At 42.7% G+C, this 57,671-nt stretch carries 49 protein-coding genes and 1 pseudogene (1 of these 50 running past the window's edge); 31 read left to right on the top strand and 19 right to left on the bottom strand.

Annotated elements, in window-relative coordinates; genetic code table 11:
- Nucleotides 1-311: pseudogene (tnpA, locus tag HX021_RS21195) on the bottom strand (IS66 family insertion sequence element accessory protein TnpA); the annotation flags it as partial.
- A gap of 51 nt (nt 312-362) precedes the next feature.
- Here tnpA and HX021_RS21810 point away from each other — a divergent pair.
- Both HX021_RS21810 and HX021_RS21200 read left to right on the top strand, forming a co-directional pair.
- On the top strand, nt 363-482 hold the full coding sequence (locus tag HX021_RS21810) for a DUF8506 family protein (protein WP_502959021.1): 120 nt from the start codon (nt 363-365) through the stop codon (nt 480-482).
- On the top strand, nt 448-729 hold the full coding sequence (locus HX021_RS21200; RefSeq protein ID WP_502959022.1) for a hypothetical protein: 282 nt from the start codon (nt 448-450) through the stop codon (nt 727-729). Before HX021_RS21810 ends, HX021_RS21200 begins: the two co-directional genes overlap by 35 nt.
- 68 nt (nt 730-797) lie before the next feature.
- Here HX021_RS21200 and HX021_RS21205 read toward each other — a convergent pair whose 3' ends face one another.
- Both HX021_RS21205 and HX021_RS21210 read right to left on the bottom strand, forming a co-directional pair.
- Nucleotides 798-2,480: a RagB/SusD family nutrient uptake outer membrane protein gene (locus HX021_RS21205; RefSeq protein ID WP_286592621.1), complete on the bottom strand. Its 1,683-nt coding sequence runs from the start codon at nt 2,478-2,480 to the stop codon at nt 798-800.
- Between the two features lie 96 nt (nt 2,481-2,576).
- A complete protein-coding gene (locus HX021_RS21210) occupies nt 2,577-5,555 on the bottom strand; it encodes a SusC/RagA family TonB-linked outer membrane protein (RefSeq protein ID WP_286592622.1) in 2,979 nt (992 codons plus the stop codon).
- Between the two features lie 339 nt (nt 5,556-5,894).
- On the opposite strand from HX021_RS21210, the gene HX021_RS21215 reads away from it, so the two are divergent.
- A complete protein-coding gene (locus tag HX021_RS21215; RefSeq protein WP_286592623.1) occupies nt 5,895-6,389 on the top strand; it encodes a hypothetical protein in 495 nt (164 codons plus the stop codon).
- Between the two features lie 58 nt (nt 6,390-6,447).
- On the opposite strand, the gene HX021_RS21220 is transcribed toward HX021_RS21215, so the two are convergent.
- The 4 genes from HX021_RS21220 to HX021_RS21235 are packed head-to-tail and all read right to left on the bottom strand — an operon-like array spanning nt 6,448 to nt 10,861.
- Nucleotides 6,448-6,855 (bottom strand): hypothetical protein, encoded by a 408-nt coding sequence (locus HX021_RS21220; RefSeq protein WP_286592625.1) that lies wholly within the window; start codon nt 6,853-6,855, stop codon nt 6,448-6,450.
- Nucleotides 6,856-6,881: 26 nt separating this feature from the next.
- Nucleotides 6,882-8,498 carry an efflux MFS transporter permease gene (locus tag HX021_RS21225; RefSeq protein ID WP_286592626.1) on the bottom strand — a complete coding sequence of 539 codons (1,617 nt, stop codon included), beginning with the start codon at nt 8,496-8,498 and terminating at the stop codon, nt 6,882-6,884.
- Nucleotides 8,464-9,528 carry an HlyD family secretion protein gene (locus tag HX021_RS21230; protein WP_286592627.1) on the bottom strand — a complete coding sequence of 355 codons (1,065 nt, stop codon included), beginning with the start codon at nt 9,526-9,528 and terminating at the stop codon, nt 8,464-8,466. The genes HX021_RS21225 and HX021_RS21230 overlap by 35 nt, the downstream gene beginning before the upstream one ends.
- Nucleotide 9,529: 1 nt before the next feature.
- Complete coding sequence (locus tag HX021_RS21235; protein WP_286592628.1) at nt 9,530-10,861, bottom strand: TolC family protein; 1,332 nt, start codon at nt 10,859-10,861, stop codon at nt 9,530-9,532.
- Between the two features lie 182 nt (nt 10,862-11,043).
- Here HX021_RS21235 and HX021_RS21240 point away from each other — a divergent pair, with 182 nt between their 5' ends.
- On the top strand, nt 11,044-11,829 hold the full coding sequence (locus tag HX021_RS21240; protein ID WP_286592629.1) for an AraC family transcriptional regulator: 786 nt from the start codon (nt 11,044-11,046) through the stop codon (nt 11,827-11,829).
- A 36-nt stretch (nt 11,830-11,865) separates the two neighbouring features.
- On the opposite strand, the gene HX021_RS21245 is transcribed toward HX021_RS21240, so the two are convergent.
- Nucleotides 11,866-13,035: a homing endonuclease associated repeat-containing protein gene (locus tag HX021_RS21245; RefSeq protein WP_286592630.1), complete on the bottom strand. Its 1,170-nt coding sequence runs from the start codon at nt 13,033-13,035 to the stop codon at nt 11,866-11,868.
- 221 nt (nt 13,036-13,256) lie between these two features.
- Here HX021_RS21245 and HX021_RS21250 point away from each other — a divergent pair, with 221 nt between their 5' ends.
- A complete protein-coding gene (locus HX021_RS21250) occupies nt 13,257-14,159 on the top strand; it encodes an RpnC/YadD family protein (RefSeq protein WP_286592631.1) in 903 nt (300 codons plus the stop codon).
- Between the two features lie 99 nt (nt 14,160-14,258).
- Here HX021_RS21250 and HX021_RS21255 read toward each other — a convergent pair whose 3' ends face one another.
- Nucleotides 14,259-14,543: a hypothetical protein gene (locus HX021_RS21255; RefSeq protein ID WP_286592632.1), complete on the bottom strand. Its 285-nt coding sequence runs from the start codon at nt 14,541-14,543 to the stop codon at nt 14,259-14,261.
- Nucleotides 14,544-15,129: 586 nt separating this feature from the next.
- Here HX021_RS21255 and HX021_RS21260 point away from each other — a divergent pair.
- From HX021_RS21260 to HX021_RS21270, 3 genes are read left to right on the top strand one after another with little or no spacing between them, the layout of a single operon-like run.
- The gene (locus HX021_RS21260; protein WP_286592633.1) at nt 15,130-15,759 is read left to right on the top strand and encodes a TlpA family protein disulfide reductase; all 630 of its coding nucleotides are present in this window, start codon (nt 15,130-15,132) and stop codon (nt 15,757-15,759) included.
- Nucleotides 15,743-18,940, top strand: coding sequence for a SusC/RagA family TonB-linked outer membrane protein (locus HX021_RS21265; protein WP_286592634.1), 3,198 nt, complete (start codon nt 15,743-15,745; stop codon nt 18,938-18,940). The genes HX021_RS21260 and HX021_RS21265 overlap by 17 nt, the downstream gene beginning before the upstream one ends.
- 4 nt (nt 18,941-18,944) lie before the next feature.
- The gene (locus HX021_RS21270) at nt 18,945-20,309 is read left to right on the top strand and encodes a RagB/SusD family nutrient uptake outer membrane protein (RefSeq protein ID WP_286592635.1); all 1,365 of its coding nucleotides are present in this window, start codon (nt 18,945-18,947) and stop codon (nt 20,307-20,309) included.
- Nucleotides 20,310-20,366: 57 nt separating this feature from the next.
- On the opposite strand, the gene HX021_RS21275 is transcribed toward HX021_RS21270, so the two are convergent.
- On the bottom strand, nt 20,367-20,768 hold the full coding sequence (locus HX021_RS21275; RefSeq protein ID WP_286592636.1) for a hypothetical protein: 402 nt from the start codon (nt 20,766-20,768) through the stop codon (nt 20,367-20,369).
- Between the two features lie 183 nt (nt 20,769-20,951).
- Nucleotides 20,952-21,941, bottom strand: coding sequence for a helix-turn-helix domain-containing protein (locus HX021_RS21280; protein ID WP_286592637.1), 990 nt, complete (start codon nt 21,939-21,941; stop codon nt 20,952-20,954).
- Nucleotides 21,942-22,490: 549 nt separating this feature from the next.
- On the opposite strand from HX021_RS21280, the gene HX021_RS21285 reads away from it, so the two are divergent.
- From HX021_RS21285 to HX021_RS21320, 8 genes are all read left to right on the top strand, one after another.
- The gene (locus HX021_RS21285; protein WP_286592638.1) at nt 22,491-23,411 is read left to right on the top strand and encodes a hypothetical protein; all 921 of its coding nucleotides are present in this window, start codon (nt 22,491-22,493) and stop codon (nt 23,409-23,411) included.
- Between the two features lie 172 nt (nt 23,412-23,583).
- Entirely contained in the window at nt 23,584-24,588 is a 1,005-nt protein-coding gene (locus HX021_RS21290) for a hypothetical protein (RefSeq protein WP_286592639.1), read from the top strand.
- A gap of 22 nt (nt 24,589-24,610) precedes the next feature.
- Nucleotides 24,611-25,381: a LytR/AlgR family response regulator transcription factor gene (locus HX021_RS21295; RefSeq protein WP_286592640.1), complete on the top strand. Its 771-nt coding sequence runs from the start codon at nt 24,611-24,613 to the stop codon at nt 25,379-25,381.
- A gap of 70 nt (nt 25,382-25,451) precedes the next feature.
- On the top strand, nt 25,452-25,730 hold the full coding sequence (locus tag HX021_RS21300) for a hypothetical protein (protein ID WP_286592641.1): 279 nt from the start codon (nt 25,452-25,454) through the stop codon (nt 25,728-25,730).
- A 341-nt stretch (nt 25,731-26,071) separates the two neighbouring features.
- On the top strand, nt 26,072-26,653 hold the full coding sequence (locus HX021_RS21305) for a hypothetical protein (RefSeq protein WP_286592642.1): 582 nt from the start codon (nt 26,072-26,074) through the stop codon (nt 26,651-26,653).
- A 3-nt stretch (nt 26,654-26,656) separates the two neighbouring features.
- Entirely contained in the window at nt 26,657-27,160 is a 504-nt protein-coding gene (locus HX021_RS21310) for a DUF5675 family protein (protein WP_286592643.1), read from the top strand.
- Nucleotides 27,157-27,438 (top strand): hypothetical protein, encoded by a 282-nt coding sequence (locus HX021_RS21315; protein ID WP_286592645.1) that lies wholly within the window; start codon nt 27,157-27,159, stop codon nt 27,436-27,438. Before HX021_RS21310 ends, HX021_RS21315 begins: the two co-directional genes overlap by 4 nt.
- Entirely contained in the window at nt 27,425-27,592 is a 168-nt protein-coding gene (locus tag HX021_RS21320; protein WP_286592646.1) for a hypothetical protein, read from the top strand. Before HX021_RS21315 ends, HX021_RS21320 begins: the two co-directional genes overlap by 14 nt.
- A 193-nt stretch (nt 27,593-27,785) precedes the next feature.
- Here the strand turns inward: HX021_RS21320 and HX021_RS21325 are convergent, their stop codons facing one another.
- Both HX021_RS21325 and HX021_RS21330 read right to left on the bottom strand, forming a co-directional pair.
- Nucleotides 27,786-29,738 (bottom strand): fimbrillin family protein, encoded by a 1,953-nt coding sequence (locus HX021_RS21325; RefSeq protein WP_286592647.1) that lies wholly within the window; start codon nt 29,736-29,738, stop codon nt 27,786-27,788.
- A gap of 39 nt (nt 29,739-29,777) precedes the next feature.
- Nucleotides 29,778-29,945, bottom strand: a complete 168-nt coding sequence (locus HX021_RS21330; protein ID WP_286592648.1) for a hypothetical protein — start codon at nt 29,943-29,945, stop codon at nt 29,778-29,780.
- Nucleotides 29,946-30,802: 857 nt separating this feature from the next.
- Here HX021_RS21330 and HX021_RS21335 point away from each other — a divergent pair.
- From HX021_RS21335 to HX021_RS21345, 3 genes are all read left to right on the top strand, one after another.
- Entirely contained in the window at nt 30,803-30,964 is a 162-nt protein-coding gene (locus HX021_RS21335) for a hypothetical protein (protein WP_286592649.1), read from the top strand.
- A gap of 44 nt (nt 30,965-31,008) precedes the next feature.
- Nucleotides 31,009-32,589 carry a FimB/Mfa2 family fimbrial subunit gene (locus tag HX021_RS21340; RefSeq protein WP_286592650.1) on the top strand — a complete coding sequence of 527 codons (1,581 nt, stop codon included), beginning with the start codon at nt 31,009-31,011 and terminating at the stop codon, nt 32,587-32,589.
- 176 nt (nt 32,590-32,765) lie between these two features.
- The gene (locus HX021_RS21345) at nt 32,766-34,631 is read left to right on the top strand and encodes an acyltransferase family protein (RefSeq protein WP_286592652.1); all 1,866 of its coding nucleotides are present in this window, start codon (nt 32,766-32,768) and stop codon (nt 34,629-34,631) included.
- Here the strand turns inward: HX021_RS21345 and HX021_RS21350 are convergent.
- Nucleotides 34,628-35,425 (bottom strand): tyrosine-protein phosphatase, encoded by a 798-nt coding sequence (locus HX021_RS21350; RefSeq protein ID WP_286592653.1) that lies wholly within the window; start codon nt 35,423-35,425, stop codon nt 34,628-34,630. The genes HX021_RS21345 and HX021_RS21350 overlap by 4 nt on opposite strands.
- A gap of 409 nt (nt 35,426-35,834) precedes the next feature.
- On the opposite strand from HX021_RS21350, the gene HX021_RS21355 reads away from it, so the two are divergent.
- The 8 genes from HX021_RS21355 to HX021_RS21390 all read left to right on the top strand — a co-directional run bounded on the left by HX021_RS21355 (nt 35,835) and on the right by HX021_RS21390 (nt 46,369).
- Complete coding sequence (locus HX021_RS21355) at nt 35,835-37,823, top strand: polysaccharide biosynthesis protein (protein ID WP_286592654.1); 1,989 nt, start codon at nt 35,835-35,837, stop codon at nt 37,821-37,823.
- 322 nt (nt 37,824-38,145) lie between these two features.
- Nucleotides 38,146-39,201 (top strand): dTDP-glucose 4,6-dehydratase, encoded by a 1,056-nt coding sequence (rfbB, locus tag HX021_RS21360; RefSeq protein ID WP_286592655.1) that lies wholly within the window; start codon nt 38,146-38,148, stop codon nt 39,199-39,201.
- 21 nt (nt 39,202-39,222) lie between these two features.
- Entirely contained in the window at nt 39,223-39,777 is a 555-nt protein-coding gene (gene rfbC / locus HX021_RS21365) for a dTDP-4-dehydrorhamnose 3,5-epimerase (protein WP_286592657.1), read from the top strand.
- 5 nt (nt 39,778-39,782) lie between these two features.
- Nucleotides 39,783-40,652 (top strand): dTDP-4-dehydrorhamnose reductase, encoded by an 870-nt coding sequence (gene rfbD / locus HX021_RS21370; protein WP_286592658.1) that lies wholly within the window; start codon nt 39,783-39,785, stop codon nt 40,650-40,652.
- Nucleotides 40,653-40,703: 51 nt separating this feature from the next.
- On the top strand, nt 40,704-41,564 hold the full coding sequence (gene rfbA, locus HX021_RS21375) for a glucose-1-phosphate thymidylyltransferase RfbA (protein ID WP_286592659.1): 861 nt from the start codon (nt 40,704-40,706) through the stop codon (nt 41,562-41,564).
- 83 nt (nt 41,565-41,647) lie between these two features.
- Entirely contained in the window at nt 41,648-42,460 is an 813-nt protein-coding gene (locus tag HX021_RS21380; RefSeq protein WP_286592660.1) for a glycosyltransferase, read from the top strand.
- 358 nt (nt 42,461-42,818) lie between these two features.
- Nucleotides 42,819-43,466 (top strand): LuxR C-terminal-related transcriptional regulator, encoded by a 648-nt coding sequence (locus tag HX021_RS21385; protein WP_286592661.1) that lies wholly within the window; start codon nt 42,819-42,821, stop codon nt 43,464-43,466.
- 149 nt (nt 43,467-43,615) lie between these two features.
- Nucleotides 43,616-46,369, top strand: coding sequence for a hypothetical protein (locus HX021_RS21390; RefSeq protein ID WP_286592662.1), 2,754 nt, complete (start codon nt 43,616-43,618; stop codon nt 46,367-46,369).
- Here HX021_RS21390 and HX021_RS21395 read toward each other — a convergent pair.
- Genes HX021_RS21395 through HX021_RS21405 form a run of 3 tightly spaced genes read right to left on the bottom strand, consistent with a single transcriptional unit; the run spans nt 46,366 to nt 49,104 of the window.
- Nucleotides 46,366-47,772 carry a hypothetical protein gene (locus tag HX021_RS21395; protein WP_286592663.1) on the bottom strand — a complete coding sequence of 469 codons (1,407 nt, stop codon included), beginning with the start codon at nt 47,770-47,772 and terminating at the stop codon, nt 46,366-46,368. The two genes, HX021_RS21390 and HX021_RS21395, sit on opposite strands and share 4 nt — an antisense overlap.
- Nucleotides 47,747-48,544: a fimbrial biogenesis chaperone gene (locus HX021_RS21400; protein ID WP_286592664.1), complete on the bottom strand. Its 798-nt coding sequence runs from the start codon at nt 48,542-48,544 to the stop codon at nt 47,747-47,749. Before HX021_RS21400 ends, HX021_RS21395 begins: the two co-directional genes overlap by 26 nt.
- A gap of 35 nt (nt 48,545-48,579) precedes the next feature.
- Complete coding sequence (locus tag HX021_RS21405; RefSeq protein WP_286592665.1) at nt 48,580-49,104, bottom strand: hypothetical protein; 525 nt, start codon at nt 49,102-49,104, stop codon at nt 48,580-48,582.
- A 149-nt stretch (nt 49,105-49,253) separates the two neighbouring features.
- Between HX021_RS21405 and HX021_RS21410 the strand changes: the two genes are divergently transcribed.
- Nucleotides 49,254-50,294: an acyltransferase family protein gene (locus HX021_RS21410; RefSeq protein ID WP_286592666.1), complete on the top strand. Its 1,041-nt coding sequence runs from the start codon at nt 49,254-49,256 to the stop codon at nt 50,292-50,294.
- Nucleotides 50,295-50,426: 132 nt separating this feature from the next.
- Here the strand turns inward: HX021_RS21410 and HX021_RS21415 are convergent, their stop codons facing one another.
- Nucleotides 50,427-51,776: an amidohydrolase gene (locus HX021_RS21415; RefSeq protein WP_286592667.1), complete on the bottom strand. Its 1,350-nt coding sequence runs from the start codon at nt 51,774-51,776 to the stop codon at nt 50,427-50,429.
- A 122-nt stretch (nt 51,777-51,898) separates the two neighbouring features.
- Nucleotides 51,899-52,759, bottom strand: coding sequence for a helix-turn-helix domain-containing protein (locus HX021_RS21420; RefSeq protein ID WP_286592668.1), 861 nt, complete (start codon nt 52,757-52,759; stop codon nt 51,899-51,901).
- Nucleotides 52,760-53,002: 243 nt separating this feature from the next.
- Here HX021_RS21420 and HX021_RS21425 point away from each other — a divergent pair, with 243 nt between their 5' ends.
- From HX021_RS21425 to HX021_RS21435, 3 genes are all read left to right on the top strand, one after another.
- On the top strand, nt 53,003-56,065 hold the full coding sequence (locus tag HX021_RS21425) for a beta-L-arabinofuranosidase domain-containing protein (RefSeq protein WP_286592669.1): 3,063 nt from the start codon (nt 53,003-53,005) through the stop codon (nt 56,063-56,065).
- A gap of 117 nt (nt 56,066-56,182) precedes the next feature.
- The gene (locus HX021_RS21430; protein ID WP_286592670.1) at nt 56,183-56,860 is read left to right on the top strand and encodes a response regulator transcription factor; all 678 of its coding nucleotides are present in this window, start codon (nt 56,183-56,185) and stop codon (nt 56,858-56,860) included.
- Nucleotides 56,857-57,671 carry the 5' portion of a sensor histidine kinase gene (locus tag HX021_RS21435; protein WP_286592671.1) on the top strand. Its footprint extends 463 nt past the window's final position, so only the first 815 of its 1,278 coding nucleotides appear in the window; its start codon is at nt 56,857-56,859; its stop codon lies off the right edge, out of view. The genes HX021_RS21430 and HX021_RS21435 overlap by 4 nt, the downstream gene beginning before the upstream one ends.

Consider the following 57,671-nt stretch of genomic DNA (forward strand, 5'->3'; position numbering starts at 1 on the left):
CTCCTCACGGGAGTAACCAACAAGCTCGCGCTTCTCGGCAGGCCCTAGAGCTTTTTTTCGATGACATCTTTTAAAACTGTAATCTGTAGAGCTTGTTCGGCAACTATCTTTTTATATTGAGCTAGCTCGCGCTCCATATCCTTCATCTGTTTGAGCTGAGATGCCTCCATACCGGAATATTTACTTTTCCAAGAATAGAATGTTCCCTGACTGATTCCATGCTCACGGCAGATGTCTGATACCGATTGCCCTGATTCCTGGAATGATAAGATCTTGATGATCTGTGACTCAATGAATTTGCTTTTTTTCATTGTCCCTAATTTATAAAACTACATTAATAATCGTAGCTATTTTTAGGGGAGATTACACCAGCTTCTAAAGGACGAAGTTTAGTCGTAAAAATTGATGGTGAAATAAAAGAAGTTCCTGCTAAGGAGTTACTGGCTGATTTATACCGGGCCGGAAATTGCCTACCGCTATAAATCTTCAAAAGTAGAGATGAACTGGCAGATCAATACCTCCTTTCATTATACATTACCGGAGACAGACCATTTTATTGGTGTCGAAGTGAATCAGGTCGTAGCAGATGGCAAGCTAGAAACAACCTTGCGGCCCCAGGTGAAGTTGGGCCTGAATGATAAGCTGGCTATCGGTATGGCGGCTGGGTTTCCCGTGGGTGGAAAAGACAGGGCCCTCAGTTCATTTTTCCGGTTGATCTATCAGTTGTAAATCCTAGCGGTCACCTTGTATAAAAGATGACCGCTAGGATCTTATTCCTGTACCAGAAGTGGCTTAGGCTAATAGCCTGGGTTTTGGGCTAAATTACTATTGCCCGCAATTGCTTGGTTTGGTACTGGAAAGCGGTTCAGGTGAGCTGAATTGCTGGGGTTATGATCCCACCATTTTTCAGTGGTGAAAGCTTTCCAGCGGATCAGGTCCGTACGGCGGCGCCCTTCGCCGATAAACTCGATGCTCCATTCATCCAGGATACGGTACTTGTCGATATTCGTGGCCGTTACCGGGTTGGGGTCCACATTGCTGGCAAAGTTCCGTTTGCGGACGCTGTTGAAGAGCTCCGCAGCTTTTTGTTTATCACCGAGTCTAAAGCTACTTTCGGCGAGCATATAATAGATCTCCGCCAATCGAATAACAGGCATATCGGCTCCCCAACGTAAGGTATTATTGGCCAGATTAGGGATCGGAACTTTCACCAGACGTATGCCTGTATTTTCCTCGCCCTCCGACATTTTGGAAGGAAGCTGGTCTACCGAGCTGTATTTTTTTCCGGGTCCAACTTCTGAGAAACGCCCCACCTGATCCACGAAGGTCAACGGTTTGTCTTTGTATTCCTCTCCTCCTAGGATCGCTTCTCCACTTGGCGTCTTATGTGGACCGATAATGAACATCCCTTCGTATTGGTCGGTGCCCTGGTAATGATAGGGTGCCTTGCGTAGATCACCTTGGTCAAAAGTCTCAAAGGGAGAGCCTAATTTAAAGTCTGCGGTATACAGCGATCCGTTAGGCTTGCGGGAAGGAGTGAGGTGGGCCCCATTGTTCCCGCCCATGTCCTGATCAAAAAATTGGCGCGTATTGTAGTGGTAGAAATCGGCATAAAACCAGTTATACTCCAGCATCTTGAACTCCGAAGGCATGGACCAGATAATTTCGGGCGATTCATTATTCTTGAATCCATGTACACCGTTCCACTTCGTGTCGAGCTGATAGTCCCCGTATACCTTATTGATGATATCCTGTGTCAGTTTTTGGCTTTCCGCATACATGGCTTTGCCAATATAGGATTCCGCATTGAAGTAAAGCTGGGCAAGCATGGCTGCAGCCGCCGCTTTACGGATGGCTCCTTCTTCCTTGTCGCCCGCTTTTTTCGCTGGAAGGTTTTCTATGGCCGCTTTCAGCAACTTCTCGATATGGTCAAAGAGTTCTTTGTCGGTATTGCGGGGCAAAGACTCCTGGTCTAAGGACTCAAAAACCGGCATGCCGCCAAAGTAATCCAGCCCCCTGAGATAAAAGTAAGCAATCAGCGCATCCAATTGGGCCAAATCGGCGGCTTTCCGCTCCTCAGTTAATGTAAATTTGGTGTAATCCAGCTTGCTAAGATCACTTTTGGCATCCAGTGCTAAGGCGACCCCCATGAGGGTGCCCCGCCAGCTGCCCCAGATCCAGTTGTCGTCAGCAGTCCATCTGTGGTAATGATAACGTTCATTCTCCCCGCCATTGTACCAATGGCGTCCTTTGGTCGTAATGGCAAAATTGTCCGCCGTATATTCCTGCAGTCGCCAGCGGTCCTCGCCCATATACCATTTGGCATGCGTAAATGGTCTGAACAGGGCGGCCTTGATATCCTTTTCACTTTTGAAAAAAGTATCCGGAGTGACCGACTCATAAAACTCCTGATCCAATTTGGTACATCCGGATAGCAAGGATGCCAGGGAAAGTGTAGCTATAGTGATATATTTTTTCATCTGTATATGATTTGTGTTCAAAGGTGATGAAGCTACCAGATTTATTCATCCCACGGTGTGGTTTGAAAAATCATGGTGGTTTCATAATATTAACAATTAAAAGTTTACTTGAAGTCCCATCATAAATGTGCGTGTCTTCGGATAGACATTCCGCTCCTCAAAACCCGGCTCCAATCCGTTGATGTTGACCTCAGGGTCCAGCCCGCTATAGTTGGTAAACACAAAAAGATCGCGTGCCGTGGCATAGACCCGTATGGCTTTGAGGGGCTTGATCCAGCTTTGGTTGAAGGTATAGCCCAGGTTGAGCGCGTCTACCTTGAGGAAGGTTCCTTTCTCCAGCCAATAGTCGCTGAGCTCTTTTTCGCCTTTGATATTTTTATGTTTGTCGTAGGCTTCTTCCAGCACATTCTGGCCTTTTACATTCGGAAGACTGTAATACATATTGATCATATTGAAAACATCGTGACCGATCCAGCTGCGCATATAGACACTGGCGTCCCAGTTTTTATAGCTGAACTGGTTATTCCACGAAAGCTGCAGCGTTGGAATGGCATTCCCGACAAAGGCCTTGTCGCCTACGGTCTTATTACGGTCCCTTACGTCAAAAGCATTTCCGTCCTGATCATATAGTTTCCAGTAACCATCGTCGGTAAAGCCGGCAAATTTCCATAGGAAGAACTGCCCGATATCTTGACCGGGATATAACCGCACAGCAGATCCTGGCGACCCCGGTGCTGGAAAGTCCTTCTTATCGGTAAAGGTCTGACTGCCCCACAAGGTATTGAGCTTACTATTATTGTGGGAGGCGATGATGCCCGTTGTATACGTAAAGTCGGCATGATCCACCGCCTTAAAATTAAGCTCAAATTCATAGCCGGTATTTTGCATGCTGCCCACATTCATGGTTGTTTTGTCATGGATGGCTGGTGGCTGGGAGACACTGATATCGTAGATGAGGTCATCGATCTTCCGTTTGTAGATATCAAAGCGTCCACTTAAACGGTTGTTCAGGACAGCGAAGTCCAAACCCAGGTTATATTCTTTTTTAACCTCCCATTTGATCGCTGGGTTCTGGTTGTGCTTGACGCCATAGGTCCTGAACCATTGACCATCCTGCAAAAACCAGGTGTCTGCGCTGTACATCCTGGTAGCAACATTGGCATCAAAACCTTCATTGCCCGTTTCACCATAACCGGCACGTAATTTCAGGTCGTTGATAAACTGTACATCCTTCAGGAACGATTCCTGCGAAACACGCCATCCGGCGGATAAACCCGGAAAAAATCCCCATCTATTTTTAGGCGCAAATTTGCTGGAACCTTCATAGCGGGCAGTGGCGGTCAGGATATAGCGGTCCAGGTAACTATAGTTGACACGGCCAAAGAAAGCAGCAAGCTTGACCCAAGGTTTTTTCCAGGAGTCTAAGTTTGCCCTGCCGTCAGGGAGGTAGGTACCGGTATCCATGTCGTTTTCCCGAATTCCATCAACCGGAAAATTAGAATTTTCGGCAGAAAAGCCCTGACTGTTAAAATCTTGATAGCTATAACCGCCCACAGCATTTAACGAATGTTTGTCCCAACGGTTGTTATAATTGACCGTCCACTCGAACACACGGTCATTGAACCTGCTGTAATATTGCTTGGCAAAACCATCCACATTGTTTTCCCGTGAGATACGGTGCTGCGCCGAACGGTAATAATTGCCATGTTCAGTATTATTTTTTAGGCCGACCGTGGCACTGGTGCTCAGGTGTTCGGTCAGATTCAGCTTTAAGGTAGCATTGGCCAACAGATACTTAAACTGTTTTTCATCGGATCGGAGCCGTGCTTCGGCAACCGGATTATAGGTATCATAGCCACCTTCCAGCACGTTGTAGCCACTGATGTCATTCGCATCGTAAGGCGTTTCGGTTGGATTCATGACCATGGCCATATTGAAGATGTCATTGTTGTTGAAGATATCGCCATTGGAACCAAAAGCTTTCACCTGATTGTAGCTCACATTGGTATTCAGTTCGGCAAATCCATCAAAAAATTTAAATGCACTGTTGATCCGGCCACCGATTTCATCCCTTTTGGAAGTAATGGCCATCCCTGTGGCATCCCGTTTGGTGAAGGTGGTATACACATTGGCATTTTCAGATCCACCACTGATGTTGATGACCTGTCGATGGCTGAAGGGCTTGTTGTTGGTCACTTCATCGTACCAATCTGTACGATGGCCCAGGTCCTCCCCGAGACCATATTCGACAAATTTCTCTGCAGATAGCACCTTGGGGCGTTTGCGGATCGTTTCCATAAAATACTCCGAAGTGAAATTGACTTGCGCTTTTCCGACTTGAGGTCGTTTGGTGGTGATCAAGATGACCCCACCCGACGCTCTTGTGCCATAGATGGCCGCAGCGGAGGCATCACGTAAGACGTTAATGGAGGAGATATCTTCTTTAGCCACCGAATTGATGTCTCCGCCGGGGACCCCATCAATAACGACCAAAGGACCCTGAGAGGCATTCACCGAGTTGACGCCACGAAGTTGGAGGGAAATACCTGCATTCGGATCAGTACCATTGGTGGAGATAACACTCAACCCAGGGACTTTCCCTTGAATGGCCAACAGGGGAGATACAGCACCAGCGACCATATCCTTGGGCTTGATGCTGGTAACAGCACTGGTCAGTTCTTTCTTGTCCAACGAACCATAACCGACGACGACGGCTTCTTCGAGGTTTTGGGGGTCATAAAGAAGTTGTACGGCCAAGCTTGTGCCGCCCTGGTACCTGACTTCTTTGGCCGCAAAGCCAATCATCCGAATGACCAGTAGGTCGTTTTGCTTCACATTGGACAATTTGAATACCCCATTGGAATCGGATGAGGTACTGTTTGTGCTGCCTTTGACAGAAACTGTTGCGCCCACAACAGGCTTGCCCAGTTCGTCTTTGACCGTACCTGTAAGGACTGTCTGGGTTTCTTGGGCATAAAGGGCCGTAGGAATTGCATAAGTGGTCCCAGCGGTGAGGCTGCCACTGAATAGCAATAATTTGGTAGCCACTTTAAAACGGTAGATTTTAAAATTCATGAGCTTATGTTTATTAAAGGAAATTTGCTGTAATTGATTCGTTTAGGGATGCCAAGTTATGTTAGCGATCGTCTAAAACTCCCACGGAGGATTAAGGTAGATAATGTGTTGGTACTGCATATAATTGGCATGATAGAATTGCCTAAAATTAGGATATTCTACCCTGCCAATCATGCCGTGAGACAATATGGTAGTATTTTGAGACGATTTGAGAGGATGCTGTCCTCTCAAGTTTGACACACATGATATTGCCTGACAGATTTTTTCCGATAAATGCCAAAACACGATCTATATACCGGGAGCCAACGATGCTATTGGGGTCTCGCAAACAAAATAAGTGTGCTCGATAATCGTTGCCCACCACAGTCCCGTTGGTGGAACCGTGATAATACCCGGCGAATCATAGCTTACATCTGTTGGATCATCGCATTTATTTTAGCCGCAGTAGGAATGTGGAGTAATATGGCCGGCGAAAATGTATCTGGGCTACCGCAATGGTTGGGTATTCTTTCCTCGTTTCTGCCAATCATACTGCTCCTGGGGGGAGGTTTTCTCATTGCTTTTGGTACAGAAACGAAGAACAACAATGATACAAGGATAGTGTTGGTACCTTTGGCAATATATTTCATCGTTTCCGGCGGCGGGGCGTTGTTAGGTAGCTACCAGTCCGAACGCGGGATCACATGGGTAGACACGGTCTTTGTTGTATTCGTATGTGGTGGAGTAGCAACTATTATTTTATCGCAGTTATTTTATCACCGTGCCCAGCAGAACGCTCTTTATCTCCCTGATTATCCTGACCATAAGGCTGGCGTGATTTTGAGCAGAAAATGATAATCATATTTGCCATTTCCAGCAATCGCTCGCTTTGGTACCGGAAAGCCACTTGCCTTTATTCCCAGCTCCCTTTTATGGAAACACGCAGCACCTCATTTTCTGCTTCCATTTCGATCGGAAATATAATTTTATAATGATGCATGTCTACTTCACATTCACCTAAAAAACCAGTGACATCTCCCCAGAGCTGTATGGTATAGTTCTGAGCATATAAGGGTAATGACAATTGGGGCTGAATACCGAATCGTGCCGGAAGGGTATAGGCGCTCGGGTAGGTATCCGTTTGGGCCAGTACGGTCGTATCGTGACTTTCCAGAACTTTTAAGTAAAGAAGCTGCTTCGGAATGGTGGTCGGTTTGTAGTCGTTGAGCTGAATCGTTTTTAACGTAAAAACTTTGTCTTCTTTCTTACAGGCGATGCAAGAAAGGAACAGCGTGATGATGAATAATAGTTTGATACGCATGGTATGGATTGAGAAATTGTTGAATGTTAAGCGGGTGATAATCGTTTTGATCGGAGCCTGACAATGGTTTTACCCAAATATGGTGATAAAGCAATAAGGAGCAATAGGCCCACAATGAGCCAGGCAATCAACTCGTAGTAGTCCATGGCAAAACGTACTTGATCCTGTTTATTGACCGTGGCAATCAGTAGCTTCTCCGTTCCTTTTGCTGATAGACCAGGATGCAGGCCCTTGGTGAGAAGTATATTTGCCTGGGTCTGCATATGCTGCGCTACGGGGTAATCCAATGCTGTGAGATGGTCTTGAAACGCATTATAATGTCTACTTTTTCCATATAACTCGAAAAAGTTAATCAGTGCGATGCTCGCACAGAAACCGAGATATCGAATAGCCAGGCTGACTGCCGCAGCAGAAGTGCCACGGGAAACGGCAACCGATGAAATGGTATAAATTATCGTAGGAACCATAATCAGTCCGATCCCAAATCCTTGGATGTACAAAGGGATAAAATAGTTGAATTCATTCGCTTGTACATCCGAATGATAGAACATGATCAGGTGGAAGATCAATAAAAGGATAAAACCGATGCACCATATGTAACGGATATTCTTCTTTTGAATAACTAGGCAGGCCGCGATAATGGTTCCGGAGATTAACCCCAAAAGGTTAAAAACGTTGATATAAGAAATGTGCATGGGATCAAAACCCAGCAGTGACGAAAAATAACCATTGGTAATACCCGACACGAAACGGCATAAATACATCACAAACAGCACGAGCAGGCCTGCTTTGAAATTGCGCGACCTGAATATCCGCAGATCAATATAAGGACGTTTCATGGCCCGCTGACGTAAAGTGAAAACCAAAGCCAGGCAGATAAAACCTAGACTAGAAAAGCGTATCCGCCGATCTGCAAACCAATAATACTCCTGGCCAAAAATTAAGATATAACCTAATAGAACCAGCCCCATACTATATAGGGCAAAGCTCTGCCAATCCAGTTTATATAATGGAAACCGTACGTTGAGCCGGATCCGGTTCATGGTCAGCGGAAGCAGGATCAGGCTGGGGAGATAAGAAAATAAGGCTACTTTATAGACAATATGGAAATTAAAATGGTCGATCAGGTCGGCGGTGACGATATTGTTGAAGGGTAAGGCACAGATCAACAGGCCAAAGAACACAGAGAAACTCACCTCACGTGCACGCTCACTGCGTAGCCGTGTAAACATCAGCGAAAGGGAAAGATTGACCGTACTGGCAAACAGTAAGCCCTGCATGAACCGTACCGGGAAAAAGATGTAAACTTCATGTGTCTGATAGCAGATCCATGAGGTCAGAAGCAATAAAAAGGTAAATAGGATGAAGTATTCCCGGGCGGCGAGATAGTTGAAAAAGCGGCGTTCTAGGCTATAAGAGCCGACATAGCCCGCATAAAATAAAGCAACTGAAAACTGCATGTCGGCAGGTTCGCTCCCATAATAGCCTGCCGCAGCCTGAATATTGGTGATCGGTAGAAAAAATAAAACAATACTGGGCAATAAGAGGATGAACAGGACGATCTTGATCATCCATTCCGGAACCCATGACTTGAAAATAGGAAGAATATTATCCACGATGTTGACGTTTTGCGGTATAGACATTGACATTCATGCCGACTTTCAACAGGTCGATTTCCTGACGGTCACCATCAACACGAATACGTACCGGGACACGTTGTACGATCTTGACATAGTTACCTGTGGAGTTATCGGGAGGTAATAGGGAAAAACTTGATCCAGTGGCTGGTGACAGCGAGATGATCGTCCCCCTGAACGTTCGGTCGGGAAAAGCGTCCGCAATGATTTTGACGGTATCACCGATCTGCATGGTTGCGATCTGGGTTTCCTTATAGTTGGCGACGATCCATTTGTCCGTCTCATCATTGACAATGAAAGCCAGCGGCTGACCAACATCAATCATTTGTCCGGGCTCAATCGTGCGCCGGCCCATACGTCCATCATAGGGCGCGACAATGACGGTATAGCTCACATCAAGCTTGTGGCGGTTCAACAAGGAGTTTAAACGGGCGATTTCTGCCTGGACAACCGAACGCTCCACTTTGATATCTTCGATACGCAGGAGAGCAGCTCCGTGCTTGTCCTGGGCCGATAGGTAATCACTGTTATTGACATCAAGTGTGGCTTGTACCTCTTCCATTTTTTGTTGGGTAGCCGACTCTTCTTCAAAGAGCTTTTGGTAACGGGTATAATCCAGCTGCTGTTTCCACAGTTTGGCCTTCGTGCTGTTGACCTGCGCGGCATAGGCACTCGCAGTCCTTGTCAGGGTGGCGATATTGCTTTCAAGTACACGCAGCTGTGCTTTTGCTTTTTGGAGGGAGGCCTCCGTCTGTTCCTGTTGCAGCACATATTCTCGATTGTCGATCAGAAAGAGGGTATCGCCTTTTTGTACATGCTGATTTTCTTCAAATCTAACAGCAACGACAAATCCGCCAGCTCTGGAGATAACCGGATTGACATATTCCTGCACCTGGGCGTCGTTTGTTTGCTCATAGACATAATACCCCCAGAGGGTATAGCCTCCCCAGATGGTCATGGCAACGACAATAATACCTGCGATCCATCCGGTGATCTTTGTGATGAATTGATCGGTGATGGTATATTTCTTTTTCATATTATAAAATTCCGATAACGTTTTGTAAGAGATAATATTTGTTTTGTGCAAGGATGCGAGCGGAAGCGAGTTCGAAACGGGCCTGCAGCAGTTGGATGTCAGCATCCAATAGATCGGTGATCAGGGAGGTCTGGTTAAAGTAAGTGTTCTTGATAATACGTGCGTTTTCTTCGGCTTGCTTTACGTCGACCTGCGAAACCGCAATCTGCTTCAGGGCCTCTTCATAACGTAGATAAGCCTCTTTGACTTCCTGGCGGACCATGTCTTCGGTATGATGGTGGGCCTCCTCTTCTTTTTCTAGCTCCAATTTGGCGGCATTGACTTTGTGGATATTGTGGTAAATAGCCGATACGGGGAATGTTGCTTTTACGCCAATAATACCCAAGGAATACCAGTACGGATTATAGGGGGCTAAGAAGATCTGGGGATTTGCATAATAAAATTCACCATAGATACCGATGTTGGGACGTACATTGGCTTTCACTTTTCTGAGGTTGATGGCACTTAGTTCGGTCTGTTTTTCTGAAATATGATAAGAAAAAGAGTGTTTTAATGCTTGTTCTAAATAATACGCATAAGCATGTTTTTCTTCTTTTTTGACGTCAATGAGTGTGGGTAAAACCCGGCGCTCATCTGGCTCTCCAAGGATGATGTTTAATTTTTGGTTGGCGATGAGTATATCGTTGTCGATGGTGACCAGTGCCATTTTACGTTTGGAGAGGTCAAGCTCGACGCGTAAGACATCACTTTTTAGAACCACCCCATTTTTGTGAAAACTCTTGATTTCCTTTAATTGATCTTCCTGGTCGGCGATATCTTGGATGATAAGGTCTTTGAACAGCAGGCATCGTTGGAGATCCAGGTAGAGTGATGCCGTTTTATAGCGGATATCTGAGATGATTTTATTCTCCTGTACTTCACTCAACTGATGCAGGGTTTTATCGGCCTTGATCTTCAATCTATATTTATTGCCATGATAAAGGATCTGATAGAATTCAGCCCCCAGGTGATATAAGGTGTGGATCACTTCGTGCTGGGTAGGTTTGGCAAATAAGCCATTTTCATAGATCGGAATATTGGAAGCCTTTTCAGCTGTACCTTTGACCGAGATTTCGGGAAATAATAACTCGACCTTTGCATCTTTATACTCTTCGAGTGCGATGGCTGTCGTTTTTCGTTGGATCTCGATCAACCTGCTATGCAGCTCCGCTTTCTCCCAGGCTTCGGGGAGGCTGAGGTAAAGGGTATCCCCATCAGCATAGGTAACGGCAGGAGCTACAAGGGCAAGTTGTTGGAAAACAAAAAAAACAAATAAAACTATGATTCTTGGCATATGAGACTCTAATTTTTGATCGGGGACAAAATTAGATGTACGGCTTTTTTTGTGATGGCTTATAAAAGACATGTTTTTATTGAATCTCGCCAAAGTAACAGCAGCTCTTTTTATTCGGTCGAGCAATAATTTATATTCGGCAAATTTAAATAATACGTAATTTCGAATATAGATCGTTGGATATGGGATTAATAGCTTTATTGCCTGAAATAGATAAACTGGAAGAATCTGCCTTTGTCATGCATGAGAAGTCCGAAAAACTCATCCCTTTGCATACGCATAAAAAAGGGCAGCTGGGCTATGTGGAGGGAGGTATTGCCTATATCACCATCCATGATAAAACCTATGTCGTACCCACCCGCCATTATTTTTGGATACCAGCCCAAATGCCTCATATCTTACGTATCGGACATTCGGGTACTGTGCTCCGGTCCATTTACTTTTATACCGAAGATGATGATGTAAATGCCTTTTATCGTAAACTGGGGATCTATCCAGCGACCGAATTGTTAATTCAGATGATAAATCATACAGAAAGATGGGACGAGAAACATGTGGTCAGATCGGACTATTACTTTGATTTTTTGGTTTCCATTAAAAAGCTCCTTCCACAGTTGGATAGTGATGCATTACCGATTATTCTGCCCATAACGACGGATGAAAGAATGCTGCATATCATCGCTTATCTGGAGGAAAACCTGGCTGAACAGATTACCTTAAGCGATATAAGTGACCGTTTTTATATGAGCGAACGCTCCATGTCCAGGATGTTCCAGACACGTTTACATATTTCATTTTTGCAGTATTTTAAAACATTACGGATGATAAAGGCAATTGAAATGCTGTTGAGAACAAATAAATCAGTGACCGATATCGCATTCGCTGTTGGGTATGATACGGTCGGGTCGTTCAGCAACACCTTCTATGCATTCACACATTCAAGACCTTCAGATCTACGGAAAAAATAGATTTGACGGGATCCTCCCAAGCAAGACATGTACTTTCTACTTCTTTTTTACGTACCGTGGTTTTTTGAGGATATTGCGCAGTTCCTCTTCTGAATATGGCTTGCATGCTGCTGGAATCAATTCAAATCCACAGACGAGGCGTAGCCCATTGATATTGTAGAAGCGACTTTCGTAGATATCTCTCGAGTAGCCCGTCAATTCAAGCAGTTTTGAACGGGGCATACCATTTAAAAAGCCATGTTCCAGACTTTTCCTCTTATAGAGCTCGGCAAGCTCTTTCTTAGTCAGTTTACACCGTGTTGGAGCTTTCCGGGCAGGTATCTGACCAATAGACTCCAAAAATTTATTGAGTGGTAAACCTGTTTTCCATTTCATGGCACCTGTGGTCGCACGCATTTTGGTTTCTAACTCTTTGGTTGTAGGCGTTCGGCCCAATGTTTTGGCCAGACTAAGGTAATGATCTTTTATACTGATCTTGGTGATTGGGATTTTAGTGCCAGCCAAATAGCATAAATTATTCCAGCCAAATTTTTCCTTAAGGTACCACGCCGATGGATAATTTTCTGGTTTGAGACGCTCATAATCTTTATAATATTTAATTCGGTGCTTTTTGATCAGTTGGATTACCTTTGATTTAGCCTCGGATTCCGTCATGGTGGTTATTCGAAAATAGGCGTTTAAACCTGCGTATTCAAGTACGTCTGCCCATGTGCTGACCTTAAAATGCGTAAAGTAAGACCTGTCATTATAAAGCCCATTTTTATGAAGGCAATCCCTGATTGTTGGTGAGCGGTGGTGCTTGATATAAAATTTGACCAGCGAATTTTTGAGCTTTCCGATAGAAGGTATTCGGCGATCATTGGCGTTATAACCGCCAGCCGTAATAAATTTATTCCATGAACCGAAATATTTACGGATACTAGTTGATCTTGCCGAAAATTCCCTACGCATGGGAATGCGGCCATTTCTGTCGTAGAAATCGTTCAATAAGGCCAATAATTCCTGTTTGATTTCTTCCTCCGTTTTATTAACCCGAGGCTTAAATCCAGCTGCAAGGATAAAATTGTTCCAGCTGCCAAAATGTCGACGCGCAATCGTATTGACATTTTCCATTTCACGGCGAACCGGTATTCTGCCATGCAGTTGAAAAAATTCCTGAACTTTTGAAAAAGCTGCTTGTACTGTCTTTTCCTCAGTAGGTTTCAAATCGATACTTTTTATTGGTTATTAGCTATGCTTAATTATAGTAAATATAATATATTTATTTTTAAGTTAAAAGTACTTCGTTAAAGCCATTTCCGAAAGGGAGTGGTTTTTTTAAGTGTACTGGTACTCAATCATGTTACTTTTTAAATACAAAATACTAAATATATTAGTATTTTATATTGCTATTTCCTATCTTTGTACTGTTAACCAGTTAATAAATAATGATGAGCCAAAGATCAAGACGGGTAGATGATCCCCTGTGGAAATCTATCTTAGAGCAAACATTTTCGCATTTTTTACGCTTTATTTTTACGGATGCTGATGCTGTTTTTGATTTGAGCAGACCCTTTGATTATCTCGATAAAGAGTTTGAGAATTTATTTCCTCCGGAAAGCAACGGCAGGGGAGTCCGTTATGTAGACAAGCTTGTAAAGGTTTTCTTAAAGGATGGTAGCGAGCAGTTTGTACTCTGCCATGTAGAGATCCAGAGCCATAAGGGCAGGGGCGATTTAGCCGAGCGAATGTTTCGCTATTTTTATAGAATATGGGATCGTTACAAAGTTCCAATTACAGCTATTGCAATTTTGGCAGATGAAAACAAAGGTTATCGACCTGTGGTATATAGCCAGAAGTTTATGGGAACTTCATTGCGCTACGATTTTAACAGTTACAAGATCCTGGATCAGGAAGAATCGGTATTGCGATCTAATAGGAATCCATTTTCTGTGATTGTCCTTACCGCACTTTTGGCTATAGTAAACAAGAAAGTGACCGATGAGGGGCTGAAGAAAATAAAACATGATCTCTATGATGAGATGATGAAAAGGGAGATGGATAAGAGTACACGTCAAGGGCTCTATGATTTTCTAACTTATTATGTAAGTTTTGATAATGAGGAAGTTTTGAGTATCTTTGAAGAAGAAATAAAAACAAAAATAGGAAGGAGCGATACAATGGGCACTCAAGAATATTTATTAGATAAGGCTGAAAAAAAAGGAATTCAGAAAGGAAAGATTGAAGGAAAGATTGAAATGCTTAGAGAGCTAGGTTTTACTATTGCTGAGATCTGCCAAAAGCTCGGTCTGGCCAAGCCTGAGGTTGAGAAATTTTTCAAAGGAGTATAATAGTTTTAATAAAGTACTCTTAAAATTTATAGATTTTTATTGTGGCCATTTCCGAAAGGGAATGGCTTTTTTACTTCTTAATACATAGAGTAATTTTGACTAAGAATGAGTCCCCTTATAATTTTGTTTTTTTATGACTTGATAAATTAAGTCCGGGTTTAGTTCACATAAATCCGCAATTTTAAAGATATGGGACAGAGTGAATTTTTGAGGATTGTTTAATTTATCCAGATAAGAGTTATATTGAAGGCCTAAAGCTTTAGCCATTTTCGTTGGCCCCTGCTTTTCTAGTAATTTCATGGATTTGATAATGCCTGATTCAAATAATGATTTTATGGCAAGAAAATCAGGATCTGGATTGTTGGGGCTGATGGAAGTAGTCATTTAGTAAGCATTTATTTATTAAATATTGCTTTTTGCTTATATAGTGTTTGTTAATATTTATTATTCGTAAATATTAATTTTGTTTTTGTCAATTATTATTACTATATTTGATCTAGTATAAGATTAATTAAGGTATTAAACTAAGAGTCTCGACAGCAAATTCCGACAATTTGATTTAGAACGAGACGATAGGATAATGCCTATGATAGCTTTATTTGTACATTTGTACAGCTATAGCGTCATGGGCCCTATCGTTAACCGTTTCTAAAAGGCGTCGGAACCTTGCTGTGCGGTGATAGGGCCTGCTATAGCCCTTTTCCCCGAATAAGACTCACAATTATAAACGTGAGTATGGACCACAAAAAACAGACAACAAAAAATCTAATTACAGCGCCCGAGTAGCTCGGATAGCTTGGTCAAAACTTTGACCCTACACTGCTATGGATCGCATCACGCCAATATGATAACCTTTGTGATGACCACTCAAATGCGATTTAGCTCCCCCAATCTTTTAATGTATTGTTCATGTGACCATAACTAGTCTGGAAGAGATGATGTCGTTAGGTTACTTTTTAAAACTTAAAAAATGAGACATTTTTTTAGGGCAGGAGAGGTCTTGCCTAATCTGAAGACAACAGGTATACATATTGCCCTACTGTCTATCCTATGCTTAGTTTCTATGTTTAGTTTATCTGCCCAGACGCCCCGCCAGGAAAGCGGGGCCAATGGGCCTGTTCCAATTGTACCGCTTCGGGTGGGGGATTATGTGCCCGAAGATTTTTGGCATCAAAAAATGAAGGTATATTATAAAGGTGATACTGCCGTGTTCTCCTTCGAAAAGTACAAAGGAAAATCATTGATACTGGACTTCTGGGCTACATGGTGCACCTACTGTGTGCAGGGATTCCCAAAGATCGCCCATGCACAACGCCTTTTTCAGGATCATGTGAATATCCTGCTTGTCAACGAAAGATCAACCCATGATGATTATGCCAAGATCCATAATATGCGGAGCAATCAATTGAAAAACTTTGATCTGTATTCCATCTATCGTGATGAATACCTGACAGCATTATTCCCCCATGGACCTATTCCGCATTATGTATGGATAAATCCAAAAGGTCGAGTGGCAGCAATCACATTCGCCGAATTTGTATCACTCGATCAGTTACAATCTTTTATTGCATTTAACCTAAAATATGAAAACGCTAATTAACTTGATCCTGCTATGGCTAGCTTGCCAAAGCACATTTGCTCAGGGTAGATATGTGGGAAGTATAGTCGATTCACTTGGGACACCAATACCACATGTTTCCATAAGGCTGGAGTCAACAAAGACACCGTATCAATCGGATGATCATGGATTTTTTAATATCCCCGCACAGACAAACACTGCTCCTGCCAAAATATCCAGAATCGAATATATGACGCAAGAAGTTGTATTGGAGTTAAATAAAAGAAATAAAGTGTATGTTATGCAGAGGGCTAATCATATACTTGAAGAGGTACAGATCATCAATACAGGATACCAGACATTGAACAAAGAACGATCTACGGGTAGCTTTTCAGTGATCGATAGCACAAAACTCGAAACACGGATATCGACCAATGTACTAGAAAAACTGGAATATCTGGCCCCAGGCCTACAATTTGACAATCGCAACGGAAAGCCTAATATCAATATCCGGGGGATCAATTCTTTTACAGATCAGCTGACGCAACCATTGATTATTGTCGATAACTTTCCCTATGCGGGTGACATTGCCAATATAAATCCAAATGATGTCGAATCTGTGACCTTGCTCAAAGATGCGTCCGCAGCTTCAATATGGGGGGCAAGGGCCGGTAATGGCGTGATTGTTATCAACCTCAAGAAAAATTCAAAAGGAACGAAACGCCTGGAATATAGTAGTAATTTTGTTTTCGGCGGAAAACCTGACCTCTTCTATCTTCAAAACATAAGCTCGTCCGATTTTATCGATGTAGAAAAAATGTTATATGAACAAGGATTTTATAACAATGCGCTAAACAGTGCAAGAAAAAAAAGATTCATATTCTCTCCAGTCGTTTCCTTGTTGGACAAACAAACGAAAGGATTGATTTCCTACGAAGAGGCTGAAGCAAAGATTACGTCATTTAGACAGCAGGATTATCGCAATGATATGCTGAAATATATGTTTAGACCTTCCTTTGATCAGCAACATCATATCGGTTATAATTTCGGAAGCAAGGGCTTTTCGAATCGGACAGCTGTCGGATTTGATAAAAAACTGGAAACGCAATCAACAAATAACAGCTATCGGATTTCATTACAGTCCAGCAATAACATAAAGATTTCTGACAAATTACAGCTCCAAAATTCAATCCAATGGTCCAGCAATAACAGATCATCGAGCCCAGCGAACCTGAATTATCCGATAATGCCTCAGGGCGGGAAGGCTGTCCTTTATCCTTACGCCCAGTTGGAGACAGCGACTGGGGAGGCATTGGCTATACCGTATATGTATGACCTTGATTATGTACAGGGACTGGAAAATACAGCGTTACTGGACTGGACATTTAAACCGATAGAAGACTTCAAAAAAAGCCACGCCAATAATCGGACAAATGGATTGGGGCTGAATGCGTCTATTACCTATAAACCGTTCCCGTATCTAAAAATAGAAGGTCTCTATAATCATGAGAATCAACAGAACGAGTTTAAATCATTATATGGGGAAGAGTCGTTTTACGCACGTAACTTGATCAATCGGTTTACCCAGATTAACAATGATATCGTTACCCGCATAATACCAATTGGTGGTGTGATGAGGAGCAGCCACCAACGCATGCGCGCTAATAAAGCACGGTTACAAATGTCATTTGATTATGATCTGTTGGATGACTGGATGATCAACCTGTTTGCAGGGGCTGAAATAAGTGATCTGAAAAGTGAATCTCAGACAAACACATTCTATGGCTACGATGAGAAACTACTCTCCTCCATCCTGGTTGATCCTGTCAATTCTTATCCGATCTATGATGGTTTGGCTTCCAATGCAAAGATCCCCAGTTCAGAAGGGTTTGGGAGACTGACCACACGCTTCGTATCTGTATTTTCAAATGGCGCTGTTAGCTATAAGAATAAATATTTTATCAATTTCTCCTTAAGAAGAGATGCTTCCAACAATTTTGGCGTACAGACCAATCAAAGATGGAAACCTTTATGGTCATCAGGGCTTGCTTGGAGCCTTAACCAAGAACCCTTTCTGAAGTCACAACAATGGTTAAATCTACTTAAACTTCGTGCAACATTGGGGCACTCGGGTAATATTGGCGGAGCATCCACGACCTTGCCTACCATTTATTATCAAGACCGGTCTGGCTACGGATTGTCAAACTGGAGGCGCGCAAATGTCAATGCCTTGCCCAATCCGTACTTGAAATGGGAGGATGTACGCATGGTAAATCTCGGTTTGGATTTTGCCCTGTTGAAAAATAACCTATCCGGAAGTGTCGAATTCTATCAGAAGAAATCGACAGATCTATTGGCAAATGATCCGCTGGACTATACCTATGGTATAAGCACAATTATGCGCAATGTCGGGGAGGCTATAGGGAAGGGGGTGGATATCAACTTAATGGGTAAATATCATATCACGAATCAATTAAGGATGTCAACAGAACTGTTGTTCTCTTATAACACCGATAGAGTAACCAAGTTTAATGGGACAAACGCTGGTGCACAATATTACCTTGCAGGAAAGGGCGGAAGTCTGATGCCATTGGAAGGATATTCACTGTATCCGGTATTTTCTTACCGCTTTGAAGGGTTGGACCCACAAACGGGCGACCCCCAGGGCTGGCTCAAGGGAGCTGTAAGCAAGGATTATCCAAATTTGTTAAATGTATCTACAGATGAGCTGATCTATCATGGCAATGGATTGCCAAAATATTATGGATCTTTTAGACCTACATTTTTTTGGAAGGGGTTGCAGGCTTCCATCAATCTGACTTATAAAATGAACTACTATTTTTTAAAGGAAACGATACGCTATAGTGCGCTGTTTAGCTCTTGGGCTGGACACGCAGATTATGTGTTGAGATGGCAAAATCCAGGTGATGAAAAATGGACAACTGTACCATCCTTGCAATATCCGGCAAATGCCAACCGGGATGACTTTTATGCCTATTCCTCCAGTAATATTCTGAAAGGTGACCACATCCGTATTTCCGACCTACGGATTGCTTATACCCTTAAGCCTGTCATTGCAAACAGGAGTACAAAACTGACCATAGCTGCCTATGCAAATAACTTAGGGATTATCTGGAGAAAAAATAAGGCAAATATTGACCCGGACTATTTCGGGATCCCCCCGGTAAAAACATATGGAATAAATATGAACTTAAATTTTTAATGACATGAATGCTCAAAATATTGTACGGATCATCTATATCTTGTTTACCCTTTCTCTTTTTTCGTGTAATAAATTTTTGGAAGAAAAACCAGATATTTCGTTGGCGGTACCGGAGACTGTGGCCGATGTTAGGGCATTATTGGATAATGATGATATCTTAAATATCGCAGCTCCACCTTTATTGGAGATGGGGGTGGATGATTATTATCTGGATGATAATACATTGAATAATCTGAACGATACCTATAAAGGGATTTATCTATGGAAAAAAAGCTACCCTGCATTTGAATTGTCCGGAGATTGGCAGTTCTCTTATCGGGCAATTATGATTGCCAATATTGCAATGGAGACCTTGGAAAGATTGAAAGAAGAACAAAGTCCAGCGGGGAAACAGTTAAAGGGAGAAGCTTTATTTTTAAGAGCTTTTAATAATTATAATCTCGCTCAGATTTATACCCCCTTAGGGAATGAAGCGATGGACAAACCACTGGGGATTCCTTTGCGATATTCATCTGATTACACAGAGCCGATTTTCAGAACAACGTTAGGGGAGACCTATAAAGCTATTTGGGATGACCTGAAAGAAAGCTTCCTCTTGTTGCCTGAGCTTGCAGATCGGCCCAGCAGACCCTCGAAAGTTGCCGCCCTGGCATTGATGGCAAGGGTAAGCTTGGCGATGGATGATTATGAAAATGCCGAAGTATATGCTAATCAGGCATTGGATATATATTCAACCTTGCTTGACCTGAATGAAATTGATGTGACAAAGGATTTTCCCTTTCCTTTTTTACATAAAGAGATCATATACATGTCATTTGGAGACCGAGGTGACCTCATTGTAAACGATAATATATACATCGATAAGTATCTGTATGATCTTTATAATCCAGCTGATTTACGAAAACAAGCTTATTTCTATAAGAAAGATAATGAAGGAATTGGGTTTAAAGGAAATTATGTAGGCGCACAGTTCTCTACATTTTTTGGAGGGCTGGCGACAGATGAGCTCTATCTTATCAGCGCAGAATGTGCAGCACGCAATGGCAATCTGCCGGCAGCAGCGGGAAGATTGAATACGCTACTTGAATCCAGATGGAGCACGGGGCATTTCGTCCCCTTGACTTTTTCAGATCGTAAAAGTGCTTTAGATAGAATCTTAAAAGAGCGCCGAAAAGAATTGATCTTTCGAGGTGTCAGATGGAGTGATATTAAAAGATATAACAGGGATGAGGCGTTGAGGAGAACGCTTGTACGGGTAAATGCCGAAGGAAATACCTTAGCTGAGCTGCCCCCATTAGATCATCGCTTTTATTGGTTGATCCCGGAAGATGTGATCAGGATAAGTAAAATCCAACAAAATCAACGGTAGCTGGCTAGAAAAATGGGCGGATAATGATCCACCCATTTTTTTGTCAATCGGAATACGCTAAAAAGAACGTAGTGAAATAACAGTCTCATTTGTCGTTGGTGTTCCACTGGTCGGTACAGCGGCGGATATTCTACTGGCCACACTGTTACCTGGAGTTACATCATACGACATATCTGGTTGTCCTGGATTACTGCTGTCCTCAGGTGCTAAAATAACACAGACTGTTTGTTTTGTCCCTCCGCATGGTTCTGAATTATATTCTGCATATTTACTGGCATCGAGTTTTTCACTGTTCGAGGTGCCGTTAAAATGCCACTCAATTAATTCAGCTTTTGCCACCGATGTAGTTTTAGGATTAATTTCTTCTTTTTTATCGTGTGCATTTGCACCGATGATAATACCTGTAATCAAGGCACCTGTTCCGAGTGTGCCTAGGACTCTTTTTACGAATGTTCTCATTTTTCTATGTTTATAGTGTTAATATATTTTGCCCATCCTTATTATCCTCCTGGATCGACCGTGGAGTTGTTCCTGTTGACCGGCCAGATTTCCCCGAATCCAGCCGATCTGTTATCTTATTCCAAAGTTACATGGAGAGGGTTCCATTGATATATGACTTTTGGGGAGGAGGTAATATGAATTTTAGGCCTCGTCTTGATCCTGCCCGAAAACACTGGGGCGAATACCGGTTTGCTTATGGAAAAAATTGGAAAAGTTGCTCTCCTGGTTGTAACCACAATAATGGGCCACTTCCTTCACGGTATAGCCTGCTGTCAGTAGATTCTTGGCCTTCTCAATCAGCAGCTGATTCAGCGTCTGCCGAGGGCTTTCGCCATAAACGCTTTTGTACATTTTGCCAAGATAGCCGATGTCAACACGTAGTTGGTCCGCAATGGTTTGGATCGAAAGGCTGCTGAAGGTCTGGACAACCTGATCTTTGATCATCTTGTGTGCACGTTCGGCAGTGATCTGACTCGCATTCATTTTCTGATAAATTTCAAAATCCTTGTAAATAGCAAGATCAAAAAGGTCGTAGACCACCTTGGCAGCAATGGCCTCGTTGTCGCGATGGTACTTGAAGAGGTTAGCTATGATATATTCGAGCTGGTATTTGGTTTTTTTAAGGATCGGCCAGATTGCACTCTGATAGAGCTGCTTTTTGTTTCTTAAACCGGCCAGCTTAAACTCCTGTAGAAAATGTCCTTCTTTATAGAGCTCCGGCCTTACGAGCCCGATATCGATCAATGCTCCATAGACAAGATATTCTCCTTGGACAACATCGGACCTGAACTTGCCTTTAGGAACATAAACATAGCTGTCATAGCCAGAGGGCAATACAATTTGATCGGTCAGATTCCACTTTTGCAGAACAATAGGATCGGGTGAGTGTAGGTTGTAAAGCAGATGGTGATCGGCTTTTGCTGTTTTGATAGCGAGGGTAGTAGCCGCTTGCACATGCACCTGAATCCGATAGAAGATGACCGGATGATAGTCGATATATTCTTCCAAAAGCTGGATACCCACATCTTCGTAACGTTGCAAATGTGCGCCCGGAAGCTTAGGCAAAAAGGCATGGATTTGGTTTGAAAACGCAGTCACTTGAGGTAATTTAAAATGGAATGTTTTGATCATGGGAAACTCCGTCAATAAGGTTGTATAAAGGCTAAATCAATGTCTATAAAGGTAAAATCAGCGTTTCGGAAATGCCAAATAAAATGATAGATGACGTATTACTAGCTAAATCCTACATAAAAGCTGGGGTATTTGACATATTTTCTTGTTAGCAGCCAGGATGTGGTCAAATAGCTGTCATTTTGGGTTATATATCATCTTTTTCTTTGTTTTTAAGTGATTTTAGCAACATTTGAACCGTTAGCTAACCGAATTTCTTGTTCGTACGACAGCGGGAGTGATCTGACTCGCATGGTTACAGATCAGTATGTATGCCAAATGACATGAATGAAAACGTGCTTGCAATGAACGCAGATTCAGATGCCGATCTTGGATTTAGCGTCACGCAAATGATCCAGATGTTTTCCGAAATGGGAGACATCGTCGATGACGAAAAATGTTGGGTAGATCTACCTTGACACTTTCGCCCATTGCCCCCTAACATTGTGGGGCAATGGATCATAATAATGAATTTAACGATTGAACAGCCTATTTTAACTTATATTTACGATGACAAATAAGAGATTGACCAAACCGTTTTGGTTTGCGAATGTATGGAGTTTCTTTCCCGACTTTACGGTTGAAGACCTGGAGGTGAATTTTTTGAAATGGCGGGCCAACCAGGCTGCTTTTCAGCAGATGACTCAAACAAAGACATTGTCTGAGCTGTTGGATCCAGAGGTTTTGACGGACCTTCCTGGGGATCTTGCCGGTATTTATATCGCACTGCATTATGGACCTTACCGCCTGCTACCGCGGTATTTGCTTGCTGCCGGATACCGTATTGCAGTGCTGGCATCACCTCAGGTTATCCAGCGGGAACAGGTCCACACCTTGGCTGATGTCAAAGCCAACAATTTACCAGCTGATGCCTTGACGTATATCGATGCTTCCAGGAAGACTGTTATGAAAAATATATTGAGCGCGCTACAGGAGCAACGTGTGGTGCTGGTTTATATTGACGCGGATGAAGGTGCCCAAAGATGTACCGCCAAAAATCAAAATACACTGCTGAAAATAAATCTGTTGCATGGACATCTCTACTTTCGGGCCAATATCGCCCTACTAGCTTTTCGATATGGCTTACCACTTGCTTTCCTGATCATGGAAAAGAATAGCAGGTCCGGACGATGGCAATTGACCTGTTCGAACAATATAAAGACAGGAAGGAAAGAAACAGTCCAGAATTATCTGAAAAGATTTAAAAGTAAACTCACTGTAATTTTAAGTGCAATGATGGAACGTGATTGGACCGCTTGGGAAAACTGGCCTATGCTTCATCTTTATCAGCCCGAACTAAAGCGAGCAGATGCAGAGGGGATCGAAGGTTTGATATGTGGCATGCCGGTTTGTTTTCAGCAAAGACGGTTTATTTTTGATCTGAAGGGACGCCAATTTTTCGAAATACAGCCAAATGGGCAGAAGCAATAGAGCAAGTCTACAGCTTGACTGAAAATTCAGAAATAGATAAATTACTAATGTTTTTTTTTGTTCTTTGAGGGAAATTTTGTTTCAGAAATGTATGTAAATTTATTTCTTTTTATTATTTTTAAATAGAACCAATTAACAAATACGATCTTCTGCCGATCTTGACGGATAAATAATGAATGTAAAAAGCGTATGCGATACCTGGTCTGCTTTCAAAGGCGGTATCTTACTTTCTTTGGCGATTTTCTTGATTGTAGGAATATTGCTCCACCTCAATGTATATGTTTGGTATCGCTTCACGATACGGCATATCCTGGCCTTAGTAAGTCCTTATATAGCTTCATTTCTACTGTATTATGTGTTGATGCGGGCAATGGTGCTCAGTCCTTGGCATAGGCTAGGCCTGGTATGCTGCCTGCTGCTCTGGTGGTTTTATAGTGCACAGGTATGGTTTTATTATGCTTACCAATGGCTTCCGGCACAGCAGATTGTTTTTGTGGGCAAACTTACACCATCACGGAAAATAATTTTTCACAATCGGGTCACGATAGGCAATGTCTTGACCTTAGGATTGGCAGAAATATTGTGTTTAAAGCAGCATTACGCTTTATTCATGGTCCGGTTCCAACGGTTGAAAACGAAAGTCCTTACCCTAGATGTTTCACAGCGCCTGTCTATGCATTTTACACGCCAATGGATCAAAATTGTACAGCATAATAAGGTACAACAGCATGATGCTGCGCTCGAGCTCTTGCGCTATATCATCGCCATCTTAGTCAATAAAAAAAACAAAGTAGCCATTGCCGAGGAGTGGCGACAGTTTAAAGTAATGGCATCGTGCTTTTCTGATCGGAACATCGAACTACTGGGTGAGGAGGAACTCTTCCCCAGCGATTGGAATCGATCTATACCGGCGGCAACACTGCTTTCTTGGCTCGAAAATGCACTGGATTATACACCGAAAGGGCCCAAGGGATGGATTCGGGCAGTCTGGCAACGCATAGATGGTCAGCTGCAGTTGCAGATCAGCAATGCTGTCGGTCATACGGATGCTGCCGGGCATCATGGTATGGGGTCTGCGCTCGTCGGACAGCTCTTCGAACAGCTTGTGCCTGGACAATACGGTATCGAATATACCCGAAAAGAGGATAGTTTTATCGTATTGCTGATTGTGAAATAAATGCTATCCTTAATTCAATATTATGCCCATAATTCCTATTCTTATTGTAGAAGACTATCTGCCCGATGCGGATAGATTAAAGGAGCTGTTGCGACAGACTGCTTTGGATCTGATTATTGATATGGCACATTCCCAAGAGGAGGCCTTAGAAAAGATAAGATTGATAAACTATGATATTATCTTTATGGATGTCGTATTGGGCGGGGCAAATAAGGCACATAGCTTTAATGGAATGGATCTGTATGAAGCGATAGATCCCAAGAAAAAGCCCGAAGTTGTATTCGTGACAGAGCATGAGTCATTTTCTTTGCGTTCTTATAATTTGAATGCATCAGATTTTATGCACAAGCCCGCGACTTATCCAAAGGTATGCCGGGCGCTTAACAATGCCTTTTTACGCTTGGCAGTGCCTATCAATATCAAATGCATCCCGGAGCCCGAATCCGCATTTATAGAAATGTCGGACAGGATCTGCTATAAAGTACAGTTCTGTGATGTGTATTTTATACAAAAGGTAAAAGGTGATAATGAAGTGGTTTTTTTCGAAAGAAATACGGAAATAGATCAGGAAGGATACCCAAGGCCAAGAAAAGCAAGAAAAACGATCAAGGAGGTCCTTTCCTTTTTGCCGAAAAGTAGCTTTCTACAGGTCGACCAGTCCAATATTGTTAATATCGATTTTATTAAATCGATAAAAGGTGACCTGATCACCATGATCGAAGGGCCACAGAAGAAATTCAAGGTGACACGCAATTTTATAAAAGAGCTGCGGGAAAAACTTCATATCTGCTGATCGCAACAATAACCCATAACGTACATAACCTCCATAACACTAGAATAAATTATAAACTCAACATAAAATTATGGAAAATTTCTTTGAAGAAGTAAGATCAGAACTTCGGGCCTTGGTGCAGGCCGTTCAGGTCATCGCAGCCGAAGCGAAAAGGTTAAGTCAGCATTATCTGGATGCAACTTCCGAATTAATGGACAATACAGATATAAAGACCTTTCTCAAGATTAGGGATACCAAATTGGGAGAGCTAAAGTCGATATTGCCGATCTATAATTTAGAGGGCAAAGATTTTTATTTTAAAAACGAGGTCATCGCTTATATAAAGGCAAGCCCTAAAAAGAAAAAATAGACCAATATCGTCTTGCCCAGGTATGAAATGCCATAGCTGGGCATTTCTTCCTCGCATACTACCCCGGAACAAGGAGCTTACTAGCTTGACCCAATAATCTTCCTTCCTGAGTACTTGTTAAGAACAAGGACAAAGCAAGCACACCTACTTTTTGCTGCAGAAGCAAAAAACCATATCAACGTTTTTAACCGTTTTTCAGCGCTATTCAGCGCATTTCACCGCTGATTTCCAAGGCTATTGACAACGGCGATTTTCAGGGCCATATTTGTACTGTCAACGCAATCAAGGGCGCCCATTGCATTGATGTTCAATAGATTTTTTAATTCTTAAAAAATAACAAAATGGCTAAATCAAGAGACAATGTCATCATGCAGGGAGCATCGGGAACAATTGGTAGGATGCTCGTATTTCGTCAACGCGGCGATCAGACAATTATTGCCCGCAGGCCTAAAAAAATGGAAAATGGACGGGTGCCAACGGACAAACAGATCGCAGTTCAGAACAGATTTATGGATGCTTCATTGTACGCTCGGACGGCGATTCTGGATCCGGACTTAAAAGCAGCCTATCAGGCTAAGGCAAATATAAACCAGAGCGCTTATAATGTGGCTTTTAAAGATTTCTTTACGGCGCCTGTGATCCGGCGCTGGGACGATAGCGGTTACCAGGGAAATGCGGTGGATCAGATCACATTGATGGTCAAGGATGTGATGGCGGTGGTCAAGGTACAAGTACAGATCTTGGATCAGAACGATACAGTGATAGAGACCGGACTGGCGCAGGACATGGATGGCATAGGGGTGTCCTGGATGTACCAGGTGCAGGAGGATAATCCGGGTTTTGAACAGGCTAAATACCGGGTGACGCTCACGGATACCCCTGGGCATGAGTATACCTATGAACTGGCCTATGGAAATCTGTAGCATATGGAACTGACACTCAAACGTGTTCGACAGGGGAAAAATAGTACCCTGTCCGAACTTTATGTGGATGGAATCTTCCAGTGTTATGGGCTTGAAGACCGTATTCAAGAGGTGAAGGTAAAAGGCAAGACCGCCATCCCTTGTGGTACCTATACCTTGCGGTTGAATGTTTGGGGTGGCATGAATACAGCTTATAAAAAGCGTTTCCCCGATCTTCATCAGGGTATGATTGAAGTCATGGGGATACCTAATTTCAGTAACGTATACATTCATATTGGCAATACCCACGAAGATACGGATGGTTGTCTTTTGGTGGGAACTTATTTCCATCAAAATAAACAACAGGACGATTTTGAGGTATACCAATCTACGGAAGCTTATCAGGAATTGTATAAAACAATTATTGAAAAGGTGAAGGATCAGCATGCTACGCTGACCATCGTACATCAGTTTATACATGAAAAACAAACCGAGCATAGCGCGCTCATGAAAAAAGAATTCAAATGAAAAAAATCATCAATAAAATCGGAAAGGTGTTACAGGTGATCTTGGTAGCACCTGTAAAATTGCCAAATAAGGCTTTGAATGTGGTCAGGTATATCGCCCTTGGACTGGGGATTGTTGAATCGGTTATTGGAGATCATGATGAGGCAGCGGTTGACCCTGAAAAGGGAGCCATACCCTCGGGCAAACCGGAGGAAAGAAAAACGGCAGCCTCGTTAGATCCTAAACGTTCAGCGGCGAATGAGATGCCGAAGAAAGGAGGGGGTGATGCGGTTCAGTGATGTTAAACTCTCGGCAATCGGTGGAACTATTTGTGGCCTCTGGGCATCTTTTTCAGTGGGAGATCTGCTGTATGTTGCCCTGACCGCACTAATAGGGACACTCGTCAGTTTCCTGTTGAGTCGGCTTTTAAATCGCCTGTTCAAGCATAAGTAAAGGAGAGGCATCTGCGTGAGCAGGTGCCTTGTTTCTATTCAGGTGCTGAATAGAAAAGGAACTGACTTATCTAATGCTTTTCTTCGCTAAATGGAATTGAAGTTTGAGGGTGCTATGATAGGAATAAAAAAGCGGCTTAATTTGAATTAAGCCGCTTGTATATGAGGGTTTTAAAGACTAAAGCGTCCAAATATTAGTTTGCACGTACACAACGAACGTTTTTGAATGAAGTACTTAGTACATTGGCTCCCAAAACGTTTACGCCATTTAGTAGTTCACCTGTATTATTAGCCATGTGGAATCTGTTACCTAATCCTAGTAAAGAGAAAGACCGACCAGCATTTCCGTTATAGGCCCAGGTTCCTGTACCTGCTAAACCAAGGATATCGGCACCTTGTTCATTAGTCCACAATGCAGTTGTTTTGCCATAGCTATCCAAAAGTGGGATATTTAGATTGACTACTTGGAAATTTGAAATATCCACACTAATGTCGTTAAGCCCTAAATTGGCTAAGCCGCCATTGCCTAGTAATGGTAATACATTCACATTGGAGATCTGACCATTATAATAGAAACGCAAACGGTTTGAAGCATTGTCCACATCTCCAAAAGCATTTGATGATCCCGCTGCTGGAGCCCCATTAGCGCCTGATGCGAGAGTATATTGGCCATAATTAAAAGGAGAACTTGGAGCAAGTGACGAGTTTGGTGCTTGTGTATTTACAAGGACTGAAGTGGCGTTACCTAATAAGTTTGTAATGATGTTTACAAGACCTGTCAAGCCGGTAGCGTCAACTACTTGTCCCAGTCCGCCTAATGCACCTGTAAGTTCATCGGCTTTGATATCTCCACGTACCATACCGGCGAAATCAGCTTTTGCTGGTTGCTTCCAAAGGCCTGCTGGATATACTAATGCACAAGGATCTCCATTGTTTGTAGTTGTGGTAGCAAATTGACCTGGAACTATACTTCCGAAGGCAAAATAACCATTGGCTTTTCCGGTTTGTGTATTGTTGGCATAGAATGCATAATTACGGCCATTGCCATTATTGCCTCTGTAATAAAGGTTGGAACGGCCCCATTTAACCTGATGACCGTTATAATTGGTCACCAAAGGAGATTCAACCACATTCAATAATAAGTGATGGCTTTTGCCAATTTCTGGAGTAACTTGGAAGTCAAAGTCTGTTGCATTAGAAAAATACGTACGAGGAACATTTCCATCCGCGTGACTAATAGCCAAGTTTTGCAGTTGCACTTTAATCGCAGTCTGTGCAGCAGTTGAAGCGGTATAAACATATGCGATTTTCGCATCATTATAAGCTGGATCTACATTGACGAAATCCGTATAGCTCAAGGTTGGTGTGAAAGCTGCTCCAGGAGTTACAGTACCATCCATCAAATTGATGTCACCAGAAGCTAATTGTAAACCAGATACATTAACCGTTGGGGTACCTGTGATATTACCAAATACACCAATTGTATTCAACTCAATACCGATGCGTGAAAAGGCATGGTTGAAAAGAATACTGATATTAGAATCACTGGCTAGATTAACTGTACCTTTTGCATACAGAACATCTTTGTTTTGTGGTAGGGTAATTGTGTTATTGGCTGGATTTTCTGTAGGTTGGTCATCAGCAGTATTATAAGATAATGCGACCCAAGTATAGGTTGTAGCAGGATCTAGACCGTCGATAGTTCCATCAGTACCCGCTTGAAATACTTTTGACGTAACCAATGTATTTCCTGAGTAGATGTATACCACATATTTAACATCTTGTGCAATATTCTCTGTCGTTCCTGGGGTGGCATCAGCAGCCAATCCATTGGTGCGTTTTACGCTCGAGATATTACTGCTGCTTACTGGGACTGTATTGTCAGTTGAAACTGCCATATCCACGTCAGCAAAAGAATAAATTTTGCTTTTGTTTGCCGTTTTACTGGTTGAGGAGAGGCCGGCGCGTTTTACGCCTGAATCAGCATTCTCATTTTTGATACCACTGACCGAAAAAGTAAGCTTATCTCCCTTTTGTTGAGTAACTTCAGTTTTATCTTTAGAGCAACTCGTTATTAATGCGCCGGGAAGTGCTAGCAAGGCCATAGCAATAACCCAATTAGCCCCTTTTGTTCTATTGAATCTCATTTTAATACTTTTTACGTTGATTAATAATTAGACAAAATGTTAAGATGCATCACCATTCATGGTTTCATCTGTTCCAGCTCCCCAGCCTTGTGATTGTGGTGTAGCAACACCACCACCTTGTGATCCTGCAGCAATGCCTTGCTCTAATTCTACTACGTTCTCTTTGATGGAAGGAGAAACGTACACTTTTTTTGCGTTCTTATTCATGATAATATTATTTGGATAATTAACGTCGTTTCACGACGCTTGATTTAAAATAATGGACAATTAATAACTAATGTTAAATTTATATTGCGTAATTAGTTTAGTGATAGTCGCTAAATGCTTGCTCAGCAAATATGACATTCACTTAAAACTAAATTTTAACCTAATTACTTTTTTTTAAACTGTTTAAATCTATATTGTTTTTAATACATTTATGATACGGCTCACAACACTTTTCTCAGTTGGCATTGTAATATTACGACTAAATATCAACTTGTGCAAAAAAAAATGTTAAAAATTTTATTTTGATATTTTTTGCAGTATAGAAAAATTGATTTCTTATTATTTCATAAAACTATTTTATTGTGTTAATTCAGTATTATTAATATGTAAAAATTGGCCTAAATTGGCTCTTTTGTAATCGGCTAATTGTGCTGTACTTTAATTGGAACAAATTAATTTATTTTTTGTTTTTGCTGATTCGTAATATTTTAATTTGGTCATTTATTTTTTCTTAATTAACATGTTTGAACATGTACAAGCGGTATGCCCTATGAGCTGTTTGTTACCTGCCTAGACCGACCCTATGCCTGATTATTTTACAACTTGTAGAAAACCGTATTCATTATAGCGGAGACAGCTCATGTAAAGGAGGTTTGTAGAGCCTCCACTACAAGAAAAGAATCATCGTATTTAAAAGTTGTTTATGCATCTTAATGTGTTTACTTTTGCAGCACTTCAAAGGGAAAGGTTCATCTTATTTTCGTTATAAATGCTTGTTTATAAAGAAGATATTGGTTAATCCTTAATAGTGTGTTTTATACACTTTGTAAACGTTGTTTAACGATTTAAAAATAAAAATGAAAGCAAACAAAGCAAAATTAATGGATGTAAAGGGCAAATTGCCTTATGAGTCACCAACTGTGAACAAACAACATGTTGAATTGGAATATAGTATTGCTGCTGGCTCTGTGAACGAATCATGGAATACAGAAACACAAGGTCAAGACTTGGAGTGGTAAGATAATCCGGATTTAATTAATTAGTAGTATAAACAATTATTTCTATGAATAAGTGGACAACAAAATTTGGAATAGCCTATTTTTTAATGCTCATCGTATTGGTTTCTTCCTGTAAGAAGGATAATCAGGTGGATGTTACTGAAGGTTCATTCGTACGTTTAAATATCGGTCAGGTTTATCCGGATGCAAACGCTGCTCCAACGCCTAAAAAGGTCGGATCTGTAGGACGTAGCTTTGCATCTGCAGCACAGGTCGTCGAAATTCCTTTTGATAACCAATATACTTTAGTCGCGACTTTAAAAGCTGAAACTGCCACGACTCCAAGCCTAAAAGCATCGAATCGTGCGACAACTGTTACGACCGGTAGCGAACAGAAAGCTTTAAAACAAGGAACTGTTTATGATGTGGCGATTTTTGATGCCGCAGGTGTATATAAGGAGACGAAATCCTTTACACAGGGTAGCTCAGCGCCTGATTTTGCGATTGAAAAGGGGAATTACACCTTTGTGATCTATGCTTCTGGCACAAATAAAACATTGCCTACTATTGCGGCTGGAACCAAATTGGATGATGTGAATTTTGTGGGATTGACAGCAGACCAGGATCTGATGTTGGATCAGGTGCAATTTGAGGTAAAAGATGGACAAAATGTGTTGAATGCTGATTTGGCGCATTTGTTTACACAGGTATCCTTAAAATTTGATGCCTCAGCACTGGGTGAGGTGAGCCGCATTGCTGCTGCAACAATCGAACCGTCCAATGCTGCGGTAGATGTGAAATTGGCTGACGGTACACTGGCTTTTAAAGGGGATGTGAATCCGGTTGCTTTTAACCTGAAAAATACGACGGGTAAGGTAATCTATTCGGATTCTACCTTTATTACCACTGCGGCCACAACAAATGGAAAAATTGTCCTGTCGGGTGTTTCTATTGCAGGAAGTGCGACTAGGGATTTATCACAAGACGGCTGGAAACTTAAGCCTGGTGTAAAATATAAATTGGACATTACGCTTAAAAAAGCGATCTCGGTAAATATCGGTGACGAAGTATGGGCTTTGGGCAATTTGGTATACAGCAATGGTGTGTATGGCTTTGCGGCAACAAATGATGCTTATGGCAATTACTGGTTCCCGGGTTATGTCAAACCGAAAGTGTTTGATGTAAATAATAGAGTTCCGTCGCCTGAAATCAATGGTGCGCAAGGTGATCCCTGTGCGCTGGTGCAGCCAGCGAATACCTGGCGGCTTCCGACTAAAGCTGAATTTGATCAGTTGAAAGCGGCTACTGAACCGGGCGGAAAGAATAACCCCGGCCCCAATATATACGCGCCTGCAAGATACACGGATACCTGGGATGGAACATCGGCTTCGAATATTGGGATGTTCTTTGGTACCCAGTCCAATCCGGGGGCAGACCGTGATAAATACTTTTACTTGCCCTATGGCGGTTCATACAATGATAACAATACGGGTAATGGTAAAGGCTCTCAGGGTAATTACTTATTGGCTGGTAACAGATGGCTGCAGCTCACAGGTGGAAAAGGTCAAATTGGTTGGAGTATGAATACGGACCAAGGTAGCGCCGAGGCAAATTTTGCCTATCAGATCCGTTGTGTAAAACGATAAGCCTAAAGCGGCGCGTTTAAAAGCTATATAAGATAATTTATTTGGATAATAAATTTAATGGAGACGTATTCCCCGGCGGGGAATGCGTCTTTTTTATGGAAATTGCAGGACTGTCCCTAGAAAGTGTAGCTTGTTTTTCCTACTTTCGTTAAGTCCATCATATTGGACGGACCAAAATGACCTTTCGATACGATATAGGCTTGTTGCGTGCCATAGCTGTTGTTGCTGTGCTGCTTTACCATTATGAAGTCCCTGGCTTTCATGGTGGTTTTGTAGGTGTCGATATTTTCTTTGTGATTTCGGGATTTCTGATGACGCAGATTATACTGACTGGCTTTGAACAGAAAACATTCTTCTATGGGGATTTTGTCGGCCGAAGGGTGAAGCGCATTGTCCCGGCTTTGCTGCTGCTTAGTGTTTGTCTGCTGTTGCTGATGCCCCTGCTTTATTTTTCTGCAGATCTCAAGCTGAATGCAAAGTATATTGGCCTGGGACTGGCGTTTCTGTCAAATATTTATTATGCGTTCAGTACCGGGACCTATTTTTCGATCGATGCCGTGGATAATATTTTCCTGCATAGCTGGACGCTTGGCATGGAAATGCAATTTTATCTGTTGTATCCCTTGTTGCTATTGCTGTTAAAAAAACAATACTTAAATCGGTTCGGCTGGTTTAGGGGCAGCTATCTTGTGCTGGCATGCCTTTCGTATCTGGTTTGCGCATATTGGCTCAAAACCGAACCGGACTGGGCCTTTTATTTAATGCCTGCACGTGCCTGGGAATTCATGCTGGGCGGACTGGCATTTTTGTATGCTGGGGATATAAAACGCAGGTTTGGGGCTGTGTCAGCTGTTCTTTCTCCTTTGTTGTTGCTTCTTATTTTGGCTGCGATCTACTGGGCTGCCGGGAAATATCCATGGCCATCCGCTTATACATTAGTACCTACCCTGGCAACTGCAATATTACTAAGTATAAACGTCGATTATGCCCTATTCCGCAATCGGGTGATTCAGTTTCTTGGAAATATTTCGTATTCGCTTTACCTATGGCATTGGCCCATCTATGTGCTGTATCGAAAATATGAATTTCTGTTCCCATATGCATACAGTCTTTTGATTCCTGTACTGCTGTCTTTGCTGTTGGCCTCGGCCTCTTATTATTGGATTGAACGAAAAAAAGGACAGTTTTCCCTCCCTTCCATAATGACGGCTAATGCTGCGCTTGGCGCTATCACGGTTCTGTTTTATCTCGGTGCAAAATGGGAGGGGTGGAATAAAATCCGTTTATTGGATGCGAAATATGTCAATTACTTTGAGTATAATGAACATGCTCATCTCAATCCCTGCAACTGCTATATCACCGACAGTAAAAATTATGCATTTTTTGATCAGGAAAGATGCCTGCACGTCGATACGGCAAAGCAGAATATCCTGTTGATGGGCGATAGTCATGCGGCGCAGCTTTCAACAGCCTTCCGTCAGGCGCTGGGGAAAGAACAACGGCTTTTGGAAATAAGCCTGAGCCTGACCTTTCCTTTTCCCCAACCCAGAGGCTATCAAAAGTCTGTTGAGCTTTGGCAATATTTTTATACAACTTATCTCCCCGAAAATTATCAGCATATTGATCGGGTTTTTGTGTCCGTGCATTGGCTGATGTACAATTTTACTACCATGAAGTATTCGAAACAAGAGATGGAGGAAGGGATAAAACAGATGATAGCAGTTTTTGAAAAGTATGGAGTGAACTATTATTTCATTGGACAGACGGAAGAATATGTGCTGCCTTACCGAAAAGTGGCTTTAAAAAAAAGGACAGACAAAGCTTTGGATGAAAACCGTTATATTAATCCGATCGGCGCTCGCATAAATGTTTTTCTCAAGCAGCTGATTGGTCCTGAACATTATATCGATGTTTATCGATTGGCAGAACTGGATCACGACAATACGGCCCTTGGTACACCTTATATGTTTGATCGTCATCACCTCAGCCCCTTTGGAGCAGCGGAATTGATCGAATACCTAAAGAAGAATCGATATTTTTAACCAGCGATTTCTTGCGATTTGTTACCGCCAATATGATCCAATAGGGTTTGGTTTAAAATAGGAGAGGTTCTTAGCATGTCACGTATAGGGTATTTTTCAGCAATATTCTTGAGCGCATCCAGGTGCTTCTGATGATGGAGGTCAGTGCCCACAAAATCGTACATGCCTGATTTTAATAAGGTCATGGCAATGGCTTTAACGTCTACACCGTAATAACGGCTGAGGGAAAGCAGGTTGAGTTGCAGTAAGCAGCCGGCATCTTTGATCTGTTTGTAAATATTAAAGTTGCCATGGTAATAATTATAACGTTCGGGGTGGGCAAGGACTGGTTTGTAACCAAGTTTTTGAATGTCCAGAATGGTATGGAACAACGCTTTGGATTCGGATAAGTAGGACATTTCGATCAAAACGTATCCCCCGGGCATCACGCAGAGCTCATCGTTTTGGATCAACGACAATAAGCCATCGTCAATCATATGTTCTGCGGCGGCAAAAATATCAATATCTTTTCCGGTATCTTTTAGGCCTTTAATAAGGGCCAGCTGAGCCTCTTCTATACTTTGTTTGTTGTTGGGGTGTACACCAGCCATAATATGCGGCGTGCAGATAAACTTCTTTAACCCCAATCGGTGTAACTCCTGGATATAACCCAGTGAGTGCTGAACGGATGGACTGCCATCATCAATGCCTGGTAAAAGATGGTTGTGCATGTCAACCTCAAGAAACTCCAATTGGGCCAAGGGCCTGACCGATGATGACTTCCTGCTTTTGAACAAATTGGTAAAAAAACTCATAATTTTTATAATTCAAATAATATGCCTCTCTCCCAGCTATCTGAATGTAATTTACAAACAATATGCCAGTTTTAACGTTAAACAAAATGAAAAACAATGATAAAAAATAGATATTTATCGAATAACAATAATTTGTTAGGGATGTTATAGCGTGATTTTTTAAATATTTTTGTGTTTTGTAACACTTTCGGTATAATACTTGCTTAGTCCACGATGAAGATAAAGTGAAGCATGCCGGTTTTTATTTGTTGTCGATCTGATAGAGGATTGGCCAAATGATTATTAAATTTGATGTGCTTCAAGGATTTTCTTGTTAATTTTCATAATAATGCAAGCCTTTGTTAAGTGTAACAAAGTAAGTACAGAAAGTCTCAACAGTAAATACATAAACTAAAAAGGGAAGAAAGATATGATGGGATCTCTATGGGATTTAAGAAAACGACTGCGTAAAGATAACCCGCGTTGGGTCATTCTGTTGATCGATATGTGGTTTGTTTTTGCCAGCTATGTGTTTTCAAATTATGTGGTGAACAATTTCAAAGGCGTATTTGACGGGGCATTGATGTTAAAGAAACTGGTGCTGATCTTACCGGTATATTTATTCATGTTCTTATGTTTCAATACCTTTAGGGGGATTGTCCGGCAGACGGGGATCCGGGATACAATCAAGATCTTTAAGACTGTCGCCTCTGCTTACCTGATTTTAATGGGCTTGACACTGCTGATAAAGAGTGTTGTTGATAAGGGCACAACGATGGGTGATTACCTGATCTTATCCTATAGCGTGCTGACCATGCAGGCCTGTATTCTGTTGGTCGTCATGGTAGGAGCACGTGTGGTCTACCGGACGATTTATGAATATTTGTTTTTACCGGCAAGAAAGGGTGAGAATGTGCTGATTTTTGGGGCCTCACGGCCAGGTCTGGTATCCTTCTCCTTATTAAAAGAAGATCCGCGGGTTAAATACCAGGTGATTGCTTTCGTGGAGGACAAGATCTCACGGATCGGCAAAAGGCTGGCCGGATTGAAGATTAAAGACCTCACAGAAATTACCAAGGAATATGTTGAAAAATACCAGATCTCCCAAGTGATCATTGCCGTGGAAAATAACGATCCCGAGCGATTGGAGTACGTTTCCGACTGGTTTCAGAATATTGGCCTCGAACTGAAAATTATGCCGCCTGCGCGGATCTTGCTTAATTCTGGCGCAAAACGTGAAATTCGGCCCTTGAAAATCGAAGATTTATTGGGACGTAAACCGATTAAATTGGACCACCCGGAGATTGAAGAGGAAATGAAAGGCAAGGTGATTCTGGTGACAGGTGCCGCTGGGTCGATCGGTTCGGAGCTTGCCCGACAGATTGCCCGTCGTCAATATAAAAAATTGGTTCTATTGGATCAGGCAGAATCGGCTCTATATGATATACAACAGTCAATCAAAGCTGCGCAGCCTGAACATATGCACTGTGTCGTGGGTGATGTCCGAAACTATGCCTTTATGCAACGGGTATTTGCGCAATATAAACCTGACTTGGTATTCCATGCCGCCGCATATAAACATGTGCCTTTAATGGAGGCAAATCCGTATGAGTCTATTCAGACTAATGTGCTGGGCAGTAAAAATGTAGCCGATCTCTGTATGCAATATGGGACAAAAAAGATGGTCATGGTCTCTACGGATAAAGCCGTAAATCCAACCAACGTAATGGGGGCAACCAAACGTATGGCCGAGATTTATGTCAGCAGCTGCAGCGGCAAATCGGAAACCAGCTTTATCATTACCCGCTTTGGAAATGTACTGGGGTCTAATGGTTCTGTGATTCCGCTCTTTGAAAAACAAATGGAAAATGGAGGGCCATTGACGCTGACCCATCCGGAGATTACACGTTTCTTTATGACCATACCGGAGGCCTGTCAATTGGTGCAGGAGGCTGGTGTAATGGGTAAAGGTGGAGAAATCTTTGTGTTTGATATGGGGAAATCTGTCAAGATTATCGATCTGGCAAAACGCATGATCAAACTGAAAGGATACCGCTATCCGGAGGATATTGATATCAAGATTGTTGGCCTGCGCCCAGGAGAGAAAATTTATGAAGAACTGTTGGCCGACAATGAAAATACGGTGAAGACACATCACCCGAAAATTATGATCGCCAAAGTCAATCACGATGAACTGGCCCTGAAGGCCGAACGGATCAATAGCATCTGCCAGCAGATCCTGCAGGCAGATCAGGAATTACCGGATTTTATGCAGCTGGTCGCTGGAATGAAACAGGTGGTTCCGGAGTTCAAATCCCAAAATTCGGAATATGAGGTGCTTGATGTCACCGAAGAGCAAGAACTGCTGGATGAGACCCCGGTATATTCACTGATGAAAAAAGCAGAACCATCTAGATAAAACCAGAACTGACCTATCAGGCTGATGTTAAATAACATGCTGCTGATTAAAAGGTAAAAACTGAGCTGAAGATCAAAGTCCCTTACTGGGACTTTTTTTATGGCTGTATTTTCTGCCCGGTAAAATTTGCCATTATAGAAAAATCAACCTAATTTTAGCAAATTATTTGGTGAGTTAAAAAATATTTCATGATAGACAGTCATTGCAATACACTCATCATATAGCTTTAAAAGGTGAATATCCAAAATCAAAAAGTGCAAGCACTGTTGCAAGAAAAATACTGGATATCGCATTGGACCATTAAAAGACAGATAAGAGATACATGAATAAAACTATCCTGATTACAGGCGGAGCCGGATTTATTGGTTCGCATGTCGTGCGTGAGTTTGTGAAAAAATATGCGGATTATCATATTATTAATCTGGATGCACTGACTTATGCCGGCAATCTTGAAAATTTGAAAGATATAGAGCATTTGCCCAATTATACCTTTGTCAAAGCTGATATTACGGATCAGGCGCTGATAACTTCCATTTTCAAAAAATACCAGCCGGATGGCATTATCCATCTGGCGGCAGAATCTCATGTGGACCGATCAATCAGTGATCCTACGGCTTTTGTGATGACAAATGTGATCGGTACGGTAAACCTGTTGAATGCAGCCCGTGAGATCTGGAAAGATGATATGACTGGTAAACGCTTTCATCATGTGTCTACAGATGAAGTCTTTGGTGCGCTGGGAGCGTCTGGCTTCTTTACCGAGGATACCAAATATGACCCGCATTCCCCTTATTCAGCTTCCAAGGCAAGCTCCGATCATTTTGTTCGGGCTTATCATGATACTTATGGCTTACCTATTGTGCTGACGAACTGTTCAAACAATTATGGCCCCAATCATTTTCCAGAGAAATTGATTCCCCTATGCATCCATAATATTCTGAACAATAAGCCGCTCCCGGTATATGGCGACGGGAAGTATACCCGCGATTGGCTTTTTGTGATTGATCATGCCAGAGCAATTGATCTGGTGTTCCATCAGGGCAAAAATGGGGATTCCTACAATATAGGAGGGTTTAACGAATGGCAGAATATTGACTTGATCAAAGAATTATGTGCGCAGATGGATCGTAAATTGGATCGTCCGGCAGGAACTTCTGCGAAGCTGATTACTTTCGTCAAGGATAGGCCTGGGCATGACCTCCGCTATGCGATTGATGCCACAAAAATAAATAAAGAACTGGGCTGGAAGCCTTCCGTGACATTTGAAGAAGGGCTGTCGCTGACGATCGATTGGTTTTTAACCAATCAGGAATGGCTGAACAATGTCACTTCAGGTGATTATCAAAGTTATTATAATAATCAATATAAAGGCGCATAACGAGCATAAGAAATACAAATCATGAAGTATACTGAAACGAAGCTGGCGGGCTGTTTTATTTTAGAACCAACAGTTTTTGAAGACGAAAGAGGCTATTTCTTTGAATCTTATAACGAAGATAAACTGGCCGCGATATTGGGACATACCCCCCATTTTGTACAGGATAATCAGTCAAAATCTCAATTTGGGGTGGTGCGGGGATTGCATATGCAGGCCGGTGAGCATGCACAGGCAAAACTGGTCCGGGTAGTGGAAGGCCGTGTTTTGGATGTGGCGGTAGATGTTCGGCCTGGCTCAGCAACTTATGGTCAGCATGTGGCTGTTGAACTGTCTGCTGAGAATAAGAAGCAATTATTTGTGCCACGGGGATTTCTTCATGGTTTCTCGGTGCTTTCCGAGCATGCCGTGTTTTTCTATAAATGTGATAACAATTATAATAAGGAGTCTGAAGATGGCGTATATCCCTTGGATACACAGCTGGCGGTAAACTGGCAGATTCCTCAGGAACAGATGATCTTGTCACAGAAAGATCAGGATGCGCAAAGTTTTGCGGCGCTGACCAATAAGCTAACTTAGTTGATATGGTAAGAATTGTAATAACGGGAGCTACCGGACAGTTGGGATCTGAATTGCAGATGCTTTTGCGTAATGTCGGGGAGAAAGAGTGTTTCTTTTTGGACCGGAAGCAATTGCCATTGGATCAGATTCATTTAATACAGGACATTTTGGCAATGTACCAACCCGATCTGATCATCCACGCCGGAGCTTATACTGCGGTGGATAAGGCGGAGTCGGAACCGGAAATGGCCAACTTGGTCAACCATGTAGCCTCTGAGGAGATTGCTCAGTATTGCCGGATCCATGGGGCCAAACTGATCGCAATTTCAACTGATTATGTTTTTGACGGAACTTCGGCCGTCCCTTTGGCAGAAGATGCCCCAACGGCTCCAATCAATGTATATGGGCAGACCAAGCTGGCGGGGGAACAGGCCATTCAAAAATGGTGTCCGGAAGCGATTATCATCCGTACATCATGGGTCTATTCTGCTTACGGAAATAATTTTGTCAAGACCATGTGCCGGCTCATGGCACAGCGGGATGAAATCAATGTGATTGATGACCAGGTCGGGAGTCCGACTTATGCCAAGGACCTTGCTGTGGCCATTTTGAAAATTGCGGATGCAGCGGATTGGAAAAGCGGAATCTATCACTATAGCAATGAAGGGAAAATTTCCTGGTATGATTTTGCTGTAGCAATACGCGATTTTCGCTCGTTTGACTGTCAGGTGAAGCCTATTCCCAGCACTGCTTATCCAACGGCTGCCCAGCGGCCAAAATATTCATTGTTGGATAAAACAAAGATTAAATCGACATTTGATGTTGCGGTACCGAACTGGAAGCTAAGTTTGACGAATATGTTGGCAGCATACCTATCAGCAGAAGACGAGTAAAACTTGCACTACCAAAGTCTCAATACTAATATCTCAATACTCAATACTAACATGAAAGGAATCATATTAGCAGGCGGATCAGGAACGCGCTTGCACCCATTAACTTTAGCGGTCAGTAAACAATTGATGCCGGTATATGATAAACCGATGATATACTATCCGCTGTCTACCCTGATGTTGTCGGGAATCCGGGAGATTTTGATCATATCCACACCTCAGGACTTGCCCAATTTTCAAAAATTATTGGGTGATGGGTCACAGCTGGGCTGCCGCTTTGAATATAAGGAACAGCCTAGTCCGGACGGTCTGGCTCAGGCGTTTTTATTGGGGGAGGAATTTATTGGTGACGATAAAGTAGCGCTGATATTGGGGGATAATATTTTTTATGGTTCAGGTCTGTCAAAGCTGTTACAGTCCTGCGCAGACCCGGATGGGGGTGTCGTGTTTGCCTATCCAGTACATGATCCGGAACGTTATGGTGTGGTCGAATTTGATGAAAATAAGACGGTGGTTTCCATTGAGGAAAAACCGCAGCAGCCGAAATCAAATTATGCTGTTCCGGGTATTTATTTTTACGACAATGAGGTGGTTTCTATTGCCAAAAATATCAAACCATCCGCACGGGGTGAATTGGAAATCACTGATGTCAATAAAGAATATTTGCGTCAGGGCAAATTAAAGGTTGGTGTATTTGACCGTGGAACCGCATGGCTTGACACAGGGACTATACAATCTTTGATGCAGGCCGGACAGTTTGTGCAGGTGATTGAGGAACGGCAGGGCATGAAAATAGGTGCAATTGAAGAAGTCGCTTATCGTATGGGGTATATTGACAAAAATCAACTGTTGAAGATTGCAGCACCTTTGTGTAAATCAGGATATGGAGAGTATTTGATAAAGATAGTTAAATGATTTTAGTATCTTTGTAAAAAGTAAAGTGCACGCTTGACATAGCGTGCCAAATTAGCCACATTAACTTTCTTAAAGGCCAAAAAATGGTAACTGCCTCAATTGTATTGTATAAACAAACATACGCTGAAATAAAAACCCTTTTGCTTGGTGTAGACCAATCAGAGATTAACATTCTATTTATCATCGATAATTCACCAGTAGACACTTTTAAAGACGAAATTCGCAAAAACCACCCCACTATTGAATATATTCATCATCCAGCTAATCCAGGTTTTGGCGCAGCCCATAATATAGCAATTAGAAAAGCCATAGCCATGGGCAGCAGCTACCATTTTGTTGTTAACCCGGATATTTTATTGCAAGAGAAAACGGTAGAGTCAATGGTCGATTTTATGGAAAAGAACTCTGACGTGGGAATGGCAATGCCCCAAGTATTAAACCCTGATGAAACAATCCAATATTTGCCAAAACTACTACCTACCCCTATTTCATTTTTTAAACGAATATTATACCGAAAATTTGGTTTCTTTTCTTCCTTTATTTCAAAATTTGAACTCAGATACGTATCTCCTAGTTTAGTATATGATACGCCAATTATATCAGGATGCTTTACACTGTTTCGAGTATCTGCCCTGAAGGAGATAGGTCTATATGACGACCGTTTTTTTATGTATCTTGAAGATTGGGATATATCAAGAAGAATGAATGCTAAATATAGAACTGTCTATTTCCCAAAAGCATCTGTTGTGCATGGTTATGCTGCAGGGTCAAGTAAAAGTTTCAGGTTATTTAAAGTTCATCTTCGGTCTATTCGCCTCTATTTTGGAAAATGGGGTTGGCTCATCGATAAAAAAAGAGTAAACATAAATAGGTGTACATTAGACCAATTTAGATAGAAAATGCCTTTTTCTCTATTTCAAGCTCGGAGAACTCATTTTGTTTCTTTTCTTTTTTCTCACTTGTGGACAAGATTAATTTTATGATTAAAGTCAAGTCCTCACTTCAGTCTTTGTTCTGTATTTTGCTATCTATGGAATAGTAAGGCTATAATAATTTTTAATATTTCAATTAATTTTTATTTTCCTTAAACAATATTTTTCTTTATATTGTTATTTCGATAGGACGTAATGATGATCTAATAATACGTCTATCTAACGATATCCCTCCGGTAAAAGAGATGGGTGCGATATATGGAGACCGGTTTAACATGTATACAACTGAGCTACACGGACTAGGATAAATAGAAAAGAATGCATGACTGACTATACTAATGATAAAAACAAAAAACACCTGATTACTGTTGGCATCATCGATCGTGATGAAGAAGGCCGAAAGCTGACCAGCCTCACGCTCAAGGAGAATGCAAATAAGAATAAAGACATTAACATAGAACTGCTGTTTGAACTGGACAAGCGACCACATAATCCAGTAATACAAACCCCTGATGTATTGATTATTGATATTGAACATCAGGATTCCTCATGTGTTGAAGAGACAAGAAATGCCTTTCCAGGAACTCAAATTATTATATTGACCACTATAGCAGAGGTCAAGGCAGTGCGTAGCTGTTTTCGAAATGGGGCTGTGGGGTATCTGTTAAAGCAGACCTGTATGTCCTCATTGGTCCAGGCAATCAACACCACCATGAACGGAGGGTCCTTTGTTAGTCCCAGTGTGAATAGAGCACTGATTGAGCAAAGCTTCAACGGAAAAAAATGCGAAGATTTGCTTACGGCACGTGAACTACAGATTGCCAATGGTATTGTCGAGGGACTGAGTTATAAGATGATTGCTCAAAAATATGCCATATCATTGGATACCGTAAGGATCTACATTAAACGAATTTACAGAAAGCTTCAGATCAATAGCAAAGGCGAATTGATTGCCCGCCTAACAGCCTAATTTTATTACATGAACATGTGACAGCTTTTATTTCGATCTCATCGAATTTAGCCTGATTTTTACAGTTGTATGAATTGTATGCTATGCCAATAAAAAGTCTGTGGACTTGCCTATTTATTTTTTGCTATACTTTTGTTTTCTTCTCACAGGTGAAAAGTCAACAGCAGGATGCTATTGCATATCATTTTGATCAGGATACCATAACCGTTAATGGAAATCAGACTTTTTCAAATAAGTTGAACGTCACAAATCAGACTGACCGGCCCATTGAGCTTAGCCCCTATGCGGGCGAAACTAAAGCATTGGAAGGTTTAATCAGATTGCCGGCATCAATTGTCTTAAAAGCGAAAGAAACACGAGGATTCCCGTTAAAATATATAGCTGACCGTCGGACCATTACCAGCGATAATCAGGTATTTACAATTGGATTCAGATCGAATGATAAGACTTTGTTGCTCCCCCCTGCAAGGTCTTTTTATACCAAGTTGGAGGGACGTCAATACCTCGCATTACAGACAGATAAGAAGGAATATTTTTGGGAGCAGGCTACCAATCAGGTACAATTTATGCTCCATGTCTCCAATACTGGAATGGTACCCCTGACATTTCAGGTTCTTTTTGCTGGATTTCCCCAAGGTTTTGAAATTACAGGCGATACGCAAGTGGTCACCATTCCGGCAGGCGGACAGCTATTGTTATCCTATGCCGGAACAATGCTTGTGAAGGACAATAGGACTGATTTTGATCTGAGCATGCAGGCTAAGGGCACTGATGGCAGATCCTTAGCCATGACCATGATAAGGATCACACAAGTAGGCAGTGTGAAACGATTTGGTAGCATGGATAGCCAGAATCAGCCTTATCAAAACACCATGGCTTTTCGGTATATCAATATGGGCAATGCGATTAATGTGTACCAATTGCAAGCCAATGGCGCGATGAACTTTGATCAGCACAGAAGTTTGGAATATCGGCTGACGGCCGATTATTATCACAATCAAAAGGCCTTTAATAGCTACGACACCTACCTCAGCTATCAGGAAAAAGATTGGGCGGTTAAAGTCGGTAATATCTACGAAAATCTTGACCGAAGTTTGAGCGGCCGTGGGCTAAAAGCCAGCTACAAATTTAACGGAAATCAGTCCATTAGCGTTTACGGAGTGGAAAACAATTATATGTTGTACAGCCAGTCCACAAACCACATCCCGGCTGGTAAAATATGGGGCGCCAAGTATAATCTCAAATCCACACAGCATCAGGAACATTATTTACTTTACCTGCACGGGCGGGATAATGATCGTAGGCTAGGAAGTGAACAATGGACTGGAAAAACCGAACTGAGCTTGGGTAGTAACCATAGCTTAGGGCTCGAAGCTGGCTACAGTATGGAATATAGATATGGCGGAACGAAAAAGCATGCCGTTTCCGCAGGACTGGACTACAATCATAATTCCGAAAAATATCAGCTATCAAGTATCAATTATTATAGCTCGCCCTATTATACAGGATTACGGCGGGGACTGATCCAGACGGATTCGCGGATGGTCCGCCTATTGGGCGACGGACAGCATATCGCTGCCCGGCTCAGCTATTTGAACAATCGTCCGACGTACCAGGAAGGGGGCCGCAACTTTTATGTTAACAGTCAAAACCAGATCCAGATTTATGAGCTGGGCTATCATCAGCAGCTTGGCCGATTCCAGCTGGATGTACGTCCCTATTGGATGTTGCAGCGGATAGCTGATAAAGGAATGGATCTTTGGGACCTTGCTGATGTCAATGGAAAAACTGCAGCCTTGAGGACTAGCCTGGATCTAAATTTTTTCAGTGCCCGACACCGCTTCTTTTTAAGAACGGACCATGGTTATGCCTATAAAAATACATTGGGCAGACCACTGGCTCCTTTTTATTCCTTGCGCATGACAGGAACCTATACGAATCCGCTCTTTGGCTTCAATACCTTTGTGCAGCTGAATCCGTATTATTTAAGTGATATACGTGCTTCAGGTTCCTCCGACAGCTATCGGATCTTTTCCTTGGGGCCTAATACCCAATTTAAAGCCTTCAACAATAGCCTGCAGGTACAGCTGTCGACCATGTACAGCTATTACGGTTTTACGCGTAGCAGCAATTTCTCCGTCAACGGAAATATGAAGTGGCAGTTAAAGAGTAATTGGATGATGACGGCAGATGTATTCTATACCTTGATCAAAAACAAGTTGATCTTGGATCCTTTGGTTGATCGCCAGACGGGAATAACATCCACTTCGTTTGATAATAGACAAATCCGTTTGGGGATTGAAAAGCATTTTGGCAGAAAAGGAAAGAACCATGGCCATAAATTACAGCTTTTTTTATTTGACGATCGTAATAGCAATGGTCTTATGGAGGGTAATGAACCTGCATTAGAAGGGTTGCTGGTCAGAATTGATAAAGAAACCGCCATGACGGACCGACAGGGGCGTGTCAAGTTTTTGGATATGGCCACAGGGAGCTATATGGTGCAGGTGGAAAATAACCAGGGCTGGGTAGCGCAGGGAACGGTAAGCCTGGTGCTCACAAAGAATCAACAACTGAAGATTCCATTGGTAAAAACTGCGATACTAAGGGGCCGGATCCGGCCGGTAGAAAATAAGTACCTGAATGCAGCACCCGAATTGTCGGGCATATGCGTCCAGGCAAAGAATGAGCAGGGACAAATTTATAAGACATTGAGCAATGCGGATGGTGATTATACACTTTATCTTCCGGTCGGTACTTATGAACTGTTTATTGCTACGGCGGGGATGCCTTTTACCATAGATAATCCCAGTAGCCAGGTTGAAGTAAGACGCGAAAAACCGGTTGTGCGAGATTTTAATGTGAAGGATGTGCGCCGCAAGGTTGACGTAAAGCGTTTCTAGGGCGCGACAAAACTAAAGATAATGCTGGTGCTATAGTTTCCTGCAGGCTTGTTGAGTAGCTGATGAGTCTCACTGGCAGGAATACGGTATTGTATATTTAGGTTGCGGTCAATGGCGGGATTGGCCGATTGGATGAGCTGCTGGGCTGTTGTGGACAACGTAATGGTATTTATCCCGGTTTCGCCGGCCATGGGACCGATTCGCATCACATTCAAGGGGATGGTATTGGTGCCGGAACTAAAATTTTCCGATGTGGCACGGACATAAAGGTTGTATGGGGTTGTTTTGCTTAATTTTAAATGTGCGGGCATATCTTTGCTCACTCCATTTTTATAATGATCGGCGGTGCTGAACGCGAGATCTACGGCTTGTTGGTTAGCCACCAGCTCGCCCAGATCACTGACCACAATTTCCAGGGTGCCATTTCCAGATGCTTGAGCCGGGTTTGCCGGTAAACCAGTCCAGCTATACACCAATGGAACACGATAGGTACCCGCCTGTACAAAGTCACTTTTCAATTTACTCCCGCTCACGCTAAAGGTATTGGTCAGCACCTGGTTATTGGAGGATACTGCAATGCCACTGCTCGTGGTGAGGGCCTGGTCTGTGGTGGACAGGGAAGCTATCGCTGTGGCGGTTGATACACCGCTTAGGCTTACTGCAACATCGGAAACAGGCGAAACTGGCGGATTGTTATAAGGAAGGGTGGTACTGAATGTAAATTGTGAGCTCGATGTCCTGAGCGTTGGAATATAGGGGACAGTCGTCGAAATCGAAACGATTTTATTGCTACTGATACCAGCTGGAGCACGGAAATAATTCAGATCATTGACCAGTAGGCTGGTGGTGCTAATGGTTGACGGCGCAGCAATAAAGGCCGGGACAGTGATAGATACATCCCTGTCCTGTGGCGTGATGGTACCGCCTAATATACCTTGGGCGGTCAGGCGAAGCCCGGTCTTATAACTGCCGGCAAGCCAGGTGTGACTCGACGTAGCCACTCGAAAATCCATTAATATCGCCCCCTTGGATAGCGTGATGCCTAATAAAGAGCTGACCAGTAAGCTGCTGCTGGTGCTAAGCTGTGCTTCGGTGACCGAAGAAAGTAAATTGACACCGCCGATTTGATTCAGTTTAAGGTATGCAACTGAAAGGGGGACTGTATGTGTCGATGTGCTACTGCTGAAGTTGCCTTGTGTTGACATGGCATAAATGGAAGGGATTAATGCAATCAGTAAATATGAATAATCGCCCACCGACGATGTCTGTTTAAAATCAGCACCGCTTTGGATATTGGCTTGAGGCAGATTGATGGACACATTGTATTGGGCCTGTACATTCCCCATATACACACCCAACAGCGCCAGCAGGCCCACCTTAATATGTAATCTCTTTTTCCGCAATTTTTAAATCGTATTGACTGCCGGCATCTAATAGGGCAACAGCTAGGTATGGGCCCTTGAGCTCCGCCGGCAGGTCCACCTCGACCCATTGTTCGGCTGCTGGCAGTAGGGCTATAGCAATGGCTTTCACAGGAACTTCTCCTCCTGTTTCGGTATTGGTGAGCTCAAAACGGAGATAAGCATCTTTATTGATCTGCCCGGTATTTTTGATTTTGACACGCATCCTCCGTGTTTTAGAATTGGCACGAGACTGTATGCCCTTGTCCTCAAAAGCAAGAAATTCCAGCTCACCGGCTTGCAGCCCCGCCGGGGTATGATATACTTGTATGCCTACTTCAAGGAGCACATTCATATTGACGCCGGGGTGGAGCACAGTCTGTTGTTCTTTGACCTGCGTGAAAAAAAGCATGCTGTTGGTCAGTTTCTGGGCCTTGCTGTCGTTAGGGATGCTCATGGATAGATTGACCTGCCGTGTTTCCCCGGGTGCTAAATGGACGGTATTTTCGTTTAGGGACAACCAGGAAGCATTAGACTGCCCCTGCTGCCCTGCAGGGAAATAGCGCTTGTTGCCCAAAGAATCACGGTCCCAATCCTTGATCGTCGTGACAAAGTGGAAGGGTATTTTCGAAGAATTGCTCAGCGTAATCACCTGACTGACCGTTTGCCCGGGATCACCCTTAAAAAAAATGCGCGATGGCGAAACAGAAATACCCTGTGCCAGGCATAGGGTATTCCATACACAAATGATCAGTATGGTTAAAAAATAGTTCACAAATGCGATATAATCTTTTTATTGCTGCATAATTATTATTGTTGTGTGGCGGTATAGGTCACCGTGGTGGTGTATGTTCCCGCAGCTTTTGTGATCAGTTCACTCGCATCTGGAATGGTATAGTCGATAGTATAGACGGTACCGGTAGAGGCCGGAGCTCCCGTGATTAAAGGCTGAGGATCATTGACGGCAGATAAAATAGCATTCGCCGGACTCCCGCCAGTGGGCGTTGCTGAATTGACCGATACCGTTAACCCCAATGCGGCTAGGTCCAGCACGGGATTAAAATCCCCATCTACTTGCACGTCGATATCATAAACTTGATTACTGACCACGGTAAAATGTGCTGCCTTGGTAACGGTTTTGGAAGCGGCATAATCTGCCGCAGTCGCATAGTTGAAGTCTACCGTAGGACTTGCTCCCAGATCGATCGAAATAGCATCCGTCAGGTTGATATTTACCGTAACAGGTTGCGAATCCGCTGAAACTTGTGCCTTGACTTGTTGTCCAAAGCATATGGCGGCGAGGACAACAAAAGCAGCTTTAAAAATCTTTTTCATAAAATCTACAATTTTAGCTAATGTTATAATAGGATAAACAATATCCCATATGTCATGTAAAAGTAGGGGACATGAGCTGCATATCCAATTCCGTTCCGTCACATAATGATGTTATGAATTTTGAGTCGGTTTAAATATATTTACGCTCAATGTCGCAGTCAAAAAGAATCTATCAGATCGACCTCTTTCGATTTATCGCAGCTTCAGCAGTGATGCTCTATCATTATTTATATCGGGGGTATAAGGCCGGTGATATGTCCTTATTGCGTTTTGATGAGATTGGTGAATACTTGCGATACGGCTACTTGGGAGTGGATTTTTTCTTTATGATCAGTGGTTTTGTGATCGCTTTTTCCATTAAGCATCTTTCTTTGCCAAAATTTGTCGTCTCGCGTTTTAAGCGATTGTACCCGATGTTCTGGATCTGTCTGCTGCTCACTTTTATGGTAACTTATTTTTGGGGAGCTCCCCGATATCAGGTAACATTCAGGCAATTGTTGGCTAATCTGACAATGATCCAGGATTTATTGGGTTATGGAGATGTGGATGGCGCTTACTGGTCACTCTATGTGGAATTGAAATTCTACCTGATTATCATCTTATTTCTGATCATAAACCGGTTCAAAAAAATAAGTTTGGACTATCTGGTGTATTTTTGGTTGTTTTTGTCAAGCTTGCGCCACTTTGTGGGACCATCAAAAGTCTATGATGCACTCCATGAGTTTTTTATTCTGGACTGGAGTGCCTATTTTATTGCAGGGATAGTCTGCTGTCAGCTATTTTTACGTGGACCGGCAATTAAGTATTTTATACTGTTGGCTTGGAGCCTATTCTTGTCTATTGATGGCGCAATTGGCCGTATTAATTGGTTGGAACGTACTTTCCATAGTGATTTTTCACCTTATAGCATCAGCATGGCGATTATATCCTTCTACCTGTTGATGCTGCTTGTTGCCTGCAACAAGTTGCAGTGCCTAAATTCGTCGAGATTTGTTAAAATCGGCATGTTGACCTACCCCTTATACTTAATTCACCAGCATATCGGGTTTATTATCTTTAATCACGCTTATGCTTATCTGAATAAATATCTACTTGTTGGCACTGTTATGCTCCTGATGTTTGCCCTGGCTTATCTGTTGAGCGACCGGATTGAACCCAAGTTGATGAAGAGGTTTAATAATCGCCATTAACGCGCTTAGAACGGTCTCATGGATGGAAATAGTGATTGAGGTAGCGGATAAAAAGAAATGAAACTTATTATAATAAAATAAAGGCCCGAAGCTTACTTCGGACCTCCGTTTTTCATAGGTAGTGTCAGACGCTTAGAAAACAATGTTCCCCTGATAGATCAGTGACTTTACTGGTGAAAGCCTGGAAATAGCTTCCGCCGAACAGCTGGCATCAATAAAAGCAAGATCCGCAGCATCACCAACCTTTGGCCATTGTTGTTTTCCTTTATCATCCAGCGGAATAGGACCCGCCGTCGCTAATTTTAACATACGGGACAAACCAAATTCTGTGGCCTGTCCATATAACTGGGCTGCAATATTGGCTTTTTGTAAGACACTTCCGCTCCCGAATGTGCTCCAATGATCCAGAATACTGTCGTTTCCAGTCATTACTTTGACGTTATTTTCCATCAGTGTCGGAATTGGCATGATCAGCCCTCCAAAAGGAACTGTAGATACAATTCCGATCTGTGCCGCACCCAATTGTTCGGCTATGGCCTGCTGTTTGGCTTTGTCCAGCTTAGCTAATACAAAACAATGACTCAGGTACGTTTTGCCTTTAAGGGCAGGGTTCTCATTGACCTTTTTGATCAGATACTCGACTGTTTTTAGCCCCGATTCTCCGGACTCATGTAAATGGATATCGATCCCTTTATTGTTGTCTAAGGCCAGCTGAACAGTAAAATCCATTGTCTTTTCAATAGCGCCATCGATCGTGAAAGGATCAACACCTCCAATAAAATCAATATTGGTACGGGCAGCCTCTTTCAGGTAAGGGACAGAATCCGTATAGAACACCCCATGTTGTGGAAAAGCAACCAATTCAGCACCAAAGCTATTCTTTTTGTTTTCCAGCGCAAGTTGTAGGTTACGTAACGAATCCAGCTTGGAGGTCGGTTCAATATTGACGTGACTACGGGCAAATGCCGTTCCCTTAGACTGTAACAGTTCAATAAGCTTCTCGGCTTTAAAGGTCGAATTCTTTAAGAGTTCAGGGAGAATTTTTTGCTCCAGGGCAATCATGCCCTTTACACCCCCGGGACCACGTCTGATAGCCTGCCATTTATCGCCATAGAAGGTTTTGTCCAGGTGGATATGCATGTCGCGAAAGGAGGGCAACATCAAAAGGCCCTTAGCATCGATGGCATCAGCATCAGTGCTGTTGGCATTGATTGCCTTGATTTTTCCCGCTTCGATCTGAACGGAAAAAAGGGCGGTCTTGGTGGCGGTGACATTTCCCTCGGCATCATATTCAAATCCTGTTTCCAGGAGGACGTTTTTTAAGGTATAGTTCTTTTTGCCTTGATGTGCGGTCAACGTTTTTTCAACTTCAGTCTGTGCAGAATTTTCTGCAAATAGCATTCCGGGGATGAATGTTGCTCCAGCAAGTGCCAAGGCAGAGTTGCGGATAAATTCTTTGCGTGTAAGCGGCGTTGTTTTCATTTGACTTCCTTTTTTTACTTGATAGCTCTCAGGCTCGGTATAAAAATAAACCAGCCTTTTGACAAAGTTACACCCAGGTGGTCCTTTTATAACAGGGTGATTTCTTCCATTTTTTGTGTGATTTATCTTTTTTCTCTAAAATCACTCGGACTGACACCCGTCTGGAGCTTAAAAAAGTTGGAAAAATAAGCTTGATCGGCAAAACCTAATTCGAAGGCAATCTCCTTGATCGACAATTCAGTACTCTGAAGAAGACGTTTGGCTTCAACACTTATGCGTTGATGGATCAGCTGGGTAGCAGATATCTTTAAATGTTTTTTACATAGAATATTCAGATAATTGGGGGAGATGTGCAATTTTTCAGCATAAAAAACAACTAATTTTTGTTCCCTGAAAAATTCGTCGATCAGCATATTGAATTTTGCTAATCGAGGAATAGATTGGTATACCTTAAACTCCGTGAATACCTGTTCTGCCTCGCGGCTTACGATGGCGGCAATGACACCTGCACGGGCCGTGATCAAGGGAACAAGGGTATTTTCTCGCGTGAGTTCCTTCTTGACGGATTCAAATTCATAATGTAATTGAGTAAATGCCTCTGCTGTAAGGTCAATCACCGGATGATTTTGATAGTTGGTAAAGGAAAATCGAAAGAAAGGAGCAAAATGCTCAAAAAAGGAACGCTCGATCATCAGTTGATAGCCAACGGTCCCTTTATGTATATGCCATTTATGCAGCTGACCTGGGAAAAGTACATGCACCTGATGGCCTTTAATGGGATAATCAACCGAATCAATGGTATGCACGCCCGAAGCCTGATCGAACAGATTGATGATGAAAAAATCATGTTTATGAGGCTTTTCAATAAGCCGCTCCCCGTGCAATTCATTGAATAAGAGTTCTTCTCTGCCAGCGGTCTGTTCTTTGCGAAAACCATCCAACCCAATGACGGGTGCCCATATAGTTGCATTTCGTTTATCCATAATAGCTCATGTCAGCTCTAAAATACGAAACCCCTATGAGTATTCAGCTCATAAACAAAAATTAGCTGCAGACCGGGGTAGCGTGGTGTGAAGATGTTCATTGTACCCAATATGCAGTTAAAATTGGGGGATAATTTGCTAAAATAAATCTATGTACACCCATATATTCTGGCTAATTTTATAAATGTCAATAAGACATCAACAGGAAGTTCAGCTGTAACAGCTAATAAAAAATATACCCCCATGAAAATACGCAACATGTACGTTTTAATTCTGCTGGTAGTGACTTTTATCAACGCGACACCCACTCTTTATGCGCAGGGAGGGGATCAGATATTGGATGGGATAGGTGAGACTGGCATGGTGGCTCGTTATATTTTTGATGGCGATGTCAAAGACTGGTCGCGAAATGGGTTACATGGTAAACTTCAGGGAACAAAAGCTTCCTTTGTTGAAGACCCCCAGTTTGGCAAGGTGCTGTCCCTTTCCGGGGGGAAGGAAGATTACGTTTTATTGCCCGCACAGACATTGACAGATCTTGAATCGCTCAGCATGACCGGCTGGATTTATTTGCGTGCTGAACAGCAGGATCAATGTTTTTTTGATTTCGGTGAACGGCGAACAGGCCATTTTTTTGTGGCGCCAGTAGGAACGGGGACTCGAAAGGGATATCAGGCAGTGATTTCTACGCAAGATGGAACTGAATATGCCGCTACTTCTTCGATGATACCGAAAGGCCGATGGGTGCATATGGCCGTTGTGATTGATATCCCCGCTAAATCAATGCGAACATACCTGGATGGAAAATCCGCTAGGCAAGTCCAAAATATACCACAAGAACTGGCGCACATCATCGGACAACAGGGGGCGAAACGAACACTGCGTATTGGTCGCTCCTTATTGCCGGGCACACCTGGTTTAGATGCCTTGCTCCACGATTTTCGTATTTATCGTATTCCGCTGAGTCAGAAACAAGTCGACAACATATATACCAATGCCCTGAAGGGAGAAAACGAAGAGTCCTCGGCAACTGCGGCGGCAGAAGATGACTTGCCGAAATTTCCAATCAGCAAAGCACAGCTTTATAACGCTTACTTGATAGGTGTATCAGACGTAACCGTGGAAACGGAGGTCGGCGAGCTCCCCCGATTGCCAAGCTATGTGGAGGGAACCTATCGTGATGGCATGGCTGGTCCCAAGGTACGTGTTTTATGGCCTGCACCCAGCGATAATAATGCGGTACTGCAGGAGACTGCCTATACCATTTTCGGACATGTTCCGGGGACAGACCTCCAGCCCAAGGCGACAATTACCGTGAAAGGAAAAGGTAAAGCAGTAACACCGGGTATGAAGCTGGAGCCTTTCCGCCTGGATCAGGTTGTCCTGACAACAGATGGACAGCAGCATGATACCAAATTTATGGAGAATCGCAATAAATTTCTCGATACATTGGCTAAAACCGACCCGAATTCTTTTCTCTATATGTTTCGGCACGCCTTTGGTCAACGGCAACCTGATGGTGCCGAACCTCTCGGGGTATGGGATAGCCAGGATACCAAATTGAGAGGACATGCGACCGGACATTATATGACTGCTATTGCGCAGGCCTATGCAAGCACAGGATATGATCGGGCCCTTCAAGCCGTGTTTCTCCGAAAAATGGATACCATGGTCAATGTGCTATATACCTTGTCACAGCTTGCTGGGAAACCACAAAAAAAGGATGCAAATACCTATGTGGCAGACCCTAAGGCCGTTCCTTTCGGTGCTGGTAAGTCCAATTATGATTCGGATCTTAGCGACAAAGGCATCCGCACCGACTATTGGAACTGGGGTAAAGGATACATCAGTGCCTATCCTCCGGATCAGTTCATTATGCTGGAGAAAGGTGCAAAATATGGCGGTCAGAAAAATCAGGTATGGGCTCCTTATTACACATTGCACAAGATACTGGCAGGTTTAATGGATATCTATGAAGTCAGCGGAAACCAAAAAGCGCTGGATATCGCATGTGGTATGGGCGATTGGGTATATGCCCGTCTTCGTGAAATTCCCGATACAACACGTATAAAAATGTGGAATACCTATATTGCAGGTGAGTTTGGTGGAATGAATGAAGTCATGGCCCGGATGTATCGTGTCACACAGGAAAAGCGGTATCTAAGTGCCGCCCGGCTTTTTGATAATATTGACATGTTTTACGGTAATGCGGCCCATGTCCATGGATTGGCAAAAAATGTAGATACCTTTCGGGGCTTGCATGCCAATCAACATATCCCGCAAATTGTAGGAAGTATGGAGATGTATCGGGTATCACATGAGCCCGATTATTACAAAGTGGCTGATAATTTTTGGTATAAAGTGGTCAACGACTACATGTACAGTATCGGCGGAGTTGCCGGGGCCCGAAACCCTGCCAATGCAGAGTGTTTCATCAGCCAACCGGCTACACTCTATGAAAATGGATTTTCTTCAGGTGGACAAAACGAAACCTGTGCGACTTACAATATGTTAAAACTGACCAGCGATCTTTTTCTCTTCGACCAGCGGGCAGAGTTGATGGATTATTATGAGTGTGGGTTATACAACCATATTTTGGCTTCAGTGGCCAAAGACAGCCCCGCCAATACCTATCATGTGCCACTTCGACCTGGTGCTGTCAAGCAATTTGGAAATCCGGACATGAAAGGTTTTACTTGCTGTAATGGCACCGCCATCGAAAGTAGTACCAAGCTCCAAAATACGATCTATTTTAAAAGTCAAGACAATCAGGCACTGTATGTCAACCTGTATATTCCATCCACGCTATCCTGGAAAGAGCGGGGCATGACGATAGAACAGACGACTAGTTTTCCGAAAGAAGATCAAACGAGTTTGAAGATTAAGGGCCATGGTCGGCTGGCGATCTATGTGCGGGTACCGGGATGGGCTACAAAAGGTTTTTTTGTGACGATTAACGGAGAGCCTCAACATAGCAAAGCCGAACCTGGAACATACGTCAAGTTGGACCGTAGCTGGAAAGACGGGGATCTGATTACACTAAAGATGCCGTTCCAGTTTCACCTGGATCCCGTAATGGATCAGCAGAATATCGCGAGTCTATTTTATGGCCCTATCCTGTTGGCTGCTCAGGAGCCTGTGGCAAGAAAGGATTGGCGTAAAATAACACTTGATGCCCACGATATTGGTAAGTCTATCAAGGGTAATCCCGCAACATTGGAATTTACGGTAGGAGATGTGCGCTTTAAGCCATTTTACGACACCTATGGACGCCATTCTGTTTACTTGGATGTGACCTTAGAGTAGTATTTTGATCCGGTTTCCCAATTCTTTCCTAAATTCAAGATACCTTTGTACAAGTAGTAACGGTATGTGATACGATCAAAAAAACGTAAATTACGAAAAGAACAAAGCATTGATTGGATGAAAATACTTGTCATTGAAGACGAAAAAGAATTGCGGGAAATCTTGAGGACATCGCTTGTGAAGGAGGCGTATACAGTAGAAACTGCCTGCGACTATGCAAGCGCGCTGGAGAAAATTTCAATCTATGAATATGACTGTATTTTGCTCGATATTATGCTTCCGGGCGGCAATGGCCTACAGATACTGGATCAGCTCAAAGAAGCCGATAAATCAGAAAATGTGATTATTATATCCGCAAAGGATTCTTTGGACGATAAGCTGAAGGGGCTGGAACTTGGAGCTGATGATTATCTCACGAAACCGTTTCATATTGCGGAATTAAACGCCCGGATTAAGGCTGTACTACGGAGAAAGCAGCGCGATGGCAAAAACACCTTGGAAATGGGGAATATCGTGCTTGATCTAAGCGAACGCTGCCTTTTGATCGGGGGAGCGCAGATCCCCTTAAATAGAAAAGAGTTTGACATACTCAACTACTTCTTATTGAATAAAAATCGCCTTGTCAGCAAAAATGCGTTGGCCGAGCATGTTTGGGGAGACAATACAGACCAGGCCGATAACCTTGATTTTATCTACTCCCAAATAAAAAATTTACGGAAGAAGTTTCTGGCAAATCAGGCAACAGTAGATTTTGAAGCTGTCTATGGCATAGGATATAAACTGATCGAAAAATGAAATTAGCCAATCAAACGCTCAAGTACCTTTCAGTTTCTGTACTTGTTGTCATCGCATTATGGTCAACGATCTTTTACCTTTTCATGTTGGAAGCTATCCACGATAATATTGATGAAGAGCTGGAAAATCAGAAGCGTTTGATCATTAAAGAGCTGTCGTCGAATCCTACTGTAGCTCCTGACCTGGAATTTGGGGTAAATAATTATAAGGTCCGTGAAATTTCTGAACAGGAGGCTCTTAAAATGAGAAATGTGTACAAGGATATCATGCTGTATATGCAGGATGAAGATGACCCAGAGCCCGAACTCGAACCTGTACGCATGCTTACAACGGCATTTGAACATCAGGGACATTTCTACGAACTGTCTATCATCAATTCCATGATCGAAGAAAGTGACCTGATCAAAAACCTGTTTTATTCCGTTCTTATTCTATTTGTTTTGTTGGTCATTAGCATTGTAGCCATCAATAAGGCGTTGCTACAGCGATTGTGGAGCCCATTGTACAGTTTTTTGGATCAACTGACACGATTTCGTTTAGGACAGACAGACAGTGGACCGACCATGAATACCAAGATTCAGGAGTTTAAGGACCTTCAGCTTGCTGTTAGTACTCTCATCCGTCATAATGAAGAGACCTATGAGCAGCAAAAGCAGTTTATCGGAAATGCTTCACATGAATTGCAGACCCCTTTAGCCATTATGATCAATAAACTGGAAATCATGGCCGAAACGGAAGGATTTTCAGCGGAACAGTCAAACACGATAGCCGATGTCCTCAATACGGCAGAGCGCTTGGTGCGGTTGAACAA

This window comes from Sphingobacterium sp. N143 (assembly GCF_030325625.1).
GTDB lineage: Bacteria > Bacteroidota > Bacteroidia > Sphingobacteriales > Sphingobacteriaceae > Sphingobacterium.

Excerpts from the sequence above, each read along its gene's own strand:
- HX021_RS21205 (WP_286592621.1), bottom strand. The coding sequence starts at position 2,480 with ATGAAAAAATATATCACTATAGCTACACTTTCCCTGGCATCCTTGCTA.
- HX021_RS21210 (WP_286592622.1), bottom strand. The coding sequence starts at position 5,555 with ATGAATTTTAAAATCTACCGTTTTAAAGTGGCTACCAAATTATTGCTA.
- HX021_RS21220 (WP_286592625.1), bottom strand. The coding sequence starts at position 6,855 with ATGCGTATCAAACTATTATTCATCATCACGCTGTTCCTTTCTTGCATC.
- HX021_RS21225 (WP_286592626.1), bottom strand. The coding sequence starts at position 8,498 with ATGTCTATACCGCAAAACGTCAACATCGTGGATAATATTCTTCCTATT.
- HX021_RS21230 (WP_286592627.1), bottom strand. The coding sequence starts at position 9,528 with ATGAAAAAGAAATATACCATCACCGATCAATTCATCACAAAGATCACC.
- HX021_RS21235 (WP_286592628.1), bottom strand. The coding sequence starts at position 10,861 with ATGCCAAGAATCATAGTTTTATTTGTTTTTTTTGTTTTCCAACAACTT.
- HX021_RS21240 (WP_286592629.1), top strand. The coding sequence starts at position 11,044 with ATGGGATTAATAGCTTTATTGCCTGAAATAGATAAACTGGAAGAATCT.
- HX021_RS21250 (WP_286592631.1), top strand. The coding sequence starts at position 13,257 with ATGATGAGCCAAAGATCAAGACGGGTAGATGATCCCCTGTGGAAATCT.
- HX021_RS21255 (WP_286592632.1), bottom strand. The coding sequence starts at position 14,543 with ATGACTACTTCCATCAGCCCCAACAATCCAGATCCTGATTTTCTTGCC.
- HX021_RS21260 (WP_286592633.1), top strand. The coding sequence starts at position 15,130 with ATGAGACATTTTTTTAGGGCAGGAGAGGTCTTGCCTAATCTGAAGACA.
- HX021_RS21265 (WP_286592634.1), top strand. The coding sequence starts at position 15,743 with ATGAAAACGCTAATTAACTTGATCCTGCTATGGCTAGCTTGCCAAAGC.
- HX021_RS21270 (WP_286592635.1), top strand. The coding sequence starts at position 18,945 with ATGAATGCTCAAAATATTGTACGGATCATCTATATCTTGTTTACCCTT.
- HX021_RS21275 (WP_286592636.1), bottom strand. The coding sequence starts at position 20,768 with ATGAGAACATTCGTAAAAAGAGTCCTAGGCACACTCGGAACAGGTGCC.
- HX021_RS21280 (WP_286592637.1), bottom strand. The coding sequence starts at position 21,941 with ATGATCAAAACATTCCATTTTAAATTACCTCAAGTGACTGCGTTTTCA.
- HX021_RS21285 (WP_286592638.1), top strand. The coding sequence starts at position 22,491 with ATGACAAATAAGAGATTGACCAAACCGTTTTGGTTTGCGAATGTATGG.
- HX021_RS21290 (WP_286592639.1), top strand. The coding sequence starts at position 23,584 with ATGAATGTAAAAAGCGTATGCGATACCTGGTCTGCTTTCAAAGGCGGT.
- HX021_RS21295 (WP_286592640.1), top strand. The coding sequence starts at position 24,611 with ATGCCCATAATTCCTATTCTTATTGTAGAAGACTATCTGCCCGATGCG.
- HX021_RS21300 (WP_286592641.1), top strand. The coding sequence starts at position 25,452 with ATGGAAAATTTCTTTGAAGAAGTAAGATCAGAACTTCGGGCCTTGGTG.
- HX021_RS21305 (WP_286592642.1), top strand. The coding sequence starts at position 26,072 with ATGGCTAAATCAAGAGACAATGTCATCATGCAGGGAGCATCGGGAACA.
- HX021_RS21310 (WP_286592643.1), top strand. The coding sequence starts at position 26,657 with ATGGAACTGACACTCAAACGTGTTCGACAGGGGAAAAATAGTACCCTG.
- HX021_RS21315 (WP_286592645.1), top strand. The coding sequence starts at position 27,157 with ATGAAAAAAATCATCAATAAAATCGGAAAGGTGTTACAGGTGATCTTG.
- HX021_RS21320 (WP_286592646.1), top strand. The coding sequence starts at position 27,425 with ATGCGGTTCAGTGATGTTAAACTCTCGGCAATCGGTGGAACTATTTGT.
- HX021_RS21325 (WP_286592647.1), bottom strand. The coding sequence starts at position 29,738 with ATGAGATTCAATAGAACAAAAGGGGCTAATTGGGTTATTGCTATGGCC.
- HX021_RS21330 (WP_286592648.1), bottom strand. The coding sequence starts at position 29,945 with ATGAATAAGAACGCAAAAAAAGTGTACGTTTCTCCTTCCATCAAAGAG.
- HX021_RS21335 (WP_286592649.1), top strand. The coding sequence starts at position 30,803 with ATGAAAGCAAACAAAGCAAAATTAATGGATGTAAAGGGCAAATTGCCT.
- HX021_RS21340 (WP_286592650.1), top strand. The coding sequence starts at position 31,009 with ATGAATAAGTGGACAACAAAATTTGGAATAGCCTATTTTTTAATGCTC.
- HX021_RS21345 (WP_286592652.1), top strand. The coding sequence starts at position 32,766 with ATGACCTTTCGATACGATATAGGCTTGTTGCGTGCCATAGCTGTTGTT.
- HX021_RS21350 (WP_286592653.1), bottom strand. The coding sequence starts at position 35,425 with ATGAGTTTTTTTACCAATTTGTTCAAAAGCAGGAAGTCATCATCGGTC.
- HX021_RS21355 (WP_286592654.1), top strand. The coding sequence starts at position 35,835 with ATGATGGGATCTCTATGGGATTTAAGAAAACGACTGCGTAAAGATAAC.
- rfbB (WP_286592655.1), top strand. The coding sequence starts at position 38,146 with ATGAATAAAACTATCCTGATTACAGGCGGAGCCGGATTTATTGGTTCG.
- rfbC (WP_286592657.1), top strand. The coding sequence starts at position 39,223 with ATGAAGTATACTGAAACGAAGCTGGCGGGCTGTTTTATTTTAGAACCA.
- rfbD (WP_286592658.1), top strand. The coding sequence starts at position 39,783 with ATGGTAAGAATTGTAATAACGGGAGCTACCGGACAGTTGGGATCTGAA.
- rfbA (WP_286592659.1), top strand. The coding sequence starts at position 40,704 with ATGAAAGGAATCATATTAGCAGGCGGATCAGGAACGCGCTTGCACCCA.
- HX021_RS21380 (WP_286592660.1), top strand. The coding sequence starts at position 41,648 with ATGGTAACTGCCTCAATTGTATTGTATAAACAAACATACGCTGAAATA.
- HX021_RS21385 (WP_286592661.1), top strand. The coding sequence starts at position 42,819 with ATGACTGACTATACTAATGATAAAAACAAAAAACACCTGATTACTGTT.
- HX021_RS21405 (WP_286592665.1), bottom strand. The coding sequence starts at position 49,104 with ATGAAAAAGATTTTTAAAGCTGCTTTTGTTGTCCTCGCCGCCATATGC.
- HX021_RS21410 (WP_286592666.1), top strand. The coding sequence starts at position 49,254 with ATGTCGCAGTCAAAAAGAATCTATCAGATCGACCTCTTTCGATTTATC.
- HX021_RS21415 (WP_286592667.1), bottom strand. The coding sequence starts at position 51,776 with ATGAAAACAACGCCGCTTACACGCAAAGAATTTATCCGCAACTCTGCC.
- HX021_RS21420 (WP_286592668.1), bottom strand. The coding sequence starts at position 52,759 with ATGGATAAACGAAATGCAACTATATGGGCACCCGTCATTGGGTTGGAT.
- HX021_RS21425 (WP_286592669.1), top strand. The coding sequence starts at position 53,003 with ATGAAAATACGCAACATGTACGTTTTAATTCTGCTGGTAGTGACTTTT.
- HX021_RS21430 (WP_286592670.1), top strand. The coding sequence starts at position 56,183 with ATGAAAATACTTGTCATTGAAGACGAAAAAGAATTGCGGGAAATCTTG.